A 57,671-nucleotide genomic window follows, 5' to 3' on the forward strand; every position below is an offset into this window, starting at 1 on the left:
ACAGATTTTTATGAAAAGGTATTATCCATGGGGATCCATCGCGACCTTATTCCTGAAGGGGCAAGCCTTGAGGGGTATAAAGTATTATTGACACCGTTTATCCCGTATGTGTCATCAGAGTTTTTAGCTCGTGCGAAGCAATTTGTTGAAAATGGTGGAGTCTGGATTGCAGGCCCTTTAACAGGAGGAAGGACTGAGTCCCATACGGTCCATACGGATCGAGCTTTGGGGGAGCTTGAGAATACCGCTGGTGCGGAGGTTTTATTTACTTTCCCTATGGATAACAGCGGAACCATCGGCCGTGCCTTTGATGTATCTGCACCGCTTGGGCTGTGGAGTTCAGTATTCGAATTTGACCAAGAAAAGTCAGTCGGCATGATTGAAGAGGGACTATCTGAAGGAAAATCCTTTATTACCGAGCATCGTCTTGGGGCTGGAAAAATGGTCATGCTTGGTTCGATGCCGCAAGGGGCGGAAGGAGCCCTAATGTTACAGAAACTTGTGGATCATTATTCACAAGAAGCCAATTTATCACTTAGAACAGACGTAACAAAAGGAACCATCGTTGCTCCGAGACAGGGTGATGGATATTCTGTTTGGTTTGTGATCAACATGGACGGTAATGGTGGAAGCGTTACCTTGCCATTGGAAGGAATCGATTTACAGACGAATCGCAAAGTTAGCCCGGGAAAACTAGAAATCGGTAAATTTGAATATAGAGTGATTCGTATTAATGATAAGGAGTGTTTTAGATGATTCGAAAAGCAACAGTGATGAAGGTGTTTGAAGGATTTCAACAAGAATACAAGAAACGCCATGATGAAATATGGCCTGAGCTTGCACTAGAATTAAAAAATCATGGAGCCCATCATTACTCGATTTTTCTTGATGAAAAAACGAATAATCTGTTTGCCTATGTTGAAATCGAAAGTGAAGAAAAGTGGAATGCAATGGCTGAAACCGAAGTTTGCCAGAAATGGTGGGCCTATATGAAAGATATTATGGAAACCAACCCTGATAATAGCCCGGTATCAATTGAATTAAAGCAGGTATTTTATTTAGATTAATAGATAGAAAAGAGGAATGGAACATGGGGAAGGGAACTAAATGGCCATCTGAAATGAAGGAATTCCGAGATCCGATTACGGGAGCGGCCATTACACAATTAACAGATTACTTGGCTCATAGTTATCATCTATATTTTACCAATGACGGCTGGTATGACAACGGTTCTAAAATTTTAATTTGTTCGGACCGTGGAAACAGCACAAACTTATTTAGTCTGGACCTGAAGAACGGTGAATTAACACAAATAACAGACCTAGATAAGAACGCTTCGAAGGGAATACAAGGTACCTATATCAACCCTGTCAAAAATGAAGCGTACTTTACCTATGGTAAAACGATTATCGCGATCGACCTAGATTCATATGAGGAAAAAGTGATCTTTACTTTGCCACACGGATATAACTTTAGCAATCTTAGCTGTACTGCTGATGGAAAACACCTATGTTTTGGTCTCTCTGAGGACTTGTCCCAAACCATTAAGAGTAATTTATCAGGCGGGTATGTAGGGTTTGAAGAAACTGAAGCAGCACGACCGCACTGTCAAATATGTTTACTATCATTTGAGACGGGAGAAACAAAAGTAATTCATGAGGAAAAACGATGGATTGGCCATGTCAACGCTTCACCAACACAGCCGCATCTTATTACCTTCTGTCATGAGGGTCCATGGGAAAAAGTGGACCATCGTATTTGGGTATTGAATATTAATACCGGTGAAGTCTGGAAAATAAGAGAGGGAGAACCAAACCAATATGCGGGACATGAGTATTGGCATGCGGACGGTCTACATATTGGCTACCATGGTTTTACCGAATCATTGGACCGTAAAGACGGAAAATTCCTTGGGTTTGCTAAATATGATAATTCTGTTTGCGAAGAATTTGAATTTCCCTATCAAAATATGCACATCCATTCCAATGATTCCACCTACATTGTAGGAGATGGTCAACAATCAAGTGCCTACCATGGTGAAAGGTATCAGGATTGTATCTTTCTATGGAAAAAAACAAATGAGGGAATGGAAGGGCCGCGGATTCTTTGTAAGCATCGTGGAAGTTTTCAAATTCAGCAAGTCCATGTTCATCCCCGCTATACTCCCGATGGGAACAAGATCTTGTTTACAAGTGATCGCACCGGATACGGGAATATCTATCTGGCAGAAGTTCCTGAATTTGAAAGTCTGCCACAGCTGGTAGAAGGAAAATTGATAAAAAGTGAATAATCAGGATTAAACAGGCAAAAAATAAATGCCTGTTTTTTTTTGTTAATAGTGCAAAAATGTCTTAGGTGATCATAATAAGTCAAATGATAATGTTCGCAAAAATTGAACGTTGAAGGAAAGTGAAAGATTGAAAATAATAGGATTGTAGCATATAAACCAGCCAGTGGAGGAGTGAGATTATGAAATTACATTGGTTAAACAAAAGGCCAAAGGATCTTACAGGAATTTCTTGGGGGATTCCTTGGGAAAGAGGGACATTAAAAAGGGAAGATATCATCTGTCTTGGGAGTAGCAGCGGTAAAAAAAGTTCGTTACAAACATGGCCAATGGCCTTTTGGCCAGATGGAAGTGTAAAGTGGACTGGTCATGCAGCAGTCCTTCAAGGAGATGAGGATTCATATGAGGTATCTATTAGTGAACATATAAAATCTGACAGTATCTTGCAGGTAAAGGAAATTAATCATACGATTGTAATCGATACAGGTAAACTAATATTCTCCCTTAATAAACAAGGGAATAAGATTATTAATTTTGTAAAAAGAGGGACAAAAACGGTTGCGTTTGACGGTAAATTAAATGCAATTAGAGAGACTCGCAGTAAGGAAAGTGGGATTACGGTCATCCGCGAAGAACCATTAGAAGGAATGATCAACAAAGTGGAAATTGAGCAAAATGGTCCTTTAAGAGCCGTTATTAAGGTTGAAGGAACCCATCAGGCTGAATCAGGAACAGGTACATTACTTCCGTTTGAATTAAGGCTTTACTTTTATGCAAACACTGAATCCGTTCGAACCGTTCATACCCTTTTCTACGATGGCGATCCCGAGAAGGATTTTATTAAAGGTGTAGGACTGGAATTATCCGTTCCACTTACAGGAGAAGCGTGGAATCGTAATGTACGTTTTTCAGGAGATGAAGAGATTTATTCAGAAGCAGCCCAGCTTCTTCTTACCAGAAGACACAGAAATGTGGATGGCTTGTTTCAAAAACAGATAGCCGGTGAAATAGTTACCCTAACAGAAGAAAAACACTCTCAATTATTAGAACATGCTAAACAAAATGCCATTTGGAATGATTTCAAACTTCAGCAGGATTCAGCAGACCATTATCGAATCACCAAACGGACACAAGAATCCTCTGCCTGGGTGGAATCCACTCATGGTACTAGAGCAAAGGGTTTGCTTTATATCGGTGGAGAGGATCATGGGATCTCAGTCGGGATAAAGAATTTTTGGCAAAAATTCCCCTCAGCACTGGAAGTTAGTGATTTAAATAAGTATGAAGCAAAATTGAAAGCCTGGTTTTGGTCACCGGATTCAGGAGCAATGGATCTGCGGCATTATAATAACGAAACACATGTTGTCAGTGCCTACGAGGGTTTTGATGAAATGCGTTCCACTCCGTTTGGGATTGCCAATACCAGTGAGGTCTATTTACAATTTTATACTGATAGACCTTCAAATGAAGAGCTTATAAATAAAATAGAAGAATGGCAAGCTCCTTTATTATTAGTATGTGAGCCCGAATATTATCACCAGACGAAAGCTTCTGGTGTTTGGAGTTTAGTCGATCGTACCACCCCAATGAAAGCAAAGTTGGAAGAACAAATTGATAAAGCCTTCCATTTTTATAAGAAGGAAATCGAACAGCGAAGATGGTATGGTTATTGGAATTATGGTGACGTCATGCATACCTATGATCCAGTCCGTCATCAATGGATGTATGATATCGGAGGTTTCGCTTGGCAAAATACGGAGCTCGTGCCAAATATTTGGCTCTGGTATTCATTTTTACGGTCAGGACGAGAAGACGTGTTTATCATGGCAGAGGCGATGACAAGACATACCAGTGAAGTGGATTGTTATCACTTTGGTGAGTACGCTGGGTTAGGTTCTCGTCATAATGTGGTTCATTGGGGCTGCGGCTGTAAAGAAGCGCGTATTAGTATGGCGGGATTACATAAATACTATTATTTCTTAACAACCGATGAAAGAGTAAGAGATTTACTTACCGAAGTAAAAGATGCCGACCAAGCATTAGCCAATCTAGATCCAATGAGAGAGTTTTATACAACTGAACAATTCCCGACACATGCCCGAGTCGGTCCAGATTGGGCTGCCTTTTGTTCCAATTGGTTATCAGAGTGGGAACGTACAGAAAATCAAACGTACAAAGAAAAGATCATGACGGGCATAAATACATTAAAAAAGTTGCCGTTCCGGTTGTTATCGGGTCCGACCTTTGGATATGACCCTAAGACAAGCACTCTCCTACATATGGGAGACGGAAATGAAGGAGGCTATCATATGGTGATTGCTTTCGGGGGTCCCCAGGCGTGGATGGAACTCGCACAGGTCCTCGAAGATGCAGAATGGGAGGATATGTTAGCAGAATTTGGCGAATTTTACGTTCTAAGTAATGAAGAAAAATTAGCTAGAAGTAATGGTATCCTTCACAATAAATTATTTAGTCTGCCAATGCTTGCTTCTGGAATGGTTGCTTATGCCGCCGCAAGGAATAAAGATAAAAACCTGGCCGAAAAAGCTTGGAATCTACTATTAGATGAAGAGATCAGTCAAATGGTGTTGCCAATAAAAGAAGAAGAGGTCCAAAGTTGGAGGAAGTTAACCGAAGTTCCAAGTATTACGACTAATACTACATCACAGTGGTGTCTAAATACGATTGTATCTTTGGAGTTAATTGGTGAATACCTGCCAAACCAAGAATTCAAGAAAGTATTAGTCCAACAATAAAGTGCTTAAAGGTTTGAAAGCCTTGTCATATCAAGGGTTTCGTTAAGACAAAAAAATGTAATTGTCCGTAAAATGAAAGCGGTTTAAATTATGAGTATAGCACGACACAATTACTGGATTAGTAAAGCATACCTAGTAATTGGTAATTCTTGGAAATGAAAATATTAAATTGGGGGTAACCAAAATGAAAAACAGAAAAAAGTTCGGTAAAAAGGTGGCTATTCCAGCATTATCAGCCATGCTCCTTTCTTCCCTTGTAGCATGCAGTAATTCTGAAAAGACATCAAGTGAAGCTAGTAATTCAAAAGATGGTAAATTAAATATTTCAATTATGACCACAGCGTTTTCAGCTACGCCACCTTCTAGTAACAGTCCGGCCCTAAAAGCGCTTGAAAAGTATACAAAGTCTAATATTACTGTAAATTATGTTCTGAATTCGGTTTATTCTGATAAGTTAAATGTAACTTTAGCCTCAGGCAAGCTTCCGACGATTATCATGATTCCTGATAAAATCCCAAGTTTCGTCAGTGCTGTCCGTAATGGAGCATTTTGGGACTTAACACCGTATTTAAAAGATTATCCAAATTTAAGTAAGGCCAATGAAGTGACCTTACAAAATAGTGAAATTGATGGAAAAGTATATGGGATTTATCGGGCCCGCCCGCTTGGAAGAAACGGGATCTATTTCCGCCAGGATTGGTTGAAAAAGTTGGGATTACAAGAGCCTAAAACGATTGACGATTTTTATAATGTCTTAAAAGCATTCACAAACAATGACCCTGATGGGGATGGTAAAAAAGATACGTACGGTATGGTTATTTCAAAGTTTACCGGTCCGTTCGATGTTATGCAAACATGGTTTGGTGCTCCGAATAAATTTGGCTTAACAAGCGATGGAAAACTCCAGCCTGATTTTATGACACCAGAATATATGACTGCATTGAAATTCTTTAAGAAATTGTATGACGAAAAATTAATCAATCATGATTTTGCTGTAATGGACTCCGGACAATGGGATATTCCATTTCAAAAGGGAGAAGCCGGAGCCATTGTTAACGTATTGGACCAAGCCCATCGTAATCAGACTGCTATGGAAAAGATCGATCCTAATTTAAAAGACGCAGTTGGTGTAATGGGAGCCGTCTCAGGCCCAGAGGGACTTCATAATCTGCCTACTGCGGGTTATAGCGGCATGCTGGCAATTCCAAAATCAAGTGTGAAAACTGAAGCACAATTAAAACAAGTATTATCTTTTATAGATAAGCTGAATAATGAACCGGCTCAAACAATCGCCTATGCTGGTGTCGAGGGACGTCATTATAAGATGGAGAATAACAATATCGTACCTCTTTTCACAGCTCAAGACCCGGAATCTACTGAATATACAGACCTAAACCAATTTGTACCAGGGATTCCTGTAAGTAATTTCAAACATCCAGAGTATTCACCGCTCCAAGTAAAAGAAAATGAAATTATGAAAGAGAATGAAAAAATTGTTGTTCCAAATCCTGCTGCTTCCTTGATTTCTGATGTATACGCGCAAAAAGGACAACAGTTAGACAACATCATCAATGATGCCCGTATAAAATATATTGTTGGTCAAATTGATGAAAAAGGATTTAAAGATGCCATTAAATTATGGCGCAGTTCTGGCGGAGACGATTATGTAGCAGAAATAAATAAATTATACAAAGAAAACAATAAGTAAACATCCAGTTAAAGAACAGGCGGTTTTCGAACTGCCTGTTTCTGCAAATGAAATAAAAACATAGAAGGAAAGGAGAGAATCAATAATGGAAAAAATCAGTGCGCAAGTTGCTGAAACTGATATACCCCAACCGGCAATAGGATCAAAAACAAAAATAAAGTCAGAGGTTTCTCCGATTCAACGGATCATTAGAGATAAATGGCTCTATATTCTACTGCTCCCGGGGTTGGTCTATTTTATTGTGTTTAAATATCTTCCAATGTGGGGTATTGTTATAGCCTTCCAAGATTATTCACCTTTTACGGGAGTGCTTGGAAGTAAATGGGTTGGATTTGATAACTTTATAGATTTCTTTAAAAATCCTGATTTCTTTCGACTATTAAAAAATACAGCTATTTTTGCAGTGTTAAACTTGGTATTTTTCTTTCCGGCACCGATAATTTTATCCATTCTGTTAAATGAATTACGGGTTGATTCGTATAAGAGAGTTATGCAAACGTTTATTTATGTTCCCCATTTCATGTCATGGGTAATCATTGCGAGCATTACATATATCTTTTTTACCACAAGCGGTGGCATTGTGAATGAAATTGTCTCCCATATTTACGGGAAACAGATTGATTTTCTATCATCACCTAATTGGTTTCGCCCATTAATGATGCTGCAAATTATTTGGAAAGAGACTGGCTGGGGAACGGTTATCTTCTTAGCTGCACTTACATCCGTTGATAAAGAACAGTATGAAGCTGCGATTGTTGACGGTGCAGGAAGATTTAGACGATTATGGCATGTCACTCTTCCTGCTATTAGAAGTACAATCATAGTCATGCTCATCCTGCAACTTGGCCGTTTTCTGGACACTGGCTTCCAACAAATTTACTTAATGTCCAATTCATTAAACCGTGGAGTTGCTGATGTATTTGATACGTATGTTTATTTTGTTGGGATTACACAGGGGGCGTATAGCTATAGTACGGCTGTCGGGCTCTTTAAGTCTGTTATAGGAATCATTCTTGTTTTAGGCTCAAACAAATTAGCCAAGAAAATGGGAGAGGAAGGAATCTTTTAATGTGCAATGTTCAAGGAGGTGCAGAATATGTCAAATCTTAAAATGCATAATACACGTGGAGGGCGTATATTTGATGCCTTTAACGTTGTTATTTTAGCCATCATCGGGATTATTATGATTCTGCCATTTCTTTATATAATAGCAGGATCGTTTGCTACAGAGGCTGAGTTAACTAGGAGAAACTTTTTTATCTGGCCGGAAACGTTTACTCTAAGTGCCTATAAATATATTTTCTCAACCGCAACATTCTCGCGCAGCATTCTGGTATCGATAGCTGTCACCTTAGTTGGTACCTTGGTTTGTCTATTCTTTACATTTACAATGGCTTACCCCTTATCGAGAAAGAATTTATTGGGACGCAACTTGTTTATGAATATGATTGTATTTTCGATGTTATTCAGTGGTGGAATGATCCCTACGTATATCGTAGTTAAATCACTAGGATTGTTAGATTCCTATTGGTCATTAATCTTACCAGGTGCTATCAATCCATTTAATTTAATCATCGTCAAAACTTTCTTTCAAGGTATTCCGAATGAATTGGAAGAAGCAGCTAAGATTGATGGTTGTACAGAAATGGGGATTTTTTGGAGAATTATCTTACCACTGTCGAAACCAGTCCTTGCTACATTTGCGTTATTTTATGCGGTCGGGATTTGGAACGATTTCTTTCATGCCCTATTGTATATTAGTGACAACACCAAGTGGCCTGTCCAAGTGCTGCTCCAACAAATTATTATTTTATCGCAAGGCAATCTTGCGGATACCGCTTCTCAAGGAGCATCATATGTTGAGCCTCCTGCACAATCATTAAAATTAGCTGTTGTAGTTGTGGCTACTTTGCCAATTTTAATTGTTTATCCATTCTTGCAAAAACATTTTGCAAAAGGGATGCTTTTAGGGTCAGTCAAAGGATAAAAGCATACATTTTAATCTAAGAATGCAGGCGGTGGGATGCTTATAAATCTAACCGCTTGTTTTATTTTGCTAAACTCTAGTAACTTTTTAGTACTCTAGCGTAAACATTAATTTATATTTTTTTGACAAAAGAAATTTTTAAACTAAATTTTTTCCTATTGAGGGGAATGACATGCCAACAAAATATATATACGGAAGGAAATAAAGCATGGGTCTGGAAGATTGCCAAAATGTAGAACTGCCTGTAGTAAGTTATCAACAATCGAAGGTGAGCAAATGAACAATTTAACACAACTAAAACATGATTTTAATGATCCTTCTGCGGACTACTCCATTTTGCCATTTTGGTTTTTAAATGGAAATCTCAATAAAGAAGAGATTGCTAGACAATTGAGTGATTTTAAATCAAAAGGGGTTTTCGGCGTTGTTGCCCATCCACGTATTGGTATTCCCGAGGATATTGAATATTTAGGACTAAAATTTATGGATCTGATGCGATTTATCATGCAAGAAGCTACAAAATTAGGCATGAAAGTCATTATTTATGATGAAGGTATGTATCCATCAGGCTCCGCCCATGGAAAGGTGGTTGAGAACAATCCGGAATATGCTGCCCGCGGACTGCGAATGTTGTCCTATAAGGTTAATGGTTTTACACAAATAACAGAAAAATTGGAAGAATACGAGGAGATTGTCCTCGCCGTTGCTGCAAAGGTTACAGGGGAAATGAAAATTGATCCACATTCCGTCATTTCGTTAGAAGTTGAGAACAATACCGTTTCCTTTCAACCAAAAGAAAAGGGAAATTGGTCGATTGTTTTGCTTATTTCAACGTTTTCAAATGGAACGATTCGTGGTCTCCATTTTGGGGAAGATGATGGCGAGCCGGGAGCACCGCCAGCAGGAGATTTGTTAAACCCGGATGCAATGCAAAAGTTTATCCGTGTAACCCATGATGTCTATTATGAACATTTTAAGGAATACTTCGGAAATACCATACCAGCGCTTTTTACAGATGAACCTAATGTTGTTGGCCGTTGTGTTGACACGGAAAAGATTAAGCCGTGGACGATTGGCTTTATGGAATATTATAAGAACCATGGGAATGATCCTACGGACTTGTTATCGTTATGGTTTGACATCGGAAGTGACACAAATGTCAAAAGAAGAAAATTTAAAAAAACGGTCAATAAACGGCTCCAGGAAACGTATTACCGCCCCATTTCCGAGTGGTGTGAAAGTCATGGTATTCAACTGACAGGGCATCCGGAAACAAGTGATGATATCGGATTTTTAAAATATTTTCAGCTGCCTGGCCAGGATCTGGTGTGGAGATGGGTAGGCCCGGAAGACAATAAAGGAGTTACAGGGCGTGACAGTACGCTGGGGAAATGTTCCTCCGATGCGGCAAGGCATCGCGGATTGCCTCGAAATGCCAATGAGTGTTTCGGCTGCTGCGGGCCGAATGGACACCAATGGCAATTTACAGTAGATGATATGAAATGGTTCGTCGATTGGCTTTTTGTCCGGGGAGTTAATCAACTTTATCCCCATGCATTTTATTATTCCATTGAAGGAGGACGTTTAAATGAGCGTGCACCGGATAACGGTCCTCATAACTCATGGTGGAAATATTATAAATTGATCGCTGATTATGAAAAAAAGATGTCCTGGCTGCTGAGTGATTGTACAAACGTTACGGACATTGCCATTTTATGTGAAGAGGATCATATTCCCTGGAAAATTGCTGAACCGTTATATACGAACCAAATCGAATTTAATTACTTGGAAGAAGATCTGTTTCTTCATCACTGTATAATCGAAGAAGGTAAAGTGAAAATTCAAAAACAAAATTATCGAGTGATTATAATTGAAAATCTTGAACAACTCGTTTCCATTGAGCTCGTCCATAAACTCAATCTATTTCTTGAAAACGGGGGTACAGTCTTCGTTTATAATCCCGAAAAGAAAAATCTTCCGTTAAAAGATAATATCGTCCATATTTATAACTATCACAGCGTAATAGGGGCGATTGATCGTGTCGAATCCCGGGATGTTTATATAACACCGCATAATCCTGGGCTTCGGGTGACACATATCGTCAAAGAAGGCATTGATTTCTATGTATTGGTAAATGAAGACGATCATGACATTGAGGGCGAATTGGCTCTTAAATGTAAAGGTACTCTAGAAAAGTGGGATGCATGGTACTCTGATATAGAAACAATAGAAATAAATGTAGCGGATCCAGAGTATACAAAATTCAATCTTTCACTAAAACATCGGGAATCTTTGATTATCTGCGTAAATCAAAATGAATCACCGCCTTTTGCAAATCGAAGCAAAAAATCACAACAAGTTATCGATATAAATGTAAACAAATGGACGATCACAAACCCATTTCGTGATAAAGAACCAATTGAAAAATTGGTTCCATTGTCTGAGTTTGACGATATGAAATATTTTTCGGGTGAATCTATTTATCAAACTATAGTTACTTTGGATTCCATAAATAATTATAAAAAGGCTGAGGTAGACTTAGGAGAAGTTTGCGAGCTTGCTGAAGTTATCGTCAATGGAAAAAGTGCGGGTGCCAAGCTCTGGAGTCCATATCTATTTGACATAACCCAAAATTTGGATACGTATACCCTAAATATAGAGGTAATAGTTACTAACAGTAAGGCAAACGAGTATGCCAAAGAACCGATAAAGTCCGGACTGATTGGCCCTGTAACGTTAAAGCTTTATAAATAGTATAGGATTTACTGGAAATAATTTGATAGAGCAAGATTTTAGTAATATCGAGGGAGGAAGATAGCATGAAAGGAAAGGATACAGCAGTTCCAATCAATCTTTTTCTGGCCGGTGATTCAAATGTTCCGATTTATCTTGAGAATCAAGCACTGATGGCAGGCTGGGGACAGTTTTCATACTAATTATCTAATCCGGGGTGCTGAATATTTGTTATCCAATAAATAAATTTTTATATTTGTAAATGCTGAATATCCCAAGTGAATATTTTCCACTTGGGATTTCTTTTAAATTAAATTAGTGATTGTTACTATAAAGAGCTGTTTTAAATTAGTCAGATAGCGTATCGCAAAAAAGTATGGTTGTAGGAAAAGTGTTAGGGTCTTATATTAATATGTATATAATTAGCAAATTTAGCTTTAAAGGAGGTAATGCTCAGTGATAATGAAACAATTTGAAAAAGGAGAATGCCTCTACGCTAATCCCCTATCAGATCAAAACGATTTAACGGGTTGGAAATTAGAAGGTAGAGCCAAGATAGGCTTTGAACATAATCGTTTACATTTAGAGAATGAACTAGACCCTGATCTTTTTGGGGATCATGCACACTGGGTTTATTGGTGTCCAATAGATTTTCCGGACAAAATCATTATTGAGTGGGAATTCTACCCTCTTCGGGAACCAGGTCTTTGTATGTTCTTTTTCGCTGCAACCGGGAGAAATGGTGAGGACGTGTTTGATGAACAATTGCCGGATAGGAATGGTTTATATCCGGAATATCATTCAGGGGCTATAAATGCTCTGCACTTATCCTATTTCAGGCATAAGTATGCAGATGAAAGGTCGTTTCGCACGTGTAATTTACGGAAAAGCTTTGGATTCCATTTAACCGCCATAGGTGCCGACCCATTGCCGCCTGTAGAGGATGCCCTTCCTCCTTATCATATGAAATTAGTAAAATATGATGGGATGGTCCAGTTTTCCATTAATGAATTAGTTGTACTTGAATGGGTAGATGATGGTCAGACATACGGTCCCATTTATGGCCGCGGAAAAATAGGTTTCAGGCAAATGGCACCAATGAAAGCAGCCTATGCTAACTTAGTTATTCACCAGGCAGTATTAAATTAGCTTACACTTGTTAGATAGATAGGAGGGATGGAACATGCAAATGAAAGGGGCAATCGGCGGATTTTATAAACTTTGTGATTGGATCATGAAGCTTGCCTTTATTAATCTCTTATGGATGGTTTTTTCCACTTTTGGTTTAATTGTTTTTGGTTTTTTTCCTGCAACAATGGCAATGTTTGTCGTTATCAGGAAAATGCTAATGGGTGATTTTGATATACCCGTATTTAAAACTTTTCTGGATTCTTTTAAAAAAGACTTTTTTAAAAGTAATCTGCTCGGGCTTATTTTGTTTATACTAGGGTATTTCTTATATGTAGATATTCATTTAATAAAAACCACGGGAGGACTGCTTAATTTAATCTATTATCCTGCACTAGTTATATGTCTAGGGTTTGTTTTAACTGTATGTTATACCTTTCCTACTTTTGTTCATTATGATTTAAAGGTTTATCAGGTATTAAAAAGTTCTTTTATAATCATGTTATTGAATCCGCTTTCTACCATTTTAATAGTGATTGGGGGGAGTGCAGTCTATCTTTTAATGACCACAGTACCTGGACTAATCCCATTATTCAGTGGCAGTACGCTAGCAGTTGTGATTATGTGGTCATCTTTCTTTGCCTTTTCAAGAATCGAGAGAGCGGAACGGGCTGCTACAGGGGCAGGGGAGACAGCAGTTGTAAAATGGAATAAATAAAAGTGATTCATCACCACATTTTGTGATTTAACAAAAAAAATGAAAACACTCACAGATTCCTGGCAATAATGTTAGCGCCGACTAAACATAACAGGAGGGTCTGAAAGTGTTTTCCGTATCACTAGATTTGCCAGAATTTGAAGTTGTTAAACAAGTATTTCTTGAAGATTGTAATCTCTTACACGTAGAGAAAAGTACGACTGAGGAACATTGTTCTTGCTGTGGCTTTCCTGCCAGTCATGTCCATGACTGGCGGACAAGAAAGGTTCGTGACTTATCTGTCTTAGGAAAGCCTCTTTACCTTTTTGTAAAAGTTAATAGGTACCGTTGTCACAATTGTAATGCGGTATTTTCACAATCCTTTAAATCAATTGGATCTAATAAACAACAAACCAACAGATACAGAGAATATTTATACGAAATGTGCAACGGCTCCACTATTCAAGACGTTAGTCGAAAGGAAAAAGTGCCTTATACCACGGTTGAGAGAATTTTTTATTCCATAGCTAAAGAAAAAGAAATGAAACATTTAGAACACCTTGAAAGTGTTTTAGAAAACAACAAGTTAGTTCTTAGCCTTGATGAAATCGCTGTTCGAAAAGGTCACCGATACGAGACTGTTCTTATGGATGCGAAAACCGGATGTGTGTTGGGTATGGAACATCAGCGTAGTTACGATTCTACTCAATTACTTTTAACGAAGAATATCCTTTCAAATAAATTCGTTCATACAGTTGTTATCGATATGTGGGATCCCTTCCATAAAGCTGTGAAATCAGCATTTCCTGAGACCTGTATTGTGGTTTATAAGTATCATGTGGTGCAAAAGGTAACTCATGCGCTAGATCAAGTAAGAAAGAAGTTTCCTGCCTTGAAAAAGGGTCGTTTCATACTCTTAAAGGGTACTGAAAAGTTAACACCTTATCAAAAGCAACGACTAGACGACGTGCTCGAAGAGCACCTAGAGTTGTCTTATGCCTACTACCTTAAAGAGTTATTCAGAGATGTGTACAAAGCACCTGATTATGATACAGGTGAATCACTCTTAGAAGAATGGATCCAGCTAGCATGGAGCAGTCCATTTCCTGCTTTTCATCAAGTGGCTAAAACCATAGAAAACTGGAAGGCACAGATTCTCCAATACTTTCTTACTCCATTTACAAATGGTCGGATAGAAGGTACTAACCATAAGATTAAAAACATTAAAAGACGTGCCTTTGGATTTAGAAATCTAGAAAGATTTAGACTACGTGTATTTTTGGAGTGTACAGGAAAAACTTATAAAAATCAGGTTGCCTAACCACATCCTTCTTCAGCTTTTTACAGGATAGTTGGTAGAATGGAAGCCGTCAAGGAAAGCACTTGACAGCTTCCATTCTACCAACTTTGTGGTCTGTAAGCTGATGAAGGAGTTACCATAGATTGGGCACCAATCTAGCTAACTTATTTCTGGAATTGAGTGTAAACCACAGAATTTGGTGAAGAGACATAAAAGTAGACATATAAATTTAGTTTTTCAAAACTTTACTATCAATATGTAAAATGAAGGTTTAAATTTGGCATGCAATTGCAGCCAAGTTTTTTTGAATTATAAATAGTGAAATTTAAAGCGCCTTCATTTTTTGGGGGAGTTATGCAATAATATAATTATACTATTATGATTATGCTTTATACATGGAGTGTTCTTAATGCTATTTACAAACATTGATACAAAAAAAGTAAAACGTTTTCAGTGGAAAGGGAACTTTCATCGCAATAGCTTTATTCTTATTTTACTTATTGCTAGCATTCCAGGACTGATCACTGGTCTATGTATCTATTGGTTTGGTGTCGGAAAAGTAGAAGATGAGCTTAGGGCATCCAATGCCAGCCAAATCGTTCAACGGGCAAATAATATGGATGAACAATTTCAATATATAGAGGAATATACCACACATTGGGTATTTGAACCTCGATTTGGGGATTCTTTAAAAAATATTGATTTTGTTAAGCAGTTTAATGAAGCCTATGATATAACCAAGACGTTATCATTATTGCAAGGAAGCCATAATTTGATAAGTGATGACGAATTGTATTTAGATTTGGATGAACCCATCTTATTTAAGCCTCAGTACAATGTATTAGATGAAAAACAGAAGATTTTTTATAATAGTTTACTTTCAAAAGGAACGGAACTTCATTGGGTAGAGTATTCTCAAAGTAAAGGGAGAAGATTACCAACTCTGGCTTTTGTCAGTCCCATTCCAATAACCAGTAAAGACCCCTTTGGCGCTTTAATTGTAACGATCGATCATAAGAAAGCACTTCAACTATTAAAGACAATAACCCCTTATGAAAATGGGGCAACTATCCTGTTAAATGAACAAAATAAAGTAATACTATCCTCAAACAGTACTAATCAATCAAATTTTATAAATGCCTTAAAAAAAGAAATAGGGAAACAAAAGGAAAAGAGTGGGTCTTTTCCATTTGAGTTTAATCATATAATGTATTCAATTTCATTTGGTCATTTTACAAGGATTAATTCCAACTGGACATATGTCTCTGCGGCGCCCATGTCATCAATTACAGCACCAATTGTATTTGTGTCAAGGTTAATCATTATTATAAGTGCCTCCGCTCTTATTCTAGCGATTATTTTGTCCTGGTTCACTTCTGTAAAAATATATGCACCTGTCCGCAAATTAGTCAGAAATTTAGTTGGAGAGGAAACAGATAGCTGGAATCAGTACGGTAAGGATGAGTTTTCCATCATTGAACAGCAGTGGATAGAGATGTCCCAAAAAAGTGATTTGCTGGAAAATCGACTTTCAGAACAAGTAAAAGAGCTAAAAAATAGTTTCATCTATCAATTAGTTCAAGGGTATTTTTTCCATTATCATGAAGAAGATTTGCGGCAGCGCATGGAGACATATGGATGGAATTTAAGAAATAGATCCTTTATTGCTTTGGATCTTCAACTTACTGGTTTTAACGATTCCAAAGACAACATCTCCACAAATGATGATGGACTGGTTACCTTCATGGCGGCTAACATTATGGGAGAAATTGCAAAAGAGATGTTTGAGCAATTTAATGTTATAAACTTTTCTGATCTATCAGCAGGGATGTTAGTCATTTATCATCATGATGATTCCTTTCGGGAAGAGTTACATCGTTTTGCAGAGAATGTGACCGAGGCTGTGAACAGGATTATAAAATTACAGGTAACCATTACAATTAGTGAAAAAACCGAAAGTGTAAAGAAAATACCATACATCTTTGAAGAAGTAAGGACAGGAAAGCGATTCAGAACATTTGAAAACATCAACCAGGTTATTGATTTAGAGGAGTACAGAAATAATAGAAATGATATTGATTTCCATTATCCATTTGCAACCGAAAAAGAGATTATTCAAGCGATTCGAATCGGTCATCTTGATGAAATTGAAGTGTTGATCAAAAAATTCACCCAAGAATTAACTAGCAGAGAAATTAGTGAAATTTACATTCAACAGGCTGTTATTCAACTATATAGCAGTATTCAGCACGAAATATTACATTCGGGGATTCATCCGAATGACTTGTTCGAAGGAAAAAATATGTATGAAGACCTCTCTCAAATACGTAATGCTGATAGAATTAATGATTGGTTTGTAAATGATGTCATCAGTCCATATATTCAGAGGCTGGAAGGTCGTATGAATATAGAATTAAAGAGAATAATAGAGCATGTAGTGACAAAAATCGAGGACAATTACATGCACGATATTTCTTTGGAAAGTTGTGCAGATGAAGTGGGGACAAATCCTTATTCTCTAAGTAAAGCATTTAAACAGATTGTTGGGATTAATTTTATTGATTATTTAACCCAGCTAAGGATTGAGAAAGCAAAAGAATTGCTGATACAGTCAGATATGAAAATAAATGATATAGCTGAGAGTGTAGGTTACAGACATAGTTATTTTAATCGTATATTTAAAAAACAAATTGGTATTCCACCAAGCCAATACCGAAAGCTGAAACAGGACGCCAATCAAATGAGAGTTTAAAAAGATGGTTAGGTTTAACCATCTTTTTATTTATAGAATCCATATCAATACAGAGGTGATATGGTTTTTTTAGTTTTATAGATAATCTACATTACTAGTATCTCGGTGTTTAAAAAAAATGTAGAATGATATACAATATAAGCAATATGTTTGCGCTTACAGTGCGTTGAATGTTCGAAATGTTCAAAATAATCAATTGGAGAAAACTTTAATGAAGAAAGCTTTTGATTTATTGAAAAGAAATTATGCGAATCTAAAAATCAAATATAAACTGTTTATTTTAGTTTCGTGGATTATGATTAGTTCCTTTTTATTCACCTTCCTTGGATTACAATATGCTTTTCATATTTATGATGAACAAATCTACAGTAAATCTTCGCAAGTGTTAAGTACATCCTCCAATATCATAGAAAATGAACTTCAAAAAATGGAAGATGTTTCTTACAATATCTTGACCGACCCTCAAATTCAACAATACTTAGCATCAAACGATGCCAAGAGGACAGAGTACGAGCAATATCGTATCCATTCGAATATGGTGGATAAATTATTAAGCTACGTGAACAACGAGAAATATATACAATCCGTAATTCTTGTCGATACGAACGGGGAAGAGTATGTTGCTGGCCCTAGATCTTTTAAATTACCGTCTGATCTAAAAATGAGTATTTTGCGAGAAGCATTATTAGCAGATGGAAAAAACATCTGGGTAAACCCCCATGGAAAAGATTTTACGATTGTTACGGCTCGAGAAATTAGACAATATAAGAATTTGAGTTTTGAACCGCTAGGTACATTAATTATTAATATGAATATGGACAAACTTGTCAGCAGCCTCTTTGAGGGATCAAGTAAAATTGATGGCGAGTTTTTAATCACCAATGATAAAGAACTTATTTATCCGACAGAATCTGCAAGTCCGTTGAAAAAAATAGCTTTGTCCATAAATGAGAAACCCGGCTATCAAATAAAAACGATTGGAGGTAAAAATTATTTCCTGGTTCACATCAACTCTCATTATTTTGATTGGAGTTATGTGAATGCTATACCATTTAATCAAATCTTTAAAAATATTAGTTTCATAAAAACAGTACTAGTCATCATTTTTATTATAATGTTTTTTATTGTCACAATCCTAGGGATCAGATTTGCCAGGAATATAACCATTCCTTTGGAGAATTTAGTTGAAGGTATGCAATATGTACAAAATGGCGATTTTAAAGAAGCTCAGAAGGGTTTCTTGACGTCTTCCGTCCTCTCTAATGATGAGGTAGGTAAGTTACATGAAACCTTTCAAGGTATGACTCAACAAATTGATGAATTGGTGAATGAAAACCTCTCAAAGCAGCTTACGATTAAAGAAACTGAATTTAAAGCCTTACAAGCACAGATAAATCCTCATTTTTTATACAACACCTTGGAGTCAATCAACTGGCTCGCTAAAATGAATGATCAAGACCAAATATCTAAAATGGTTGAAGCGCTTGGTTTTCTGCTGCGAAATTCAATCAGCCTAAAGAAGAAGCTCATCCCGATTGAAGATGAGTTAAATATTGTTAAGAATTATATTGTTATACAAAAATATAGATTTGAAGAAAGATTGGACTTTAACATGCAGGTTGATTCTGACCTGTTTGATGTCTATATCCCTAAATTAACCTTGCAGCCCCTAGTGGAAAATGCCATTCATTATGCGCTGGAGAATATGGTAGATGTATGTAAAATAAGAATTTATTCAGTAGTAAATAAGGAAAATTTTCAGCTAATCGTGGAAGATAATGGTCCCGGAATGGAGCCTTCTTTTCTAGAAAAGTTAAAGAAAGGGGAGGTAAAGACAAGGGGACAAGGTATTGGCTTAGCCAATATAATGGATCGGATTAAACTTTCATTTGGAAACGATTACGGCGTTGAAATTGAGAGTGAGCCTAATAATGGAGCTAAAATCATCTTAGTTTTGCCATATGACAGGGGGGAAGAACATGTACAAAGTATTGTTAGTTGATGATGAAAGAATCATAACCGACGGTATGTCAAAAGTGATTAAATGGGAGTCAATCGGGACAAGTTTAATCGGGACGGCGAAGAATGGACTTGAAGCCTTTGAAAAAATCACTGAGAATATGCCGGATATTGTGATTAGTGATATTAAAATGCCTGGAATGAATGGGCTTGAATTGGTGGCAAAAGTACATAAACATTATCCAGAAATCCGTTTTATATTGTTATCAGGGTTTAGTGAATTTGATTATGCCAAGCAGGCAATGGTGTATGGGGTTAAACATTATTTGCTTAAACCCTGTAATGAAAATACGATTATCGAAGCACTTAAGGAAATAAGTGAAGAGTTAAATCAGGAGAAAGAGCGGGAACAATTTATTAATAATCTGCAAGAATCTCTTGAAAATGTTCTTCCTTATGCCAAGGAACAGTGGTTGAAGGAATATATTACAAATATTTATGAAAATACCGACTCTACAGCCTATCAAAAACTTCTTGAGTTAGATTTAGACATATCCAATGTTCGCCTAGTTTTATTCCAGATAGAGGGCCCATTTCAAGTTGAGCAATTGTTTGCCATAAAGAACATAGCTGAACTGAATTTTCAATCATATATTCTTAGTTGCTCGATAGGAGAATTAATTTTAATTCTTGTAAAGGATGATGGTGAAAATAGTCTGCTTTATGAAAAAATTGAAAAGATTAGAAAAAACTTTTATCAATATTATCAACTGGATTGCACCATTGCTGTAAGTGAAACAGGGAACATCAGCAATGCGAATAAATTATATAAGGAAGCACTAGATTGTCTAAATTATCGTTTTTATTTAGGTGAAGGCAGCATTATTACCAAAGAAGACATAGAAAATCAAAATGATGATCATGATCAGCAGGAGTTTTATTATGATGACCAGAAATTCTGCCGATTAGTCAAATCTGGCTGTTGGAGAGAAGTTGAGGATGAAATTATAACTTTTTTCGACTATTTAGCCGATTTGAGATTCGATATAAGTGCTACAAAATCATATGTCATTCAACTTTTTAATAGCATGATTCGTTTGTGCGATACCAATAGTATGAACTCATACTTAACGAAGCTGCAGGTTCTTTTAGAATTAGAAACAATTCAAAGTATGAAGTCCTTTTTCAAGGATATCGCCGAGGAAATAACGGATGGATTTTTTCAACAAACCAAAAATAGACATTCCGCCATTATCAGCAGAGTACTTGAAATTATAAAAAACCATATAGCTGATTCTCAGCTTAGCCTGCAATGGGTGGCAAATGAGATGTTGTATATGAATGCCGATTATCTCGGAAAGCTGTTTAAAAAAGAGACAGGTGAGAAATTCTCTAATTATCTGACTCGGGTTCGAATCGAAAAGGCCATTTATATGATTGAAAATGAAAGTGATGTAAAAATCTTTGAGCTAGCAGAAAAAATTGGGTTTGGGGATAATGCCCAATATTTTAGTCAGGTTTTCAAAAAGCAAACTGGGTTTACGCCATCCGAATATAAACGAGAATCTGTCCAAGGTATGTAGAATGAGACAAAAGGGGAATAAAACGATGAAAAAACTATTAATCTCCATTTTACCCCTGGTAGTAATGTTGGCCTTCACTGGATGTTCAGAAAACAGCAGTGCGGATTCTTCCAAAAATAAGGAAGAGAAAATCAACCTGAGGTTTGCTTGGTGGGGCGAACAGCCTAGAAACGATTATACACTGAAGGTAATAAAATTGTTTGAAGAAAAGAACCCAGACATCCATATTGAATTTGAATTTTCAAATTGGGATGATTATTGGAAGCGGTTAGCTCCAATGGCCGCTGCAAACCAGTTACCAGACATTATGCAAATGGATCTTCTCTATTTAAAAGCGTATAGTGCCAACAACTTACTTGAAGATTTAACACCCTACATCGAAAATAACACCATTAATACCAAATACATTGATGAGAAAATCCTTTCAGGGGGAAAAGTAAAGGATCAAATTTATGGTTTCCCATTAGGGTTAAATGCCCCTGCTGTTATCATGGACCCCAATTTAGTTGCCTCTGCAACGAATCAGGTCCCAACGCAGAACTGGATATGGGAGGACTTTGAAAAAATAGCCATGCAGGTCCACAAACAAAAAAATATATATGGAACTAATGGAATGAAACCGCCAGAGGTATTTTTCCCCTACTTTTTGCGAACCAATGGAAAGGATTTATATAATCCAGAGGGCACATCATTAGGGTATGAAGATGATCAATTATTTGTCGATTATTTCGAAAGACAATTAAGATTACTAGACGAAGGAGCGTTCCCAAGGGTTGATATAACAGAACAGATTAAAGGGATTGAAGATGAGCTATTAGTGAACAAACAAGCTCCGATGACTTGGGCATATTCCAATCAATATTATGGTTTTTCAAAAGAATCAGGACGGGAGCTAGAGATATATGCCCCGCCAGGGCCAAATCAACAGACAAGTTTGTCTATAAGAGCCAGTATGCTTTTTTCAATCACTAAAAGCTCCAAACATAAGGAGGCCGCTGCAAGATTTATTAACTTTTTTGTTAACGATATTCAAGCTAATAAGTTAATTAAAGGTGAAAGAGGCGTTCCCGTTTCAACTAAAGTGGCGGAGACAGTCAAAAAGGGTCTTTCCACAGAACAAAAAAAGGCTTTTGACTACGTATTCAATGTTGAAAATACAAATAGCAAGGTTGAGGCAGCAGATCCACTTGGAGGAATTGAAGTTGTTCATTTGTTACAGGATATCTCTGAACAAATTCTTTTTAAAAAAATTACACCACTAGAAGGGGCACAAAGATTTAGAAAAGAGGCAAATGAAATACTTCAGAAAAATAAATAAGTAACTTAAAAGACTCCGTTGGGGATTGTGTTATTACCCATATCGGAGTCTTTTTATTTTGGTTCACAATATTGATGATTTTATATCTGTTGATTGGAGCGGAAGGTGCTCGACTCCTGTGGGAGTACGGAACAGGGGAGACCCGACAGGCGCTAATGCGCCGAGGATGCTCCCCGGCAAGCCCGCGGAAAGCGAGCTCCAAGAGCGGAAATCAACAGCTAAATTTATCGGAGTTCTATTATTCAATAATAGAATGTCTGATTTTTAAACAAACTACTCGGTTATTTATATTCAGACAATTCTAATAGTAAAGGTATAATAACGAATGTAAACACTTACAAAAAAAGAAAAAGGGGGATTCAATTAATGAAAAAGTTCATGGTTATGCTGTTTTCACTGATTCTAGTATTCTCATTAGCAGCATGCAGCGGAAGCAGTACCACAAGTAAGAGCGAATCTGCTGGGAAAGAAAAAGCTGCAAGTAAAGATGAAAAAGTTACACTTCGTATTGCTTGGTGGGGATCACAGCCAAGACATGATTACACATTAAAAATCATCGATATGTATGAGAAGCAAAACCCTAATGTGAAGATTGAAGCAGAATATGCGAGCTGGGATGATTATTGGAAAAAGTTAGCTCCTCAAGCAGCTGCCAACCAATTGCCAGATATTATTCAAATGGACCTCTCATATTTCTCACAGTATGCAGAAAACAATCAAATTGCTGATTTGACTCCATACTTAGACAAGCAAATCGACACCAAAGACACCAATCAAAATATTATTGATGGCGGAAAACTTGGTGACAAATTATACGGTCTCAATGCAGGGGTAAACGTACTAGGTTATCACTATGACCCAGCATTACTTAAAAAGGCCGGTGTAGAATCTATTGATGAAAACTGGACATGGGATGATTATAAAGAAATCGCTAAAAAAGCAAAGGCTGCAGGCCTATTTGTAGATACCGGTGTTAAGGCAGACGTATTTTTTAATTATTATTTAAGAACACAAGGAAAGTCTCTTTATAGCAAGAATGGTACAGGTTTAGGATATAAGGACGACAAATTATTTGTAGACTTCTTTAAAATGACTTCTGGTTTAGTAAAAGATAAAGCGGTTCCAACACCTGACTATATGGCACAGGTAAAAGGAATCGAAGATGATCCTGTTGTAAAACAAAAAGCAATTGGTATTTGGCAATGGTCTAACCAGTTTGTTGGCTTACAGCAAGTGGCAAACAGACCGCTTGAAATCAATAACATGCCAGGACCTGATAGTGATAAAGGACTATTCTTAAAACCAAGTATGTTCTGGTCAATGGCAAACAACTCTGAGCATAAAGAAGAGGCAGCAAAGTTTATTAACTTCCTAACTAATGATATTGAAGCAAACAAATTAGCGCTCGGAGATCGTGGTGTACCAGGATCTGCAGCAGTCAAAGAAGCATTGAAGCCATTACTAACTCCAGCACAAAAACAAGTATTTGATTACGTGGAATGGGCTGAAAAACATAGTTCAGCATTTAATGGTCCAGATCCAGTTGGAGCAGGGGAAGTTATCGAGCTTTTTGATAGCTTGAATGAACAAATGAGCTATGGAAACATAAAAGTAGAAGATGCTGCGAAACAATTTAGACAACAAGCTGAAAGCATTTTGGCTCAAAATAAGAAATAATTTTAATCCGATAGCTGGTCCTTTCTCGGATCAGCTATCGCCCTTTCAATCTTAGGGTGATGGTCCGGAGAAAAGGAGATGGCAAAATGGCTACACGCGTCGTAAAAGAACACGTTCAAGAAAGTATTTATATCGCACCTGTGAGCGCACGGAAACGGGCAATTAGGGAAAATATAAAAGGCTATTTATTTATTAGCCCTTTTGTGGTTGGATTCCTTGCTTTTACATTAATACCTATACTTGTTTCATTATACTTATCATTTACAAAATATAATCTATTTTCCGCGCCACAATGGATTGGATTAGAAAACTATAAAAAAATGTTTACTGCAGACCCAAGGTATTGGCAATCATTAAAAGTTACCCTCATTTATGTATTCGCTGGTGTACCGCTAAGACTAGCATTTGCACTTCTAATTGCGGCGATATTAAATACAGCCTCTCGGGCAGTTGGCTTATACCGCTCCTTATTTTATCTGCCATCACTGATTGGCGGGAGCGTGGCTGTCGCAATTATGTGGCGTAATATCTTTGGAGATAAAGGGATTATTAATCTCTTATTAGAACTGCTAGGTATCCCTAGTGTCAGATGGTTCGGTGACCCAACAGCTGCATTATGGATGTTAATCTTTTTGTCCGTGTGGCAGTTTGGTTCCTCGATGTTAATCTTCTTAGCAGGTTTAAAAGGAATTCCAAAAAGCTATTATGAAGCTGCAAGTGTGGACGGTGCTAACGGATGGCATAAATTCTTCAAAATAACCCTTCCAATGTTAAGCCCAGTCATTTTATTTAACGCAGTCATGCAGACGATTGGTGCCTTTATGACATTTGTTCCAGCGTTTATCATTTCAAAAGGTACCGGGGGACCTTTGGATGGAACACTTTTATACTCCCTTTATTTATTCTTACAAGGATTCGAATTCTTCAACATGGGCTATGCGGCTGCAATGGCATGGGTCATGCTCATTATCGTAGGGGTTTTAACGGCCATCATTTTTGCAACATCAAAATTCTGGGTTCACTACGAATCAGAAGGAGGGAAATAACGTATGCGGATAAAATCAGTAAAATGGTGGACTTATCATATCCTTGTAGGTGGATTTGCCGTCCTAATGCTTTATCCGGTTATTTGGCTTCTGATGAGTTCGTTTAAAGAAAGTAATGCCATCTTCGTAACAGCCAAATCACTAATACCTGATCCATTTATTTTAGATAACTTTGCTGAAGGCTGGAAGGGGATTGGCGGTAATTCCTTCGGAGTGTTTATAAAGAATACTGCGGTTCTGGTTGTCGTAACCTTAATTGGTCAAGTTATTTCATCGTCCTTAATTGCCTTTGGGTTTGCAAGATTAGAATTTAAAGGGAAAGCACTCTGGTTTGGACTTATGATGGTAACATTAATGCTGCCATATGAGGTTGTCATGGTTCCTCAATATATCATCTTTTCAAAACTTGGATGGCTAAATTCGATTAAGCCGATTGCAATACCAGCGTACTTTGGACATCCATTCTTTATTTTCTTACTAGTTCAATTTATCCGCACGATTCCAAGAGAATTGGATGAAGCTGCAACGATTGATGGGTGTAATACCTTTAATATTTTCTATAAAATCATTTTGCCATTAATTAAACCGGCGTTGGCAACTGCGGCGATTTTCTCTTTCTATTGGACTTGGGATTCCTTACTAGGACCGGTTTTATACTTAAACAGCCCGGCCAAATATACCGTTTCAATGGCGTTAAATATGTTCTTAAGTAATGAAACCGTTTCTAACTGGGGTGCCATGTTTGCCATGTCCGTAGTGACCTTGGTTCCTGTCTTTGTTATTTTCTTTACCTTCCAAAGATTTGTAGTAGAGGGAATCAGTACAAGCGGATTAAAAGGTTGATGATTCGTGCCACTCCTTAATACGGGAGTGGCAGGGCTTGATCAACTTTTAAAAAAATCAGAAGGAGGATGGGTATGGAAACTTCGAGTATTTTGGGCGGTATTTATAAACTGATGGATTGGATCTCGAAACTAGCTTTACTAAATCTATTATGGATTGCTTCAACTATTCTTGGTCTGGGTGTTTTCGGCTTTTTTCCTTCGACTGTGGCGATGTTTGCGGTTGTGCGAAAATGGATGATAGGCGAAGAGGAGGTTTCCATTGTTAAAACCTACTGGGCTTCTATTAAAAAGGAATTTGTAAAAAGTAATCTTCTCGGTGTGTTTATTGTCGCTGCAGGATTGGTGTTATATGCAGATCTGTTATTCATCCAAAACGCAGCAAAAAATATGGCTACATTTCTCTATATACCATTATTCATCATCACGTTTATTTTTGTATGTACGCTATTTTACCTCATTCCGATTTTTGTCCATTATGAGATGAAACTAACGGATGTAATCAAGAATTCATTTTTTGTTATGATCATGAATCCTTTATCCACTTTATATATGCTGATAGGAAGTTTTGGAATCTGTTTTGTTCTATCCTATGTACCGCCTATCTGTATCTTATTTAGCGGAAATTTATTAGCAATGTTATTCATGAAACCGGCATGTAACGCATTTAACAAAATTCAACGTAAGCATGAGGTTTACTTACAGGAACAAAGTATATAGAAAGCGGGTTCCCTAAACGGCTGCCCGATTTTTTATATAAACTGTATGAAAGGGGGATTAGGACGGCATCCAAGAATCTTCTCATAAAGAATTTCGCTATTATTCTATTCTTTACTAGGAGGAAAATTGTGATTAAAAAATTCTCAAAGAAAAAATTACCGGTTGTCGTAAGTTCGGCTATGGTCTTATCGATGTTCTCTGGAATTGGAATGGTTACCCCAAAACAAACCCATGCAGCCGAGTTGACTAGTCTCAAATTTGACTTTGGTTCCAGTACTAGTCCTGTTGCTAAAGGATATACACAAGTAGCTAACACAATGATTTATAGCAGTGAAAAAGGATATGGACTAAACAAGGGAGTCGATTATCGCGATCGTGGAACTCCGGATGATCTTTTAAGAGATTTTGTTATTAATAGTAATTATGGATTTTCGGTGGATGTTCCAAATGGTGAATATTACGTAAAAGTTACAGCGGGCGACTCCATCGCATCTAATAAAACGAATCTTTCGATAGAGGGAAAAGCACTCGGTACCATTTCAACTAGCAGTGGGAAATTTTCAGAAAAAGATGAAATGATTCCAGTCCAGGATGGACAAATGAATTTTGCATTTAGCGGAGATGGCCGGGTCAATGCCATTGAAATTTTCCCTATGACTACTCCTACAGGTTTAACATTAACTGAAAAGAAACTGTATCCGGATACGTCTGTCTCCTTAAAATGGGATCAATTAAATGGGGCCGAAAGTTACAATATTTATCGTAAAGCAGATGGAGACGCATCACCGACGAAGGTAGGAAGCTCAAGTACGCCCGAATTTATCGATGAAACGGTTCAGCTGGGGTTTAAATATGAATATACAGTTTCCCAAGTAAATGAGAGTGGCATCGAGTCTGGAAAAAGCACACCTATTAATGTTGCTTTAGTGGATGAAACAAAGGCATTACCTGAATCTCCAACTAGTCTTACACTTGTTAATTCAACCGATAAATCTATATCCTTTACATGGAAGGGTGCCGAGGATGCTTTGATGTATTATGTGTATCGGGCAAAATCATCACAAGGACCATTTGAAAGAGTCGGCATCTCAAATAATGGTGAATTTACTGACCAGTCTATTTCACCAACAAGACACTACTATTATAGGGTTTCGGCTGTTAGTTTAGGAGGTATTTCGGATCCTTCAAATTCCATTGAGACACCCATAACGAAAGTACTCCAACGTCAAATGGAAAATCTCGATCGAGGTTTAGTTGCTGTTAAGGTGGAGAATGGTGTTTATGTGGGCTGGCGTATGTTAGGGACAGATCCAGAAGGTGTTGCCTTTAACGTTTATCGAGACGGCCAAAAGGTTAATAAAGAGCCTATTACATCGAGCACAAACTTTTTAGACAAAAATGGAACAAAGGATTCCAAATATGATATCCGTGCGGTATTTAATGGGAACGAAGAACCGCTCGCAGAAGCTGCAGCAACCGTATGGGGACAGAATTATTACGACCTCCCAATCCAGAAACCACAAGGGGGAACTACGCCTGATGGAAAATCCTATACATACAGTGCCAACGATGCAAGTGTAGGGGATGTGGATGGAGATGGTCAATACGAAATCATCCTAAAATGGTATCCAAGCAATGCAAAGGATAATTCTCAATCAGGCTATACTGGAAATACGTATGTTGATGCCTATAAGTTTGATGGCACAAGACTGTGGCGGATCGATTTAGGCAAAAATATTCGTTCCGGGGCCCATTATACACAAATGATGGTTTATGATTTAGATGGAGACGGTAAAGCAGAAGTTGCGATCAAAACGGCGGATGGAACCGTTGATGGCCAAGGAACTGTAATTGGTGATGCCAATGCGGATTACCGGAATTCAAGCGGCTATATTTTAAGCGGGCCAGAATTTTTAACTATATTCGATGGCTTAACAGGGAAAGCCCTAACAACCGTCGATTATGATCCACCAAGAGGCAATGTCGCTGATTGGGGAGATAGCTACGGTAATCGTGTAGACCGCTTTTTAGCTGGTATTGCCTATCTGGATGGGGAAAGACCAAGCCTAATTATGGCACGAGGCTATTACACAAGAGCCGTCATAGCAGCTTATAATTGGCGTGATGGGAAATTAACGAAAGTGTGGACGTTTGATAGTAACAAATCAGGGAATGAGGGTTATGCGGGTCAAGGATATCACAATTTAAGTGTGGCTGATGTTGACCAGGATGGCAAAGATGAAATTATCTATGGTGCAGCAGCTATTGATGATAATGGAACCGGGCTCTATACCACTGGACTAGGCCATGGAGATGCCGAACATCTAGGGGATTTAGATCCTACCCGACCAGGCTTAGAATTTTTTGCGGTACATGAGCATACAGATGCCAAGTACGGAATTGAATTCCGTGATGCGGAAACAGGAGAAGCCATTTGGGGTGAATATACCGGAAGAGATACTGGGAGAGGATTGTCTGCGGATATTGATCCAAGGTACCCAGGGGAGGAATCATGGGCCGTTGGCGGCGCATGGAATGATACTACCGGTGGTTTATTCACTGCAAAAGGTGAAAAAATTTCCACAACTATTCCAGGAGCTAACTTTGCGATATGGTGGGATGGTGACCTCCAGCGTGAAGTACTAGATCATGGGAATTTTGATGAAACCAATCAGGTTGGGGTAGGAATGATTGGAAAGTGGGACTATCAAAATAACAAACTAGTCAATATTCTAACAGCGAATGGGACCTTCTCAAACAATGGAACAAAAGGAAACCCAAGCTTACAGGTAGATTTATTAGGTGATTGGCGAGAAGAAGTCATTTGGAGAACGGAAGATAGCAGTGCACTACGTATCTACACAACAACAGATGTGACCGAACAACGTATCCGGACACTCATGCATGACCCTGTTTACCGTTCTGGTATTGCTTGGCAAAATGTGGGCTATAATCAGCCGCCGCATACTAGTTACTTCTTAGGAAATGATATGGCTGCCCCTCCAGTGCCTAGCATGTACTTGAATAAAGTAATTACTGCTAATGTTGATGTCAATCCGAATTCAATTGATACGAAACAGACAAACGGCAATGTTCCATTGACTGTTAATATTGAATTGAATAAGGAACATGAAGTGGCAGATATCAATTCTGCTACTGTAAAAATGGTTGTTAATGGTAAAACGATCTTTGCTGAATCTCATCCGTCTGTCAATGGAAAGAAAACCAATAAGTTAATGGTTAAATTTGATAAAAAACAAGTTTCAGAAGCTCTAAAAGGATACACTGGAACTGTTCAAATTACTATTACCGGGTTCTTACAAGACGGGGACAGCTTTAATGCGAAGGCTGAGTTAACTCTAAAATAATTCAAAAAGTGGGAGAGACAGCATTAAATAGGCTTTCTCTCCCATTTCAATTCATTTTAAAGAACGTATGGTTACATATGGTTTTTAAACTTAATTTTAATGTGGGAAGGTGAAAGAATGACAGAAATAATATTACTTTGGGATAATGTAAAGTTAGAAGAAAATGGACCAAATGAAAGTGCTCCAAGCATTCAGCCATATTTGCTTGAAGGACCTGGACCCTATCCTGTTATGATCGTTGTGGCAGGTGGAGGTTATGCAAGAAGAGCAGAACATGAGGCATACCCGATTGCAGAATGGCTAAATTCAATTGGAGTTTCAGCGGTGGTTCTCAACTATCGGGTTGCGCCTTTTAAACACCCTGTTCCATTAAATGATGCGAAGCGAGCAATTCGAATGGTTCGATATCATTCCGCAGATTGGAATCTAGATCCCAATCGTATAGGAATTCTTGGGTTTTCAGCTGGTGGCCATCTTGCATCAAGTGCGGGGACTCATTATGATTTTGGAAACCCAGTTGCAGAAGACCCTATCGAACGGTGTAGCAGCCGTCCTGATTTGATGGTACTTTGTTATCCTGTAATCTCGATGGGAGAATATACGCACGAAGGAAGCCGATTAAATTTATTAGGTGAAAAACCAGAAGCCGAGTTAGTGGAACTATTATCCAATGAAAATCAAATTACAGAGCAAACACCGCCGGCATTTTTATGGCATACAGCTGATGATGCCTCTGTTCCTGTTGAAAATAGTTTAAAATTTGTCGCCGGATTAGGCCGTCATAAAGTTCCCTTTGACCTTCATATCTTCGAAAGTGGCAGGCACGGGTTAGGTTTGGCGGAAGAACATCTCGAGGCTAGAGAATGGCCTAGACTATGTGAATTATGGTTGAGGAAACAGGGATTTTAGAAAACTAGTAAACAATTAAATTATTATCTTCAAAGGGAGGAAAGGCATTTGTTAACAAAGGATGATATCCGCATTAGGGATCCTTTTATTCTATCAGACAGGGACTCTAACACTTATTATTTGTATGGCACTACGGATGAAAATGTTTGGAATGGGCCTTCGACAGGTTTCGATGCTTATAAAAGCAGTGATTTAAAAAACTGGGAGGGACCTTATCAAGTGTTTCGACCAGACGCTGAATTCTGGGCGGACCAACATTTCTGGGCACCGGAGGTTTTTTATCATAATGATCGATATTATATGTTTGCCAGTTTTAAAGCTGACGGAAAGTGCCGTGGAACCCAAATCTTAACATCGAACGACCCATTAGGTCCATTTCATCCGTTAACAGAGGAGCCTGTAACACCACGAGATTGGGAATGTCTAGACGGAACTTTATTTATTGATGAACATAAAAATCCTTGGCTTATCTTTTGTCACGAGTGGTTACAGGTCCACGACGGAGAAATTTGTGCTGTTCGATTAGCCTTAGATTTTAAATCGGCAATCGGGGACCCCATTGTTTTGATTAAGGCTTCTGATGCAAAGTGGACCATTCCTGTTCGGGGAGATACAGATTATGTGACAGATGGTCCATTTATCTATCAAACACAAAATGGCGGTTTATTAATGATATGGTCAAGTAGGAGTGCAAGTGGTTATGCTGTTGGGATAGCCCGGTCATTAACAGGAACAATTGATGGGCCTTGGATTCACGAAGAGCAGCCATTAATGGATGAAGACGGGGGGCACGGTATGTTATTTAAAACATTCAAAAATGAATTAATGCTGACCATTCATGCGCCAAATCAAACTCCGAACGAGCGCCCCATTTTTTTACTAGTTGAGGAGCAAAACGGAAAATTAGAGGTTATCAAATAATCGAGAGTTGCTATGCATCTGTCGATTTATTTTTTTATTAGCAGATAACTATTCAAAAACAAACAAACATGTAATATAATTAAAACAAAAATAAATAAAAACAAAAAAACCAATTTCATCAGGTTTTTTAGCTCCATTTGAAGGGATGAGAAATAATGAAGGTAAGCTTGTTTGCAACATGCCTTGTAGATATGTTCCAGAGTAATGTAGGGAAAGCTACTGTTGAACTGCTTGAGAGACTAGGCTGTGAGATTGAATTTCCGGAATCCCAAGTATGCTGCGGTCAGCCAGCTTATAATAGTGGTTATACAAAAGAATCTAAAGAGGCTATGAAGCGAATGATTGACACTTTTCAGCATGCTGAATATGTGGTGTGTCCATCCGGCTCATGTGCGTTTATGTTCCACGAATATCCTCATATCTTTAAAGGAGATCCTGTTTGGGAACCAAAGGCCAAAAAACTGGCAGCTAAAACATACGAACTGACTCAATTCATTGTAGATGTGTTAAAGGTTGAAGATGTTGGGGCGAAATTTGAGGGGAAAGCTACCTATCATACCTCTTGCCATATGACAAGACTACTAGGTGTTAAAAGAGCACCAATGATTCTATTAAATAATGTCAAAGGATTAGAGTTTACCGAATTACCAGGAAAAGAACAATGCTGTGGATTCGGAGGAACCTTCTCTGTTAAAATGACGCAAATTTCTGAGCAAATGGTTGATGAAAAGGTTTGCCATGTGGAAGAAACAGAGGCAGATTATTTAATTGGTGCGGATGCAGGCTGTTTGATGAATATCGGCGGACGGATTGATCGCAAAGGAAAGCCGATTAAGGTGCTGCATATTGCGGAAGTATTAAATAGCCACTAAAAGATTTTTTGATGACCAACTACGAAATTGCTTGGAATGGGGGAAAAATAGATGGCAATGAAAATCAGTGACCAGCAATTTAAGGAACGCGTTGATAATGGGATTCACGATTCCTTTATGCGCGGGGCAGTGGCCAGTGCGCAAGACGGTATGGGTGTAAAAAGACGTGTTGCTGCTGAAGAACTTGGAAATTGGGAAGACTGGCGCTCACATGGGGAAGAAATCCGTCAGCATGTTTTAGAACACCTGGATTATTATTTAGAGCAATTAAGCGAAAATGTGGCAAAACGGGGCGGGCATGTATTTTTTGCCCAAACAAAGGAAGAAGCCAATGAATATATTCGTGGCATCGTTCATCAAAAAAATGCAAAAAAAATAGTTAAATCAAAATCAATGGTAACTGAGGAAATCAGCTTAAATGGTATGTTGGAGCAGGAAGGCTGCGAGGTCATTGAAACTGACCTTGGGGAATACATCCTCCAAGTGGATGACCACGATCCGCCATCCCATATTGTCGTACCAGCTTTACATAAAAATAAAGAGCAAATCAGGGATGTATTTACGGAAAAGCTTGGTTACACAAAGACTTCCAAGCCGGAGGAATTGGCTTGGCATGCAAGAGAAACCTTGCGTCAGGAATATTTGACAGCTGATATTGGAATCACTGGCTGTAACTTTGCTGTTGCCGAGACAGGATCATTCAGTCTTGTTACTAATGAAGGGAATGCTGATTTAGTTACAGCCTTACCAAAGACACAAATTACCGTAATGGGAATGGAGCGGATTGTTCCGACCTTTGAAGAGATGGAAGTTCTCGTCTCCCTATTAACTAGAAGTGCCGTTGGGCAGAAGTTAACAAGTTATATCACAGTGCTAACAGGACCTAGAGAGGAATTGGATGTAGACGGTCCAGAAGAATTCCACCTAGTGATCGTGGATAATGGCAGGTCTAATATACTTGGCGGAGAATTCCAATCCGTTCTCCAATGTATCCGTTGTGCAGCATGTGTCAATGTTTGTCCCGTTTATCGTCATGTCGGGGGACATTCCTATGGATCTATTTATGCGGGACCAATTGGAGCGGTCTTGTCACCATTACTAGGCGGTTATGATGATTATAAAGAACTTCCATATGCGTCAACACTTTGTGGGGCTTGTACCGAAGTTTGTCCAGTGAAAATTCCGCTGCACAATCTTCTTCATAAGCATCGTGAAGTAATAGTAGAAAAAGAAGGAAAAGCACCGATCTCAGAAAAATTGGCTATGAAGGCATTTGGCTTAGGTGCTTCTTCACCAACTTTATATAAAATTGGGTCCAAAATTGCTCCGGCCGCAATGACCCCATTTACAGTTGGAGATAAGATTTCAAAAGGACCTGGACCATTAAAAGCCTGGACCGATATTCGCGAGTTTCCAGCACCAAATAAAGAAAGATTCAGAGATTGGTTTAAAAACCGAGAACAAGGGGGCAAATGATTATGGCAGGAACTATACAAAATCGAGAAGCCTTTCTAAATCAAATTGCCACTAGACTTGGGCGTCCGCGAATTTCTACACCGGTTGAGAGACCAAGCTGGAACTTCCGCCCCCAAGATGAAGTGCTGAAAGATGCTTCGCAGGATGAATTAGTAGAGGTCCTAAAAGAACATTGTAAAAAAATCCATACAACAATTTATACGATTGATAGAAACGAGTTATCCTCCACCCTTAATGAAGTTGTCACTAATTTTGGCGGGGGCCCGGTTGTCACATGGAAGGATGAGCGGTTTTCCCAGTGGGGACTCGATTCTTTAATGAAGCAAGAATGGCCAAACCAAAATATTGACGTGCATGAATGGGACCATACAAAGGGTGAAGAAAACATTGCTAAAGCAGAGCAGGCTAATGTTGGGATAACAATCAGTGAAATCACACTGGCTGAATCGGGAACAGTTGTTTTATTTAGTGATGAGAATAAAGGACGGACCGTAAGCTTTTTACCAGCTACCTATATTGCTTTAATTCCCAAGAGTTCCATTGTTCCTAGAATGACACAAGCAGCGCAAAAGATGAGGGAAATCCATCAAAAAACAGGCCATGTAGCATCCTGCATTAATTTTATAACTGGACCAAGTAATTCAGCCGACATTGAATTAAACCTTGTTGTGGGTGTGCATGGACCGGTAAAAGCAACCTATATTGTTATTAATGACCTATAATATGAGATAAAAAATAAGGCTGTTCAAGGAAATCATGAAAATTGATTTTTTCTGGACAGCTTTATTTTTAGAATGAGCTTTGCCTTTTTTGCCTAAGAGAAATGAAAACGTTTAATTTATGGGTGGATACTTAAAAAAGGGGGGATTTTTTATGAAGGTTGGTTTTGTTGGTACAGGGTGGTTTTCCAAAACTCATGCACGTATTTTAGGGGAAATGAATGGAGTGGATGTTACAGCTTTTTGCGGCACCAGTATGGAAAAGGCTGAGAAAGAGGCGAGGAATTGGTCAAATGCCACCGCATATGCAAATGTGGAAGAGATGTTAGACAAGCAAAAATTAGATGCTGTATATATTTGTGTACCACCGTATGCTCATGGGGCCATTGAATATGCCTTACTTGAAAGGAATATCCCATTTTTTGTGGAAAAGCCGCTTGCAATGAATGATGCACCAGATGAAATTGCGAAGAAAATAGCAGAAACAGGACTTATTACATCGGTTGGTTATCACTGGCGTTATAAGGATTTAACTAATAGAGCTTTATCACTGCTGAATGAAAGTCAAGTTGGGATGGCACTCGGTTATTGGATGGGAAATATGCCGATGGTTCCTTGGTGGAGAGATGTACATAAATCGGGCGGGCAATTTGTCGAACAGACGACACATATTGTGGACTTATTACGTTACTTATGTGGTGAAATACACGAAGTATATGCTGCTTTTAATAATCAAATCATGCAGGGAAAGGTAGAGGGAACGACGGTGCCCGATGTTGGCAGTGTCACGATGAAACTAGAAAATGGGACCATTGCGACCATATACAATACGTGTATCCTGCCAAACTCTGGAAGGGTAGGACTTGAGTTATATTCAGATGAAGGGGTCATTGAACTACATAATGATTTATTACGAGTGGTGAAGGGGAATAGAGTAGAAGAATTTAAGGAAGAATCAAATCCATACATCACAGAGAATCAAATTTTTCTGGATGCTGTCCTAACCGGAGACACTTCTAAAATATTATCAACCTACCAAGATGCCTTAAAAACACATCATGTAACAATGGCAGCAAATCAATCTGCTCTAAGTGGGCAACCTATATCTTTGAGAAAAAATAAAAAAACAAAAAAAATGAAAGATTTGTGAACTTTCTATTCAAAAATAAACAAACATATATTATAATAAAAACAGAAGATAACAAACATAAAAACAAAATAAACGGAGGATTTCGGATGGTACAGAATCTTTGGAATCAAGAAACAGCTTCACAAGTAACAAAAGGGGTAGATGAATTAGTATATCGTTCCAATTTAATTGGGTCAGATCGTGCGGTATGTAACTATGGCGGCGGTAACACTTCCATGAAGACAATTGAAAAGGATTTCCGCGGCCGTGATGTTGAGGTTATGTGGGTAAAAGGAAGCGGTTCGGATTTAGCAACAATGAAAGCAAACAATTTTACGGGTCTTAACTTAGAAGACATTCGTCCATTATTCGAGCGCGACGAAATGACAGATGAAGACATGGTAACATATCTATCACATTGTATGATCGACAGCAAACACCCAAGAGCATCAATTGAAACATTATTGCATGCATTCTTACCTTTCAAACATGTGGACCACACACATCCAGACGCAATCATTAGCCTTTGCTGCGCAGACAATGGTAAGCAATTAGCTGAAGAGATTTTTGGGAATCGTTTTGTTTGGGTACCATATATTCGCCCTGGATTCACTCTTTCAAAAATGATCGCACAGGGAGTATTAAATAACCCAAATGCAGAACTAGTATTAATGGAAAAACACGGTCTTGTAACATGGGGAGAAACTTCTGAGGAAGCATACGCAAAAACCATTCAAATTATTAATGAAGCAGAACAATTTATTAATGAAAGAATTAATGGAGCCTCTGTATTTGGCGGTCAAAAATATCAATCTCTTTCTGAAGAAGAAGCAACTAGCATTCTAGCAAAAGTATTGCCAGTCATCCGCGGCGCGGTAAGTGATGAGAAGAAAATGCTTTTAACTTACGACCGTGGTGAAGATGTACTGCAATTTGTGAACAGCTACAATGCACCAGAACTTTCACAAATCGGTGCAGCATGTCCGGACCATCTTGTTCATACAAAAATGGTTCCACTTTATGTGAATTGGGATCCACAAACAAAAGATGTTGAAGCATTGATTGCTAGTGTGAAAGAAGGAGTGGCAAGTTTTAAACAATCTTACAAAGAATATTTTGAACAAAATAAAAATGAAGGCGACAAAATGTTTGAACCGGCACCGCGTGTTATTCTAATTCCAGGTGTTGGTATGGTTAATACTGGCAAGGATATTAAGAACTCAAGAATTAGCGGTGCATTATATCACCGTGCAATTGCTGTTATGAAGGGTGCTACAACACTAGGTGATTTTGTTTCTTTAAGTGCAAACGAATCCTATAATGTAGAATACTGGCCATTAGAATTATACAAATTATCTCTTGCTCCAGCTGAGGCAGAATTCTCTAGAAAAGTGGCATTTATTACTGGAGGGGCAGGCGGAATTGGAAGTGCAACGGCACGCCGTCTTGTGTCGGAAGGAGCTCAAGTTGTTCTAGCTGACCTAAACCTTGAAGGCGCTGAAAAAGTAGCTGCTGAGATAAACGAACAATTTGGGGCTGACCGTGCGCTTGCTGTTAAGATGGATGTTACGAGTGAAGAGCAGGTTCAAGCTGCATTCGATCAAACGGCTTTAACATTTGGCGGCGTAGACATTATTGTCAATAACGCAGGTTTAGCAACATCAAGCCCGTTCGAGGAAACAACGCTTAAAGAGTGGAACTTAAACATGAATGTACTAGGAACAGGATACTTCTTAGTTGCCCGCGAAGCATTCAAGCAAATGAAAGATCAAGGCATTGGCGGTAACATGGTATTCATTGGTTCTAAAAACTCTGTGTATGCCGGTAAAAATGCAGCTGCATATAGCTCTGTAAAAGCGCTAGAAACTCACTTAGCAAGATGTATTGCAGCAGAAGGCGGCGAGTTTGGCATCCGCGTAAACTCTGTTCTTCCAGATGCAGTTCTTCAAGGTTCAGCGATTTGGGGATCAAGATGGCGTGAAGAGCGTGCCACAGCTTACGGTATTCACCCTGATCAATTAGAAGAACACTATCGTAAACGCACTACTTTACTAGTAAACATTTATCCTAGCGATATTGCAGAATCAATTGCATTCTTTGCTTCATCAAAATCTGATCGTACAACTGGTTGTATGTTAACAGTAGACGGCGGGGTGCCTGCTGCGTTTACAAGATAATAAAGGAATAAAGAAAGCCTGTCTCAATTGACAGGCTTTCTTTATTTTATGGCAGAACATCTAGAAACAGTGATATAGACGGATTCAAATTGTTTTTCTTCCACGCCATAACGAGTTCAAAATCATGCCCCTCTAGGCCGTCAATTTCGATAAATCGAAGCGAAGGGCTGGATACAGCTTCAAAACTTTTAGGCAATATAGAGATGCCTATCTCAGATTCCACCAGAATTGGAACAGTATCGACAAAGCGGGGTTGACTGACAATTCTTGGAGTGAGCCCATTTTGTTCACATAAATGGACGATAAAATCATAGGAACCTATAGGTGAATCATGGCGGTTATGAATGATGAAAGGCTCTTTTGCAAGATCAGCAAGCTTGATTGTTTTGCGATTAGCAAGAGGGTGATTTTCATGCATAACAATACAATATCTTTCGTTTGCGACCGTTTGAATCTCAATTTCCTCAATTCTATGTAATCCAGTAGGCTGCGTCAAAGCTATGTCAATTTCTCCTTCTTCTAACGCTTCCTTAAGCATTTTACTAGGATAGTGATTTAAATGTAATTCAACTTTCGGATAAAGCGCACGGAACTGTTTGATAATCTCTGGTAAAAAACTGCGTACATGAACACTCAAAAAACCAATCGACAAACTGCCTATGACTCCCGCATCCGTTTGTTTTGCTTTTTCAATAGCCCCTGATGTTTTTTCTATAATCTCCATGGCTTCCTTTAAAAAGACAGCACCAGCAGGGGTAAGCTGGACGGAACGCTTATTTCGAATAAATAGTTTTACGCCCACTTGTTCTTCCAAATCGGCAATCTGATGGCTGATCGCTGATTGAGCAACATAGAGTTGGTTGGCTGCTTTTGTAAAATTTAAATGCTCAGCTACGGTAATAAAATAGCGTAATTGTCGTATATCCATAGGATCCTCACTTGTTATTTAGTTACCATTATTTTATCATAATAAATAATAAGTTGTCGAAATTGTGAAACTATTCTTTAATTAGCGTATGTAAATACTAGTAGTCTACCTCAAAAAGTTATCTATTAAAGCGGCACCAAACAAATAATACGAAAATGGGATTACAGAAATCGAATACGTATATTTCCCATTTTTCTTTATTCGTATTATGGTTATTTTGAAAGCGCTTAATCATTTAAATGAGTATGATAGGGAGTGGTTAGATGGTTCTAAAGGTCGTTGGCAAGTTACCTAACCAAAAGAAACCATATTTTATTAAAAACGGAGAGGGAGAGCGATACCTTTTCGGTACCCAGGTTGCCTCCATTGTCGCTACAACGGACAGCACCGGTGATATGATGGAGATTGTTCAATTATGGGGAGGGAAAGGTGACAGTTTCCCGGCACATGTTCATGAAAAAGCTCATGAGGGCATTGTTGTACTCGACGGTAGACTAGAAGTAGAACTTAATGGGCAGTTATATTTATTAACTGCAGGTGACTATATAAGTATTCCGGCAGGGACTGTACATGCCTATCGGATGCAAAGCCATCGAACTCGCTTCTATTCTTTCACTATTAACGGTCATGTCGCAAAGTTATATTCTCTAATAGGAGAGCCATTTACTAAATTTGAACGTCCGCCAGTTTCTATGAACCTCTTAAACCAGGATACTTTTACCCAAATACCTGCTGATATTGATATAAAATTGGTCACTAATCATCCAACTGCTGGCTTACCAGAATTGGCTAAAGGCTCTACCATTCCGCAGGAAGTTCAACCGTATGTACTGGAATCAGGGGAAGGAGTCCATCTTCTTAGCGGTGATACCGTTCATACACTCCTAACTATAAAAGAGGCAACAAACAGCCAATTTCTTGCACTCGTTTCCGAAGGACCAAAAGGACAAGCCATTGGTGAGCACGCTCATGAAAGAACCAACGAAACATTTATGTGTTTACAAGGGGAAATGACACTATGGGTGGATGGCGAAGAATTACACCTATTACCAGGAGATTTTGCCTATGTGCCAGCAAATACACCTCATCGCTTTCGCTGTGATGCCCACTATACAAAGTTTTTTGGATTATTGACTCCAGGGGACTTTGAAGACTTTTTCCGTATTCTTGGAGATTCATATGAACATCCAATCTTCCCTAGTGAGCCGGCACCATATCGGTTTGACCGAGTGATTCAACGTATTCATGAGCTCGATTTAAAATTATTAGGCAAGCCTCCAGGTCCACCACCAGCAAAAGTTGAAGAGGTTCATTGAAAATGAGTCAACGTTATGAAGTAAGGGTTTTAACTGATCTCGAATTTGCCTCACCAAATGGGAAATCGTTACTTCTCGATCTTTATTTGCCTATCGGAGCCGAGGGGCCAGTGCCAGTTATTGTCTGGCTCCACGGCGGCGGTTGGCGAATTGGGGATAGAAAGCTAGGACCGGATTTAAAAGTTAGATTTGCAGAACGTGGATATGCCATGGCTAGTATTGAGTACCGATTAAGCAGTGAAGCGATTTTTCCTGCGCAAATTTATGATGTAAAGGCGGCCATTCGTTGGATTCGTGCGGTCGCTAAGAAATATGGTTTTGATAGTAAGCACATTGGTCTTTGGGGTTCATCAGCTGGAGGACATTTAGCGGCACTGGCCGGTACCACGGGTTCAGGCAGACTCGAAGGTTTGGAGTTAGGGAATTGGGAATATTTTAGTGACGTACAAGCAGTAGTTGACGGGTATGGTCCTACAGATTTCTTGCAGATGGAGGAATACGATCATTCAACGTCTGTTTCTTCTGATGATACGGAATCCATTCGTCTTAATTCCGTTCAGCGCCATACTGACCCGGAATCACCTGAGTCACAATTGTTGGGAGCACCCATTCAAACAGTTCCGCACCTTGTCCGTGAAGCGAATCCAATCACTTATATTGATGATAAAGTACCGCCATTTCTTATTCTTCATGGGGTGTGTGATTTAGCGGTTCCGGTACACCAGAGTGAGCTGCTATATAGTGCACTCAGTAAAAATGGGAATGAGACAGATCTTTGTTTGATTGAAGGACTGGGGCATGCCTTTTTTAATAAGAAGGATCTTGATGAAGAGTCTCTAGAAGTTACCTTACGCAGGGCTCGAGCTGGCGAGTCTGAACAGATAGAGACTGGTAAAAAGAGAATATTTGAGTTAGTAGAAGCATTTTTCCGCAGGCATCTTTTTGGAAAATGAATATTAGCGAACGAAATACTCCTTTTAGGCGGAGTGTTTTTTTTGTTTCCCCAAGAAATTATAGATATAAATTCCAATAGGTGGTAATTATATTCCAATTTTGTGGAATCGAAGCCTGAAATTGTAGAATAAATCTAATATTTGTAGAATTGCTTCTCTAATTAGTAGAATTCAGCAGTAACTTTGTAGAATTCCTATGGAAATAACCAAATACTGGTCCCATGAGGACAAGAAGGGAATAAAATCAAAGGGTTTTGTCTTCATGAAGGCGTCATGAGGACAAGAATGATAGAAAACTTTAAGATCCTGTCCGCATGAAGGACTCATGAGGCAATTTTGTCTAGATTTAGAAACTAGTAAATTAGGAATAATACAGCAATGGAAAAGAAAAAGTGGCAATTTATCGAAAATCGTGATTTCTCAAATACAATATGTGTATTTCAAAAAGAAATCAATCTGCCTTATCATTGTTTTAAAGAGAAAAACACACTGTTGTTAAACATAAGGAGGAGATCTCATGAAATTTCTAACCTATTCCACAAATAATAACCCATTACGACTTGGCATACTAGTTGACGAGAATAAGATTGTAGACCCACAGCAAGCGTACATCGAATTGTTAAACGAGAGCGATCAGAAAAGAGCGGTAGAAATTGCAAACGCTTTATTACCAGAAAACCCAATCGAGTTTATCGCAGGTGGGGACTTAACCTTAAAGATTGCGAAAGAGGCCGTAACATATGCTCTTGAAAATGCTGAAAAGTCATCGGCAATTTATAAAAAGGAAAATGTTCAAATCGGAGCACCTGTACTAAAGCCGAATAAAATTATCTGTGTTGGGCTTAATTACAAGAATCATATTCTTGAAATGAAGCGAGATTTTCCGGTTCATCCAGTTATTTTTGCTAAATTTGCTACAGCGATTTCCGGTCCCAATGATACCTTTCCGCTATATTCCAATTTGACTAAAAAGCTAGACTACGAGGCAGAATTAGCATTTGTCATTGGGAAAGAAGGAAAAGACATTCCATATGAGGATGCCTTGGACTATGTATTTGGCTACACCGTCGCAAACGATATCACAGCTCGTGATATGCAAAAACGAACCATTCAATGGCTGCAAGGCAAAACACTCGATAAGAGCCTTCCGCTCGGTCCGGTTTTGGTCACAAAGGATGAAATTCCAAATCCGCACAGCCTGGATATTTCTTTAACAGTAAACGATGAATTAAGACAACTTTCTAATACAGAACAGCTTTTGTTCAATGTCAATCACCTTGTTGAGTTTTTATCAGGCATCGTTACTTTAGAGCCAGGGGACATCGTTCTTACAGGTACACCTGGTGGCGTAGGGGAAGCACAGAACAAGTTCTTACAGGATGGTGACAGAGTAAAAGTTGAAATTTCTGGGATTGGTGCAATTGAGACAACCATCGTGGAGGTGAATAAAGAATGACTATGAATCTTGAACCAATACGAGATATTGCCCACTTAGCCCATATCGAATTATTAACCCCTAAGCCAAACGAGAGTCTAGAGTTTTTCCGTGACCTACTCGGAATGGAAATCGTCCATCGAGAAGGACAATCGGTTTTTCTCCGCGGCTGGGGGGATCAGCAGCTTTACAGCTTGAAGCTGACAGAGGCAGGCCAAGCTGGTTTAGGTCATGTGGGGTTAAGGGCCTATTCACAACAAGCACTTGAGCGGCGTGTTATTGATTTAGAGAAAAGCGGATACGGAATTGGATGGACTGAGGGAGATTACGGCCATGGACGCTCCTACCAATTTCACGATGCGGATGGGCATGTATTAGAAGTATTTTATGAGGCGGATAAATTTGTAACACCGGAACATTTAAAGCCGGGTCTGAAAAATCAGCCTCAAAAGTTTTCGGCAAGAGGTACAAGCGTGACGCAGCTGGATCATATTAATTTGTTCAGCTCCAATGTCGATGCGGATAGCACTTTTTATCGAAATCACCTCGGTTTCAGATTAAGTGAGCAGGCGATAACGGATGAAGGCAAACAAACCACTGCTTGGCTTCATGTTACCAATAAATCATATGATCTTGCTATTTCTCTGGATAAATCTGGCGCAAAAGGGCGTTTCCATCATGCTGCATTCAAAGTAGAAAGTACCGAAATGGTACTCCGGGCGGCAGATGTATTTTTAGATAATGGAATTTTCATTGAAGCACCTCCTAATAAACATGTTGCAGGCCAAACGATGTTTGTATACGTGTATGAGCCTGGAGGTAATCGAATTGAGGTATGCTCGGGCGGTTTTCTCATCTATACACCGGATTGGGAAACGGTAACTTGGACCCCGAAAGAACGGAAAAAAGGGTTAGCATGGGGAACACCGCTTCCATCCACTTTCCACACATATGGGACACCGAACACAGAAAAATAAACCAGAGGAGAATGAGAATATGAATGAAGTATTAAAGAAGTTCTCATATGAGGAAGCAGTCGAGCGTGCAAAAGAATTGTCTGCTTCCCTACGAATGCGGCCAAATCTTGGTGAAGAACTAAGACATCAGCCACCTGAAACAATCCAAGAATTCATTTCATCAGGCTTGGTTCGGTCCTTAATTCCGAGCCGCTGGGGCGGGCATGAACTTAATTGGAAGACATTAGCTGATACTGCAATAGAAGTGTCTAAAGGAGATGCTTCCACAGGCTGGTGCTATTCGCTCCTGCTATTGCACAACTGGATGCTGGCATTCTTCCCAAATCGGGCACAAGCAGATGTCTGGCAAAACAATCCTGATGCATGTCTTGCCACATCGATTAATCCAAGTCCGGATTCAACCATCAGCCGTGTAAATGGTGGATATAAACTAAGCGGTAAATGGGGATTCTCATCAGGGATCAATCACTGTGATTGGGTCATGCTTAGTGCCCCAGCGCCAGTATCTGAAGATGGAGACGAAACCAAGGTCTTGTATTTCCTCGTTCCTAAAAGCGATCTGAAAGTGATTGATGTTTGGCAAGTCATTGGTATGAGAGGAACTGGCAGTAATTTATTGCAGTTAACAGACGTTTTTGTTCCAAAATACCGAACAATGGAGTTAGAACCATGGAATCTTCATGGAATCTCACCTGGAATGGATCTTAATACAGCACCACTTTACCGTATCCAATTATCAGCTGTTATGCCGGTTACACTTTTATCCGTCATTCTTGGCGCAACTAAAGGAGCTTATGAAATTTGGCGGGACCAGGTTATTGGGAAAAATAAAGCTAGGGGTGGAGGCGCCGTCGCAAACTTAACCCATCAACAAATTCGTCTGGCAAAGGTAGCGGCAAAAATTGAAGCAGCGGACGCTCTTCTCCATAAATCCTTAGAACTAGTAGAGTCCGGACGGGTACTTGAATATCCGGAACGGGTACGCTTGCGCTGTAATTATGCTTATTGTGCGGAAATGTGTACAGAAGCCATGGAAACCATCTACACTAGCAGCGGTGCTGCTGCTTCAAGTGAGAGACATCCACTTCAGCAGTTTTGGCGGGATATTCATGCCGGAGCACAGCATACAGCTTTCAATTTTGATTGGGTAGGAGAACTTTTTGGTAAGCTAGAGCTAGGTCTTCCAGTAAAAGTCGAATATTAAAATAGAAGGAGTGGAACCTGATGACTAAAACTTTAGAACGTCTGAGTCCAGCGCTCACTTCTTCTTTGCAGGGAGAAAAGATGATTTCGTTGATAACGGTGGATGCAGAAACAAAACTTCCGCAATTGAGTGTCGTTTCATGGGTAAATGCTAACCCGGAGGGCACACAAATAAAGGTGGCTCTTGGTCATAAAGCATCAAGTATTACTAATATTCAAAGCAATCCTACTGTGATTGTTGGAATGATAGGCGATGGAAGCTGCTATTCTGTACGCGGAAGAGCTACCGTATCCGAAATTTTCGAAAAGACGTTGAAGCTTTGTGTGGTTACAATTGAAATTGAAGAAGTAGAGAATGTTATGTTTTATGGCGGCAAGGTAACGGTTGAACCCGAATATGTGAAAACCTATAATCCTGAACTCGCCAAGAAATTAGATTCAGAAGTTTACGAGCTTCTTAAGCAGAGGGAAATTTACAATAATGAAAAAAAGTGATTTGCCCCCATAAAGTTGAAAAAAAATATTAAGCTGATTTCTCAATGGTAAGAAGCCTGTACTGTACAGGGCTCTTTAATTTATTATGGATACCAGCACGTTGTGGAAAAATCAATTAGAGAAACAAATAGTTTAAAGAATGAAACAGCAGACAGAATTTTGGTTCTGTCTGCTGTTTTTCTATAAAATGAATATATTTTCTTGTTACAACAGTTTTCTTTTAAAAAGTTAGGCGTATCACAAGCTTGCAGAAAATATTATTCACATCAACATGGAATTTTTCCCAGTCTGCTTGCATCAAAAATTCGTAAAAGCAAGCTACCACTTTTAATTAGACATTAACTACTTCTTCTTTAGATAAGTTTCTAGCTATTTCGTCTTTTACAGTAATACCTGCTGCCACTAATTCTGCAATTTTTTCAGCAAATTGTGGCAGATATTCTTTATGTACAATTAAAAGCTCATCTAGAACACGCTTTGCCGTTTCACCACTAGGAATGAGTGGATTTATCGTAAATGCTTGCAACGCTAATCCGTAATCACCAGATACGGCTGCCTCTTCAACACATAGTTCCATATTCTTCATTACCTGCAGCCAGCCTCTTTCTGCCGCTGGAAGAGAACCAAAAGCAATTGGTCTTGCACCTGCAGCGCCGATATAAGCGGATACTTCCACAACATCATCTGGGGCAAGGTCAGGAACCGCACCGTTATTTTTCGTTGAAACAACGATGTGTGTATTTTTATTCGCATAGATCGATGCAATGGTTTCACCTGCAGCATCTGAATAGAAGGTACCACCACGTTTAGCTAACTGTTCAGGTTTATGATTTAAGTTAGGGTCTTTGTATAATTCAAATAGATCTGCTTCTGTTTGTTTCACTTGTTGTGCTCTTGTTCCAACGTTCGCGACTGGGAAATTCCACGGTGTTGACGCGATCCGAAGAGGAAAAAGAACGATTATCACGTAAAAGTTGATGCAGACAACTGTAAATTAAAGAGTTATGATGTAGATTCCAATTACTGCAGTAAAGAAGCATATCCTCAGCCCTGCCCATTTGAATAATTTCTAATTTTCGATTGCTGGTTTTTCAAATCCTTAATTAGGAAGTAAGCTAATATCATTTCCATGCCGTTTGGGGTGATGGCATATGTATAAGCGATAAACGGTCTGGAGCCGGATGAATTATTTTTGACCGCAATGTTAATTGCGGTCTTTTTACATAAATGTAACATTAACTATTGGACACGACACAATATAGTTATAGTAGAAACTTGTCAAAATAGTGTGAGTAGGGGGACCACTTACATGCCCACCCCCTCATCAAACCATAGTTAAATAGGCTTTATAGAAACTTCAAAGTAGTGATTTAGGTGGTACTTTTGTTGTTAGATTTATAAAAGAACAGGTTGTTTTTCTTCTACTTGTGTTAATAGACGCTTTTTTATCTCTTCAACATTTACCATTTTTTGTGCAACACCCGTTTCCATTGCAGTTTTAGCAACCGCAGCTGCTACATGGGCAGCTACCCGGCGGTCAAATGGATCAGGAATTACATAGTCGGGATAAAGTTCATCGTCTGAAATTAATCCAGCAATGGCATACACGGCAGCCAACTTCATTTCTTCATTGATTTCTTTTGCCTGTACATCTAAAGCGCCACGGAAAATCCCAGGGAATGCCAAAACGTTATTGACTTGATTCGGGAAATCAGAGCGCCCTGTTCCAACGACTAGTGCCCCGGCTTCTTTTGCATCCTCAGGCATGATTTCTGGTACGGGATTGGCCATGGCAAAAATGATCGGATCATGGTTCATGGAACGAACCATTTCTTTTGTCACGGAACCAGCCGCTGATACGCCAACAAATACATCCGCTCCTACAAGAGCATCCGCTAGTGTCCCTTGTTTTTGTTCTTTATTGGTGATGCGGGCCATTTCTTCTTTGAATGGATTCATTCCGACAGGACGTCCTTCATATATAATCCCATTTGTATCACATAAGATGACATCCTTTACCCCCATATTAAGTAATAGCTTCACAATGGCCACACCTGCCGCCCCGGCACCGTTTGCTATGACGCGTATCTCTTCAATGTCTTTATCAACGAGTTTAAGAGCATTTATTAAGCCAGCAGCCGTCACAATAGCTGTTCCGTGTTGGTCATCATGGAAAATGGGAATATCGCACATTTTTCGTAAGCGATCCTCAATTTCAAAGCATTGCGGTGCTGCGATGTCTTCCAAGTTTACTCCGCCAAAAGTGGGTTGTAAAAGTTTAACCACCTCGACAATTTTATCGGGGTCCATCGTATCAAGGCAAATGGGAAATGCATCTACATCAGCGAACGATTTGAATAACAATGCTTTCCCTTCCATAACCGGCATCGCAGCTTTCGGGCCAATATTTCCAAGGCCCAAAACAGCTGTTCCGTTCGAAACAACGGCAACCAGATTTCCTTTCATCGTGTAATCAAATACTTTGCTTTCGTCTTGATGAATATCTAAGCAGGGCTCTGCAACACCGGGTGAATACGCAAGACTTAAATCGTTTGCATTACTTACTGCGACTTTTGAGTGAACGCCCAGCTTTCCTCGCTTTTCTTTATGCATCTTTAATGCTTCTTGACGTAAAGTTGACATGTATTGTTTCTCCCTTTGGTTTAAGTTTTATGTTTATAGGAAAAGAGAAGAGGGCTCATAAAGAGTTTTTAACTTTGTTTAACATGGAAAAGTTCTAAACAGCGACTAAAGCTAAATAAGATCATTAAGGAAAACTATTTGTGAAAGAATCTTGCAGCCCTCCAGGTTTTGGAAAGCCTCTTTTGCCTTTGTTTCTGTGTTAAATTCAAACATCGTTATATTTAAATTTGAATAGTGAGTGATGACCCACATTAAAAATTCCTCCAATTAAAAGGGAACTTTCCTCATTCTTAACCGCATTTATATCCTTCATGAGGTGTGTCGATCCTAGGGCTGATCCAATGTTAAAAACGCAGCTAACTCTTTACTTTTTTGTTTTCTTTCTTTACGCGCTCTTGCCCGTTCGGGGGCGGTTTCATGTAATTTTTTCTCTTCTTCTGTTTCTGGGATGACTTCCGGAACCCATGTTGGGCGCTTATGTTCATCAAGGGCAACAAATGTTAAGAGGGCAGTCGCTGCGATTTTACGCTTACCGCTTTTTAAGTCTTCCGCGATAATTTTCACAAATACTTCCATTGATGATGTGCCTTTCCATGTCACATAAGATTCAAAACAGACGGAATCGGTAGGGCGTACTGGATGTAAAAAATCGACTGAATCCGTTGAAGCAGTTACACATTCGCTTCGACTATGGCGCGCTGCGGAAATAGAGGCGACTTGGTCTATATCACTCATTAACCGGCCGCCAAATAATGTATTATGATTATTCACATCGTTTGGGAATACACGACTTGTTCGTATCACTCTTGATTCTTTACAATATTTAGCTTCCATTGATGATCTCCCTAAACATATCAAACTATTGACGTTTTATTTTTAAAAATTAGGTTGTATTAATCTTGAATGTTGATTTCCGCTCCAGGCGGCTTCGCTTTCCGCGGGCGTGCCGGGGAGCCTCCTCGGCGCACTTGCGCCTGCGGGGTCTCCCCTGCCCCGTACTCCCGCAGGAGTCTTCGCCGCCTTCCACTCCAATCAACGTGTTTAAAAATCACCAATAACCTTTAACAGAGCCTTAAATTAAAAACCACTGTTTAAATTTTAGCTTTCTAATAATAAGGTTTCTGGATCTTCCAACAATTCTTTTACCATAGCCAGGAAGCTAACGGCTTCTTTCCCATCCACAATTCGATGATCGTAAGACAGTGCGATATACATCATCGGACGGTTTGCCATTCGTTCACTATCAATTGCTACTGGCCTTGTTTGGATCTTATGCATACCGAGAATGCCTACTTGCGGACTATTCAAAATCGGTGTTGACATTAGGGATCCAAAAACTCCACCATTTGTAATCGTAAAGGTTCCACCTTGCAAATCATTCAAAGTGAGGGCGTTATCACGAGCCTTTTTACCAAGATTACCGATTTCTTGTTCGATTTCCGCAAAATTTTTCTGGTTCGCATTGCGTACAACTGGAACGACCAAACCTTCTGGCGCTGCCACCGCAATTCCGATATCGTAAAACTTCTTGATCAGAAATTCATCTCCTTGAATTTCTGCATTTAAAAGAGGGAATTGCTTTAAGGCTGAAACCACCGCTTTTGTAAAAAATGACATAAATCCAAGACGAACACCATGTTTATCGAAAAAGGCATCTTTCCGCTTATTGCGTAAATCCATAATGGCAGACATGTCAACTTCGTTAAATGTGGTCAACATCGCCGCTGTTTGTTGGACCTCTACGAGGCGTCTAGCGATGGTTTGACGTCTGCGTGACATTTTTACACGTTCTACAGGTTTATCAAACTCAACATCTTTTTGTTGTTCCATTCGTTTTGGACTTGCCTTTTCCAATTTTGGTTCTTCTGTTACCGGAGGTGCAGGTGAATAGGCTTTGACATCGTTTGACCTAATTCTGCCTAATGGGTCACTGCTGTTTACCTGGTTTAAATCGATTCCCAGTTCTCTTGCCCATTTTCTTGCAGCTGGAGAAGCAATCGGTCGGTTGGCTTTCGGATATTCTTGCTCTGACCGGATGCTTTGTTGATTTAAAGTTTCTTCTACCGATTTTTCCGGAGCTGTTGTGGTGACAACGGTTTCCTCAGCTGTGCCATCCTCAATAATTGCAATTACATCGCCTACTTCTACCGTATCGCCTGTTTCTTTTAATACCTTCGTAACTACACCTGAATATTCAGCATTTAATTCTATATTGACTTTATCTGTTTCCAGTTCTACGACACTATCTCCTTTGGATACTTTGTCACCAATATTAATGAGCCATTGTGAGATCGTTCCTTCTGAAATGGATTCTGCTAACTCCGGTACCTTAATTTCCATCAAGTTTCATCTCTCCTAAGTATATTAAGTAATATTTTTATCTGGGTATTTGCTGTTGATCATGGTTAGCTTCTAACTAACTCTCTTTCTTGTTTCTGTGTATCTGTTAAAATATTAAAATTCAAAGCCTGTTGGACAATATGTTCTTGTTCCTTTTTATGAACGATTGAATCGCCTACTGCCGTGCTTGAACGCGCCTGTCGTCCAATGTAACCGACTGTCAGTTTGCCGGAAGCAAGTTCAAAGAGGGTAGGGGCGATATAATGCCATGCTCCCATATTCTTTGGTTCTTCCTGTACCCAAACGATTTCCTTCAGGTTCGGATAGCGCTTTAAAATTTCTAGTACTTTCTCCTTCGGGAATGGATACAATTGTTCGATACGAATGATGTGTATTTCGTCTAATGTTTGAATTTCTTTACTTGAGTCAATTTCTGCAGCCAGATCGATGGCCATCTTACCAGTCGTTAACACTAGCCGCTTTACTTTTTCTCTCTCTTTTCCGAGCTGAGGTTGTTCTACAACCGTTTGGAAACTGCCATCGCTTAGAGCAGTGCCAGGAGAAGAGACCAGCGGGTGACGAAGCAGACTTTTTGGTGTCATAATGACCAATGGTCGAACAAATTCTGTTCCTAAGATGGATGCTTGCCGGCGTAAAATATGAAAGTATTGGGCAGCACTTGTCAAGTTTGCAACCGTCCAGTTGTTTTCTGCCGCCAACTGTAAAAAGCGTTCAAGACGGGCACTGGAGTGCTCTGGACCCTGGCCTTCAAAACCATGAGGCAAAAGAAGAGTAAGCCCTGACTTTTGTCCCCATTTTGCTCTAGCGGATGAAACAAATTGATCAAACAGAGGTTGTGCTGTGTTAGCAAAGTCACCGTATTGTGCTTCCCATATTACAAGTGTTTCAGGAGCAAAGACGTTATAGCCATATTCAAAACCTACAACAGCCGCTTCAGATAGTGGACTATTATGAACCGCAAACGAAGCGCGTGCTTGCTTAAGATGATGCAAGGGTGAATAGGTTTCGTTGGTTTCTGCGTCGTGCAGCACAATGTGTCGCTGAGCGAACGTTCCACGCTCTGAATCCTGTCCCGTTAGCCGGATCGGTGTTCCTTCTTTTAACAATGTCGCGAATGCCAGCACTTCCGCTACCGCCCATTCTACTTTCCCATTTTCCTCGAGTGCTATTTCACGGCGCTCCAGAATCCGCTTTAATTTTGGATAAACGTGAAAGCTTTCCGGCCATTTCAGCAATTCATGATTTAATTCACGAAGGGTGTTAAGCTGTACACTTGTTTTTAATTTCGGAATTCCTTTCGTGATCACCTCAGGAACCTCTACAACTGCAGATGGCACATAAGGTTTCCTCTCCAACACTTGGTCATATTCGGCTTGGAGCCTTTCTTGGACGCTGCGATTGATTTGTTCGACCTCTTGATCATTCAAAATACCTTTATTTCTCAACTGTTCGGAATATAAGGCTCTTACCGTTAAATGGCCCGAAACTTTTTTGTATACCTGGGGCTGGGTGACCGCAGGGTCGTCCATTTCATTGTGGCCGAATCGGCGGTATCCCACTAAATCAATCAAAAAATCCTTTTGGAAGCGAGCACGGTATTGATAGGCAAGACGAACAGCTTCCAGACAAGCTTCTGGATCATCCGCATTTACATGCACAATGGGGATTTCAAACCCTTTTGCCAAGTCACTCGCATATCTCGTAAAACGAGAATCCCGGCTATCTGTCGTAAATCCGATCATGTTGTTCGTAATGATATGAATGGTACCACCTGTTCGATATCCATTTAATCCACCTAAATTTAAAGTCTCCGCTACAATTCCCTGGCCTGGAAATGCAGCATCTCCATGTACCAGTATTGGAAATGCTTTCTTAACATCCTGTTCAGGATATCCTGCTTTTTGACGTTCTTCCTGGGCTGCTCTTGTAAACCCTTCGATCACGGGATCGACAAATTCAAGATGACTCGGATTATTCGCTAAGGTAATACGTGTACGAAGGGGACTTGCACCTTCGACGAACCGATTGTAGCCTAAATGGTATTTCACATCTCCTGTCCAACCCTCACTAATATCTACTAAATCTGCCGACGGTCCTTGTTGTTTGGCGGAAGAGTGCTGAAACTCAGAGAAAATCCTGCTGTATGGTTTGTTTAATACATGCGCTAAGACACTTAAGCGGCCGCGATGAGCCATTCCAATCAAGACATTTTGTACTTGATCCCCGACACCTTCGTGAATCGCTTCATTTAGCATAGGTACGAGCATGTCTACACCTTCAATAGAAAATCTCTTTTGACCGACAAAGGTTTTATGTGAAAATTGTTCAAATCCTTCCACCTCTGTCAAACTCTTTAATAGGTTTGTTTGTTCTTCTTTCGATAAGGAGCGATGCATGCTCCCTGTTTCCACGATCTGGGTTAACCATGCTTTTTCGTCCATATTATCAACATGGTTAAATTCAAAGGCTAGTGAAGAAGTATAAAGATTCTTTAAATGGTTTATAGCATCCAATGCGGTTTGAATGCCATCAGGTGTCTCCCTCCAAACGAGTTTAGCTGGAATCGCTTTCAAGTCGTAGTCACTTATCCCATATTTTTCAGGACAGAACAAATCATGATGCTTTTCATTCATATCTAACGGATTTATATTTGCCGCTAGATGTCCATGTGAGCGAATGTCTTCCAGCAGTTTTACAACTTTCATCACTTTCTCTATATCTACTGAATTACCTGAAATAACAGATCCATGTTCGGCGTTTTCTTTCAATTGACTTGTCTCAAAAGACAAGGGTGATCCCCATGTATTAAATAACTCTATTAATTTTGGCTCGACAGTATCTATACCGTTCATATAGCGCTCATATTGTTCGATTACATAGCCAAGGTTTGGACCATTCAATTTCCTCCATGGATTTCGTTGATTTTCCTGTTCTCCCATTCTGGAATACCCCCATGTTTGAGTTTTCGTATAATAATATTTGGATAGGTTATAGAAGTAATTAACATTGATTAAGGATAAGGATAATGCAATAATGAAAATAAATAAAATTGAAAAAAATTATTTTTACTGATAAAAAATCTTTATATCATTACAGGGTGGGACAATGGATTACCGTGACTGGGAAATACTGAAAGTACTTTATAATCAAAAAAATCTTACAAAAACAGCTCGATTATTATTTCTTACTCAACCTGCTTTAACGAGTAGATTAAAGCATATGCAGGAGGAGCTGGGAGTTACAATCGTAACCCGTGAAAGCCGTGGAGTGCATTTTACCCCACAAGGGGAATATCTTGTTCAATGTGCTGAGGAGGCCCTTGCTCATTATGAGAAGATAAAAGAAAATGTCCAAAATATGAGTAATAACGAAAGTGATAAAGTGGTAGGTACGTTGAAATTGGGGGTATCTAATTTTTTTGCGAATTATGAACTTCCTTATATTTTGAAACTGTTTAAAAGCCAATTTCCCCATGTGGAATTCAAAGTGATTACGGGGTGGAGCAGAGACGTAACTCAACTTATACACAATAAAGATGTTCATATTGGTTTTGTTCGGGGAGACTATGGGTGCAGGGGATTATCGACACATCAATTATTTGAGGAAACCATTTGCATTGCTTCAAAAGATGAGATTGAAATTAGGGATCTTCCTCGTCTTCCTAGAATTGAATATAGAGGGGATTACTTATTAAAATCAACCATTGATCATTGGTGGGCTGAAAATTATGCGCAAGCACCCTTTATCAGTATAGAAGTCGACCAAGTTGATACGTGTAAGGAAATGGTTATAAATGGTTTAGGATATGGTATCCTTTCCAGTAGGATACTTAATGGTATAGAGGACTTATCCAAAGTCCTTATAACCGATCTAGAAGGAAATCCTATATTGCGAAGAACGTGGATGTATTATCATAAGGAATCCCTTGAATGGAATGTCGTTAAGGCATTCGTCCATTTTATAGAAAATTTTGATTGGAAATATAGTAGTCCAAAGATAAAATAAAGATGTATAACTCTAGTAGAATAGTTTCTGACCAAAAATGAGAATTCAGTAACTTTTGAAATTTTGCAGCTGTTTGCTACTTATCAACTATATCTGTTGTGCATAAATAGGACATCCTGTTCATGCTTTGAGGATGTCCTTTGCCCAACTTTTTTAATGCAGTAATTTAGACTTAGATAAACGATCAAATTTTAATGGATGGATTAACTTTTCCAGTTAACATCAACCCCGTTATTTTAATAAGATGTTTCAATAGTAGCCTTTGACATTACAAAGGAGAATGAAGTAAATCCACGCTCTTTATGGCGTGGATTTTTTAGTTTTAAATATTAGTCCGTCCTCGTGTGTATCCATAAAAGACTCAAATTCTTTCGTAAATAAAGAGATTAATGGATTAAGATTATTTTTATTCCAGGCAATAATGAAATCAATTTCCTCTATATTCTCTTCTAATTCAATAAAGCGAAGCGTTGGAGGGGGATTGACCATTGCAGCGGGAAGAATGGAAATACCAATACCCGCTTCAACCATGAGTAACACAGTTTCAAACTGGGAACATTCCTGTATGATGTTTGGAGAGATACCATACTCTATGAAGAGTTCCGAAATATGTTTGAAACCATCTGGGGATACCTCTGGATTAATCACAATGATTGGTTCATTGGCAATCGATTTAATACTAATTTTTCTATGGTTCGCTAGAGGATGTTCACTGTTCATTACCACTGTAAAAGGTATATTGGATATTTTCCTAGAGGTAATTTCGGGGAATTTATCAATTGATAACGATAAAGTAAAACCAATATCAATATCTCCAAGTTTTAAGGAGGCATTGAGTGTATCCCTCGTGTATTGAATTAATTCAATATTAACATCTCGATATTTCTTGGTGAATTGATTAATCAGTCTTGGTAAAAAGAGTTTCTCAAGTCCTAAATACCCAATTTTTATACTTCCCGACAAATCGCTTCCTCTTAGTCTAGCATTACTTATTGCTTCTTCATAATGCGCTATTACACCTTTGGCATCTTTTAATAATTGAGCTCCAGCCTTCGTTAATTGGACAGTCCTTCTATTTCTAATAAACAATTGAACTCCTATTAGGTCTTCAAGATTAGAAATTTGCTTGCTAATAGCTGATTGAGCTACAAAATGTTCCATTGCCGCCTCAGTAAAACTCAACCGTTCCGCAACAGAGACAAAGTAACGTAATTGTTTAAGATCCATAGGCAATAGCTCCTTTCTTGTTGAATATGGACGGTGGACTAATTACCTGTATGAAAAAAAGGAATAACTGTGAACTATTAGTTATATTTCTCTCCCTTGTCATTCTACCATATACTATATCTTGAAGTTAGCGGTACCGACTAGGTAACTTAGCAATTAACTAGATTATAAAGGGTTAAACATAGAGGAGGATTACAATGAGTAATTTATTTACGAACAACCTGCCAAATCACAAGATTCCTTATTTGTTAAGAAATGGGGAAGGGGAACGTTATATATTTGGCAGGCAATTAGCTACTATTATTGCGAATGGAAAGAGTACGGAAAACTTAGTAGAAATGGTCATTCTTTCAGGAGGAAAGGGAGACTCTTTCCCAACTCATAAACATTTACATAGTCATGAAGGAATCTATATACTTCATGGGCGGCTTGAGCTTGTGATTGCTAATAAGAAATATTTACTTACGGAAGGAAACTATGCTTATGTTCCTGCTGGTACGGAACACAGCTATAAAATGCTCAGCCATCGAACTCAGGTTTTATCTTTTACTTCGAAAGGAAATGTGTCACAACTTTATTCCGTTATCGGCGAGCCCTATGACCGATTTGTGCACCCTCCAAAAGCCGTGAATGAACCATCCATTGAAAAATTTGAGAAAGCCTCACGCACTGCAGATGTAGAGTTTTTCTGTGATGGTTACGTTATCGGTACATCACAACTAGTAGAAAATGGGGAAGTACCTGAAGAGGCTGCGCCATATGTCCTTGATACGGGAGAGGGCATACGCTTAGTTACGGGAGATCAACTTCATACCTTGATGACCACTCAAGCAAATTCTAATGGTGAATTTATTTTTGTTGTTTCAGAAGGTCCTAAAGGTGAAGCTATCCCTGAGCATTATCATGAAGAGCATACGGAAATTTTCTTCTGTATCGAGGGTCAAGTTACATTGTGGGCAAATGGAGAAGAAATCACTTTAAGTCCTGGAGATTTTCTACATGTGCCTGCTAACACGGTTCATTCTTACCGAATGGATTCTCATTACACTAAAATGTTTGGTATCCTTGCTACTGGTCTATTTGAGCCATTTTTCCGTACTCTTGGTGATGATTATGATGATTATATTTTCCCGAGTGAGCCGGCTCCACTCCGTTTTGATCGAGTACTCCAAAATTTAGATATTCTTGATCTGAAAGTGCTTGGCGGTCGTCCTGTAAAAGATTAATAGTGACAAGAAGATTATCATTAATTAAAAAATACCATCTTTAAAGGAGGATTTTCATTGGAAAATGTAGTAGATCATTCTGTGGAAATCATAACAGATCTCGTTTACGCGGAGATAAATGGAAGACAGTTATTAGCTGATATATATTTACCCAGGTTGAAAAAAGAGCCTCTGCCAGTGATTATTTGGCTGCATGGCGGGGGATGGCGGTTTGGGGATCGCAAATTAGGTCCGGATTTCACCCGGTATTTTGCCAGCAAAGGCTTTGCAATGGTAAGCATTGATTACCGGTTAAGTGATGAAGATACCTTCCCTGCTCAAATTCATGATGTAAAAACAGCCATTAGATGGGTTAAAACAATCGCAGCGGAGTATGGTTTAGACGGTAATAAAATAGGCCTTTGGGGCTCATCGGCAGGAGGGCATCTTGCTGCACTTGCTGCAATAACTGAACCTAACCAATTCATCGGAGAAAATCCTCTTTATTCTGAAATGACAAGTGAGGTGCAAGCAGTTGCGATTGGTTATGGGCCAATAAATTTCCTTCAAATCGATGAACAACGAGAACTGTACGGAATAAGTGAAGAAGATCCTGAGTCAGTTCATATTCCAAAAGATAAAAAAACAACTGACCCTGATTCGTTTGAATCGTTGTTTTTAGGAGCACCTATACTAACTTGTCCCGAACGTGTAAAGGAAGCCAATCCATTGACGTATGTAAAATCAGGGCTTCCGCCATTTCTAATTATGCATGGGTTAAGTGACATAGCTGTTCCTGCACATCAAAGTAAGTTATTATATCAGGAACTAGCAGATAAAAAGAATAATGTGTCTCTTT

The 57,671-nt window shown here is 39.0% G+C and carries 42 protein-coding genes and 1 pseudogene (2 of these 43 only partly in view); 36 read left to right on the forward strand and 7 right to left on the reverse strand.

The features are described from left to right. The 27 genes from M3226_RS08490 to M3226_RS08620 form a co-directional block, all read left to right on the forward strand. Window positions 1–756: the 3' end of a beta-galactosidase gene (locus M3226_RS08490; RefSeq protein WP_251564333.1), read on the forward strand. The gene continues 1,248 nt to the left of window position 1, outside the view; the window shows 756 of its 2,004 coding nt (coding positions 1,249–2,004); the start codon falls outside the window, past its left edge; the stop codon is at window positions 754–756. Further along, window positions 753–1,067, forward strand: coding sequence for an L-rhamnose mutarotase (gene rhaM / locus M3226_RS08495; RefSeq protein WP_251564335.1), 315 nt, complete (start codon window positions 753–755; stop codon window positions 1,065–1,067). The genes M3226_RS08490 and rhaM overlap by 4 nt, the downstream gene beginning before the upstream one ends. Before the next feature lie 23 nt (window positions 1,068–1,090). Further along, window positions 1,091–2,290, forward strand: a complete 1,200-nt coding sequence (locus M3226_RS08500) for an oligogalacturonate lyase family protein (protein ID WP_251564337.1) — start codon at window positions 1,091–1,093, stop codon at window positions 2,288–2,290. Between the two features lie 176 nt (window positions 2,291–2,466). Then, window positions 2,467–5,043 (forward strand): exo-rhamnogalacturonan lyase family protein, encoded by a 2,577-nt coding sequence (locus M3226_RS08505; RefSeq protein ID WP_251564545.1) that lies wholly within the window; start codon window positions 2,467–2,469, stop codon window positions 5,041–5,043. Between the two features lie 184 nt (window positions 5,044–5,227). Next, window positions 5,228–6,751: an extracellular solute-binding protein gene (locus M3226_RS08510; RefSeq protein WP_251564339.1), complete on the forward strand. Its 1,524-nt coding sequence runs from the start codon at window positions 5,228–5,230 to the stop codon at window positions 6,749–6,751. A gap of 85 nt (window positions 6,752–6,836) precedes the next feature. Then, window positions 6,837–7,820 (forward strand): ABC transporter permease, encoded by a 984-nt coding sequence (locus tag M3226_RS08515; RefSeq protein WP_251564341.1) that lies wholly within the window; start codon window positions 6,837–6,839, stop codon window positions 7,818–7,820. 27 nt (window positions 7,821–7,847) lie between these two features. Continuing rightward, window positions 7,848–8,738: a carbohydrate ABC transporter permease gene (locus tag M3226_RS08520; protein WP_251564343.1), complete on the forward strand. Its 891-nt coding sequence runs from the start codon at window positions 7,848–7,850 to the stop codon at window positions 8,736–8,738. Window positions 8,739–9,014: 276 nt separating this feature from the next. Beyond that, window positions 9,015–11,492 carry a glycosyl hydrolase gene (locus M3226_RS08525; RefSeq protein WP_251564345.1) on the forward strand — a complete coding sequence of 826 codons (2,478 nt, stop codon included), beginning with the start codon at window positions 9,015–9,017 and terminating at the stop codon, window positions 11,490–11,492. 441 nt (window positions 11,493–11,933) lie between these two features. Continuing rightward, entirely contained in the window at window positions 11,934–12,620 is a 687-nt protein-coding gene (locus M3226_RS08530) for a DUF1961 family protein (RefSeq protein ID WP_251564547.1), read from the forward strand. 34 nt (window positions 12,621–12,654) lie between these two features. After that, entirely contained in the window at window positions 12,655–13,317 is a 663-nt protein-coding gene (locus M3226_RS08535) for a YesL family protein (RefSeq protein ID WP_251564347.1), read from the forward strand. Between the two features lie 106 nt (window positions 13,318–13,423). Next, the gene (locus M3226_RS08540; RefSeq protein WP_251564349.1) at window positions 13,424–14,617 is read left to right on the forward strand and encodes an ISL3 family transposase; all 1,194 of its coding nucleotides are present in this window, start codon (window positions 13,424–13,426) and stop codon (window positions 14,615–14,617) included. A gap of 388 nt (window positions 14,618–15,005) precedes the next feature. Then, window positions 15,006–17,348, forward strand: a complete 2,343-nt coding sequence (locus M3226_RS08545; RefSeq protein WP_251564352.1) for an AraC family transcriptional regulator — start codon at window positions 15,006–15,008, stop codon at window positions 17,346–17,348. 211 nt (window positions 17,349–17,559) lie between these two features. Continuing rightward, window positions 17,560–19,350: a sensor histidine kinase gene (locus tag M3226_RS08550; RefSeq protein ID WP_251564354.1), complete on the forward strand. Its 1,791-nt coding sequence runs from the start codon at window positions 17,560–17,562 to the stop codon at window positions 19,348–19,350. After that, window positions 19,328–20,890 (forward strand): response regulator transcription factor, encoded by a 1,563-nt coding sequence (locus M3226_RS08555; protein WP_251564356.1) that lies wholly within the window; start codon window positions 19,328–19,330, stop codon window positions 20,888–20,890. Before M3226_RS08550 ends, M3226_RS08555 begins: the two co-directional genes overlap by 23 nt. Before the next feature lie 25 nt (window positions 20,891–20,915). Beyond that, window positions 20,916–22,208 carry an ABC transporter substrate-binding protein gene (locus M3226_RS08560; protein ID WP_251564358.1) on the forward strand — a complete coding sequence of 431 codons (1,293 nt, stop codon included), beginning with the start codon at window positions 20,916–20,918 and terminating at the stop codon, window positions 22,206–22,208. A 366-nt stretch (window positions 22,209–22,574) separates the two neighbouring features. Continuing rightward, window positions 22,575–23,885, forward strand: a complete 1,311-nt coding sequence (locus tag M3226_RS08565) for an ABC transporter substrate-binding protein (RefSeq protein ID WP_251564361.1) — start codon at window positions 22,575–22,577, stop codon at window positions 23,883–23,885. Between the two features lie 86 nt (window positions 23,886–23,971). Further along, a complete protein-coding gene (locus M3226_RS08570) occupies window positions 23,972–24,931 on the forward strand; it encodes a carbohydrate ABC transporter permease (RefSeq protein WP_251564363.1) in 960 nt (319 codons plus the stop codon). A gap of 3 nt (window positions 24,932–24,934) precedes the next feature. After that, window positions 24,935–25,774 (forward strand): carbohydrate ABC transporter permease, encoded by an 840-nt coding sequence (locus M3226_RS08575; protein ID WP_251564365.1) that lies wholly within the window; start codon window positions 24,935–24,937, stop codon window positions 25,772–25,774. A 74-nt stretch (window positions 25,775–25,848) separates the two neighbouring features. Further along, complete coding sequence (locus M3226_RS08580; protein ID WP_251564368.1) at window positions 25,849–26,493, forward strand: YesL family protein; 645 nt, start codon at window positions 25,849–25,851, stop codon at window positions 26,491–26,493. A gap of 179 nt (window positions 26,494–26,672) precedes the next feature. Beyond that, a complete protein-coding gene (locus M3226_RS32205; RefSeq protein WP_285857784.1) occupies window positions 26,673–29,861 on the forward strand; it encodes a rhamnogalacturonan lyase family protein in 3,189 nt (1,062 codons plus the stop codon). Between the two features lie 117 nt (window positions 29,862–29,978). Then, window positions 29,979–30,770 (forward strand): alpha/beta hydrolase, encoded by a 792-nt coding sequence (locus M3226_RS08590; protein WP_251564370.1) that lies wholly within the window; start codon window positions 29,979–29,981, stop codon window positions 30,768–30,770. Window positions 30,771–30,818: 48 nt separating this feature from the next. Continuing rightward, complete coding sequence (locus M3226_RS08595) at window positions 30,819–31,691, forward strand: glycoside hydrolase family 43 protein (RefSeq protein ID WP_251564371.1); 873 nt, start codon at window positions 30,819–30,821, stop codon at window positions 31,689–31,691. A gap of 155 nt (window positions 31,692–31,846) precedes the next feature. Next, window positions 31,847–32,563, forward strand: coding sequence for a (Fe-S)-binding protein (locus M3226_RS08600; RefSeq protein ID WP_251564373.1), 717 nt, complete (start codon window positions 31,847–31,849; stop codon window positions 32,561–32,563). Between the two features lie 51 nt (window positions 32,564–32,614). After that, window positions 32,615–34,039: a LutB/LldF family L-lactate oxidation iron-sulfur protein gene (locus M3226_RS08605; RefSeq protein ID WP_251564375.1), complete on the forward strand. Its 1,425-nt coding sequence runs from the start codon at window positions 32,615–32,617 to the stop codon at window positions 34,037–34,039. A 2-nt stretch (window positions 34,040–34,041) separates the two neighbouring features. Further along, window positions 34,042–34,761, forward strand: coding sequence for a LutC/YkgG family protein (locus M3226_RS08610; protein WP_285857770.1), 720 nt, complete (start codon window positions 34,042–34,044; stop codon window positions 34,759–34,761). Window positions 34,762–34,912: 151 nt separating this feature from the next. Then, window positions 34,913–35,908 carry a Gfo/Idh/MocA family protein gene (locus tag M3226_RS08615; protein WP_251564377.1) on the forward strand — a complete coding sequence of 332 codons (996 nt, stop codon included), beginning with the start codon at window positions 34,913–34,915 and terminating at the stop codon, window positions 35,906–35,908. 86 nt (window positions 35,909–35,994) lie between these two features. Then, window positions 35,995–38,064 (forward strand): bifunctional aldolase/short-chain dehydrogenase, encoded by a 2,070-nt coding sequence (locus M3226_RS08620; RefSeq protein WP_251564379.1) that lies wholly within the window; start codon window positions 35,995–35,997, stop codon window positions 38,062–38,064. 46 nt (window positions 38,065–38,110) lie between these two features. Here M3226_RS08620 and M3226_RS08625 read toward each other — a convergent pair whose 3' ends face one another. Further along, a complete protein-coding gene (locus M3226_RS08625) occupies window positions 38,111–38,992 on the reverse strand; it encodes a LysR family transcriptional regulator (protein WP_251564381.1) in 882 nt (293 codons plus the stop codon). Between the two features lie 263 nt (window positions 38,993–39,255). Between M3226_RS08625 and M3226_RS08630 the strand changes: the two genes are divergently transcribed. The 6 genes from M3226_RS08630 to M3226_RS08655 all read left to right on the forward strand — a co-directional run bounded on the left by M3226_RS08630 (window position 39,256) and on the right by M3226_RS08655 (window position 45,371). Next, window positions 39,256–40,308 carry a quercetin 2,3-dioxygenase gene (locus M3226_RS08630; protein WP_251564383.1) on the forward strand — a complete coding sequence of 351 codons (1,053 nt, stop codon included), beginning with the start codon at window positions 39,256–39,258 and terminating at the stop codon, window positions 40,306–40,308. Window positions 40,309–40,310: 2 nt separating this feature from the next. Continuing rightward, the gene (locus tag M3226_RS08635) at window positions 40,311–41,261 is read left to right on the forward strand and encodes an alpha/beta hydrolase (RefSeq protein ID WP_251564384.1); all 951 of its coding nucleotides are present in this window, start codon (window positions 40,311–40,313) and stop codon (window positions 41,259–41,261) included. 517 nt (window positions 41,262–41,778) lie between these two features. Further along, complete coding sequence (locus M3226_RS08640) at window positions 41,779–42,717, forward strand: fumarylacetoacetate hydrolase family protein (RefSeq protein ID WP_251564386.1); 939 nt, start codon at window positions 41,779–41,781, stop codon at window positions 42,715–42,717. After that, window positions 42,714–43,673, forward strand: a complete 960-nt coding sequence (locus M3226_RS08645) for a VOC family protein (RefSeq protein WP_251564388.1) — start codon at window positions 42,714–42,716, stop codon at window positions 43,671–43,673. Before M3226_RS08640 ends, M3226_RS08645 begins: the two co-directional genes overlap by 4 nt. A 19-nt stretch (window positions 43,674–43,692) precedes the next feature. Further along, window positions 43,693–44,877 (forward strand): acyl-CoA dehydrogenase family protein, encoded by a 1,185-nt coding sequence (locus M3226_RS08650; RefSeq protein WP_251564390.1) that lies wholly within the window; start codon window positions 43,693–43,695, stop codon window positions 44,875–44,877. 20 nt (window positions 44,878–44,897) lie between these two features. Beyond that, window positions 44,898–45,371, forward strand: a complete 474-nt coding sequence (locus tag M3226_RS08655) for a pyridoxamine 5'-phosphate oxidase (RefSeq protein ID WP_251564392.1) — start codon at window positions 44,898–44,900, stop codon at window positions 45,369–45,371. A 331-nt stretch (window positions 45,372–45,702) separates the two neighbouring features. On the opposite strand, the pseudogene M3226_RS08660 reads toward M3226_RS08655, so the two are convergent. From M3226_RS08660 to M3226_RS08680, 5 genes and pseudogenes are all read right to left on the reverse strand, one after another. Beyond that, window positions 45,703–46,278 (reverse strand): annotated as a pseudogene (locus M3226_RS08660) (6-phospho-beta-glucosidase); the annotation flags it as partial. A gap of 488 nt (window positions 46,279–46,766) precedes the next feature. After that, window positions 46,767–48,014, reverse strand: a complete 1,248-nt coding sequence (locus M3226_RS08665; RefSeq protein ID WP_251564394.1) for an NAD(P)-dependent malic enzyme — start codon at window positions 48,012–48,014, stop codon at window positions 46,767–46,769. Window positions 48,015–48,341: 327 nt separating this feature from the next. Next, window positions 48,342–48,848 (reverse strand): acyl-CoA thioesterase, encoded by a 507-nt coding sequence (locus M3226_RS08670; protein WP_251564397.1) that lies wholly within the window; start codon window positions 48,846–48,848, stop codon window positions 48,342–48,344. Between the two features lie 264 nt (window positions 48,849–49,112). Then, on the reverse strand, window positions 49,113–50,357 hold the full coding sequence (odhB, locus tag M3226_RS08675) for a 2-oxoglutarate dehydrogenase complex dihydrolipoyllysine-residue succinyltransferase (RefSeq protein WP_251564398.1): 1,245 nt from the start codon (window positions 50,355–50,357) through the stop codon (window positions 49,113–49,115). A 62-nt stretch (window positions 50,358–50,419) separates the two neighbouring features. Continuing rightward, window positions 50,420–53,314: a 2-oxoglutarate dehydrogenase E1 component gene (locus tag M3226_RS08680; protein ID WP_251564400.1), complete on the reverse strand. Its 2,895-nt coding sequence runs from the start codon at window positions 53,312–53,314 to the stop codon at window positions 50,420–50,422. 166 nt (window positions 53,315–53,480) lie between these two features. On the opposite strand from M3226_RS08680, the gene M3226_RS08685 reads away from it, so the two are divergent. After that, on the forward strand, window positions 53,481–54,380 hold the full coding sequence (locus M3226_RS08685) for a LysR family transcriptional regulator (RefSeq protein ID WP_251564402.1): 900 nt from the start codon (window positions 53,481–53,483) through the stop codon (window positions 54,378–54,380). A gap of 300 nt (window positions 54,381–54,680) precedes the next feature. On the opposite strand, the gene M3226_RS08690 is transcribed toward M3226_RS08685, so the two are convergent. After that, the gene (locus tag M3226_RS08690; RefSeq protein WP_251564404.1) at window positions 54,681–55,607 is read right to left on the reverse strand and encodes a LysR family transcriptional regulator; all 927 of its coding nucleotides are present in this window, start codon (window positions 55,605–55,607) and stop codon (window positions 54,681–54,683) included. A 197-nt stretch (window positions 55,608–55,804) separates the two neighbouring features. Here M3226_RS08690 and M3226_RS08695 point away from each other — a divergent pair, with 197 nt between their 5' ends. Next, window positions 55,805–56,833 (forward strand): quercetin 2,3-dioxygenase, encoded by a 1,029-nt coding sequence (locus M3226_RS08695; RefSeq protein ID WP_251564406.1) that lies wholly within the window; start codon window positions 55,805–55,807, stop codon window positions 56,831–56,833. A gap of 57 nt (window positions 56,834–56,890) precedes the next feature. Beyond that, window positions 56,891–57,671: the 5' portion of an alpha/beta hydrolase gene (locus M3226_RS08700; RefSeq protein ID WP_251564408.1), read on the forward strand. Its footprint extends 173 nt past the window's final position; only the first 781 of its 954 coding nucleotides appear in the window; its start codon is at window positions 56,891–56,893; its stop codon lies beyond the right edge, outside the window.

The organism is Neobacillus cucumis (assembly GCF_023715505.1).

Excerpts from the sequence above, each read along its gene's own strand:
- rhaM (WP_251564335.1), top strand. The coding sequence starts at position 753 with ATGATTCGAAAAGCAACAGTGATGAAGGTGTTTGAAGGATTTCAACAA.
- M3226_RS08500 (WP_251564337.1), top strand. The coding sequence starts at position 1,091 with ATGGGGAAGGGAACTAAATGGCCATCTGAAATGAAGGAATTCCGAGAT.
- M3226_RS08510 (WP_251564339.1), top strand. The coding sequence starts at position 5,228 with ATGAAAAACAGAAAAAAGTTCGGTAAAAAGGTGGCTATTCCAGCATTA.
- M3226_RS08515 (WP_251564341.1), top strand. The coding sequence starts at position 6,837 with ATGGAAAAAATCAGTGCGCAAGTTGCTGAAACTGATATACCCCAACCG.
- M3226_RS08520 (WP_251564343.1), top strand. The coding sequence starts at position 7,848 with ATGTCAAATCTTAAAATGCATAATACACGTGGAGGGCGTATATTTGAT.
- M3226_RS08525 (WP_251564345.1), top strand. The coding sequence starts at position 9,015 with ATGAACAATTTAACACAACTAAAACATGATTTTAATGATCCTTCTGCG.
- M3226_RS08530 (WP_251564547.1), top strand. The coding sequence starts at position 11,934 with ATGAAACAATTTGAAAAAGGAGAATGCCTCTACGCTAATCCCCTATCA.
- M3226_RS08535 (WP_251564347.1), top strand. The coding sequence starts at position 12,655 with ATGCAAATGAAAGGGGCAATCGGCGGATTTTATAAACTTTGTGATTGG.
- M3226_RS08545 (WP_251564352.1), top strand. The coding sequence starts at position 15,006 with ATGCTATTTACAAACATTGATACAAAAAAAGTAAAACGTTTTCAGTGG.
- M3226_RS08550 (WP_251564354.1), top strand. The coding sequence starts at position 17,560 with ATGAAGAAAGCTTTTGATTTATTGAAAAGAAATTATGCGAATCTAAAA.
- M3226_RS08555 (WP_251564356.1), top strand. The coding sequence starts at position 19,328 with ATGTACAAAGTATTGTTAGTTGATGATGAAAGAATCATAACCGACGGT.
- M3226_RS08560 (WP_251564358.1), top strand. The coding sequence starts at position 20,916 with ATGAAAAAACTATTAATCTCCATTTTACCCCTGGTAGTAATGTTGGCC.
- M3226_RS08565 (WP_251564361.1), top strand. The coding sequence starts at position 22,575 with ATGAAAAAGTTCATGGTTATGCTGTTTTCACTGATTCTAGTATTCTCA.
- M3226_RS08570 (WP_251564363.1), top strand. The coding sequence starts at position 23,972 with ATGGCTACACGCGTCGTAAAAGAACACGTTCAAGAAAGTATTTATATC.
- M3226_RS08575 (WP_251564365.1), top strand. The coding sequence starts at position 24,935 with ATGCGGATAAAATCAGTAAAATGGTGGACTTATCATATCCTTGTAGGT.
- M3226_RS08580 (WP_251564368.1), top strand. The coding sequence starts at position 25,849 with ATGGAAACTTCGAGTATTTTGGGCGGTATTTATAAACTGATGGATTGG.
- M3226_RS32205 (WP_285857784.1), top strand. The coding sequence starts at position 26,673 with ATGGTCTTATCGATGTTCTCTGGAATTGGAATGGTTACCCCAAAACAA.
- M3226_RS08590 (WP_251564370.1), top strand. The coding sequence starts at position 29,979 with ATGACAGAAATAATATTACTTTGGGATAATGTAAAGTTAGAAGAAAAT.
- M3226_RS08600 (WP_251564373.1), top strand. The coding sequence starts at position 31,847 with ATGAAGGTAAGCTTGTTTGCAACATGCCTTGTAGATATGTTCCAGAGT.
- M3226_RS08605 (WP_251564375.1), top strand. The coding sequence starts at position 32,615 with ATGGCAATGAAAATCAGTGACCAGCAATTTAAGGAACGCGTTGATAAT.
- M3226_RS08610 (WP_285857770.1), top strand. The coding sequence starts at position 34,042 with ATGGCAGGAACTATACAAAATCGAGAAGCCTTTCTAAATCAAATTGCC.
- M3226_RS08615 (WP_251564377.1), top strand. The coding sequence starts at position 34,913 with ATGAAGGTTGGTTTTGTTGGTACAGGGTGGTTTTCCAAAACTCATGCA.
- M3226_RS08620 (WP_251564379.1), top strand. The coding sequence starts at position 35,995 with ATGGTACAGAATCTTTGGAATCAAGAAACAGCTTCACAAGTAACAAAA.
- M3226_RS08625 (WP_251564381.1), bottom strand. The coding sequence starts at position 38,992 with ATGGATATACGACAATTACGCTATTTTATTACCGTAGCTGAGCATTTA.
- M3226_RS08630 (WP_251564383.1), top strand. The coding sequence starts at position 39,256 with ATGGTTCTAAAGGTCGTTGGCAAGTTACCTAACCAAAAGAAACCATAT.
- M3226_RS08635 (WP_251564384.1), top strand. The coding sequence starts at position 40,311 with ATGAGTCAACGTTATGAAGTAAGGGTTTTAACTGATCTCGAATTTGCC.
- M3226_RS08640 (WP_251564386.1), top strand. The coding sequence starts at position 41,779 with ATGAAATTTCTAACCTATTCCACAAATAATAACCCATTACGACTTGGC.
- M3226_RS08645 (WP_251564388.1), top strand. The coding sequence starts at position 42,714 with ATGACTATGAATCTTGAACCAATACGAGATATTGCCCACTTAGCCCAT.
- M3226_RS08650 (WP_251564390.1), top strand. The coding sequence starts at position 43,693 with ATGAATGAAGTATTAAAGAAGTTCTCATATGAGGAAGCAGTCGAGCGT.
- M3226_RS08655 (WP_251564392.1), top strand. The coding sequence starts at position 44,898 with ATGACTAAAACTTTAGAACGTCTGAGTCCAGCGCTCACTTCTTCTTTG.
- M3226_RS08665 (WP_251564394.1), bottom strand. The coding sequence starts at position 48,014 with ATGTCAACTTTACGTCAAGAAGCATTAAAGATGCATAAAGAAAAGCGA.
- M3226_RS08670 (WP_251564397.1), bottom strand. The coding sequence starts at position 48,848 with ATGGAAGCTAAATATTGTAAAGAATCAAGAGTGATACGAACAAGTCGT.
- M3226_RS08680 (WP_251564400.1), bottom strand. The coding sequence starts at position 53,314 with ATGGGAGAACAGGAAAATCAACGAAATCCATGGAGGAAATTGAATGGT.
- M3226_RS08685 (WP_251564402.1), top strand. The coding sequence starts at position 53,481 with ATGGATTACCGTGACTGGGAAATACTGAAAGTACTTTATAATCAAAAA.
- M3226_RS08690 (WP_251564404.1), bottom strand. The coding sequence starts at position 55,607 with ATGGATCTTAAACAATTACGTTACTTTGTCTCTGTTGCGGAACGGTTG.
- M3226_RS08695 (WP_251564406.1), top strand. The coding sequence starts at position 55,805 with ATGAGTAATTTATTTACGAACAACCTGCCAAATCACAAGATTCCTTAT.